The following is a 57,035-nucleotide window of genomic DNA, read 5'->3' as shown; positions in this document are numbered from 1 at the left end:
CGCGGCTGTTCCGGCGGCAGAGCTGGTTCCGTCGACGACGCCGTGACACCCTCTCACTGTGACACCCTCTCACTGTGACACCCTCTCACTATGACACTCACATTGGCTCGCACGATCCTGTCATGCAGCCGCAGCAGGCTTGCAAGGTTTGACCTTTGCCGATGACAATGGCTTGCTTGCCGCACAAGCGGCCACCTAGCAAGAAAAGCGAAGCCAATGGGAAATGCCTACGAGATCTATGCACTGCGCTATGCGACGATGTCGCCGCGCACCCCGAACATGAACTTTCTTGCGCCCGATCCGCATGAGACCGCGGCGCAGGACCTCGACTACTTCGTCTGGCTCGTTCGGGGAGCGGGCCGCGACATCCTGGTCGACACCGGCTTCAACGCCGAGGAGGCCAAGCTGCGCGCCCGCAAGCTGACGCTCAATCCGGTTGAGGCGCTCGATCGCTTTGGCGTTTCGGCGGCATCGATCCGGGACGTGATCGTCACCCACCTGCATTACGACCACGCCGGCAATCTCGATCGCTTCCCGAACGCGCGCTTCCATTTGCAGGAACGCGAGATGAGCTACGCGACCGGACGGTGCATGTGCAACGGCATGCTGCGGCACCCGTTCTCGATCGAGCATGTGACGCTGATGGTTCGCCACGTGTATGGCGAGCGCGTCACGTTCCACTCTGGAGATGGTGAGGTCGCGCCTGGAATCACCGTGCACCGTGTCGGCGGCCATTCCGACGGCCTGCAGGTGGTGCGGGTCGAGACCGCGCGCGGTCCTGTGGTGCTGGCATCCGACGCCGCGCATTACTACGCCAATCTGCAGAAGCGCAGTCCGTTTCCGATCGTCTACAACATCGGCGACATGGCGATCGGCTGGGAAACCGTCGAGCGGCTCGCCGGGCATCCCGATCGTTTTATCCCGGGGCATGATCCAATCGTCGCCGAGATCTATCCGCGCGCGAGCGACAAGGTCGACGCCTTTGCCCTGCATCTGGCGCCGTCGCGCTCGTTTGCGAAGTAGGGCAGTAGCGGTGCCGGCTTGCGAAACATATCGATCCGCAGCAGCCGGTTCAGCCGTCATTGCGAGCCACCGGGTCGCGCGAATGCGCGCCCGATGACAGGCTCCGCGAAGCAATCTATCGCTCCATGCGCGGAAGCATGGATTGCTTCGTCGCTTCGCTCCTCGCAATGACGGTGAGAAGTCGGCTAATACGCTTCTTTTGCGTCCGCCTCTTCGCTGGTCTGCACCAGCTCAAGGCTGTGCTCGATCTTGCCGAGCAGTTTTCCGAGCTGCCGCCGCTCCTGCGCGGACAGGCATGAAAAAATCTCCTGCTCCCTTCGGAGCAGGCGCGGGATCAGTTCCTCGTACAGCGCTTTGCCCTTGCGCGTGAGTTGCAGGCGGAATTCGCGGCGGTCGTCGGCATTCTCGACACGTTCGATGATCTGCCGTTCCATCAGCGCGGTGACGGCGCGGCTGATCGTGGACTTATGCGTCCGCGTGCAATCGGCGATGTATTGTGCGCTGCAGGCTTCGCGGCGGAAGCCGAGCGTTGCCAGCACGCGCCATGAGGGGATGTCGAGTCCGTAGCGCGCCTGATACTCGGCGGAAAGCGCCGAGCTCACCTCCGCCGCCAATCGGTTGAGGCGGAATGGCATGAAGTGGAAAAGGTCGAGCCTTTTCTTGGCCGCCGCGTCCTCTTGCGGTGCGACCGAGTCCGGTTCGGATCGCGTCTCCGCCGTGCCGTTGCTCGAAGCCGATTTCGTCAAAATGCCTCCGAGGGGAGTTGACGGCGGTGCCGTCAGGGAGTTTAAGATCGTTGCAAGTGAGACTAATTTAACAGGGCCACGAGGAAGCGGCAAGGGTTTGACAAGGGTTTGAGCGGATGGCGCAGGCCAAGACCAGCACCCAGTTCGGCTATCGCAGGCATCCAGACCAGGATCGGGTGGTCGCCGACACGGCTGAATATCCGATCGTAGTGGTCGGCGCCGGCCCCGTCGGGCTGTCGCTCGCAATCGATCTCGCTCAGCGCGGACAACCGGTGGTGCTGCTCGACGACGCCGACCGGATCGGCGAAGGCTCGCGCGCGATCTGCTTCTCGAAGCGCTCGCTGGAATTCTGGGACCGGCTTGGCGTCGGCGACCGCATGGTCGAGAAGGGCGTGGTGTGGAGTGTCGGCAAGATTTTCCACGGCGCCTCCCAGCTCTATCAGTTCAACCTGCTGCCGGAGGATGGTCACAAGCGGCCGGCCTTCATCAACCTGCAGCAATTCTATGCCGAAGCCTATCTGGTCGATCGCGTGCGCGAGTTGCCTGCGATCGACCTGCGCTGGCGCAACAGGGTGATCGCGCTGGAGAGCCGCAACGATGGCGTCGCGCTGACCATCGAGACGCCGGAAGGCTCATACACTATTCGCGCGGCTTTCGTGATCGCCTGTGACGGTGCGCGCTCGTCGCTGCGCAAATTGGTCGGCGCGGAATTTGCCGGCCAGGTGTTCGAGGATCAGTTCCTGATCGCAGACGTCAAGATGACCGCGGCGTTCCCGACCGAGCGCTGGTTCTGGTTCGACCCGCCGTTCCATGCCGGACGCTCGGCGCTCCTGCACAAACAGCCGGACGATGTCTGGCGGATCGATCTGCAGCTTCATCCGGATGCCGACCCGGTGCACGAAAAGAAGCCGGAAAATGTGCGGCCGCGGATCGCACGCATGCTCGGCCACGACAAGTTCGAGTTCGAGTGGATCTCGCTCTACAAATTCCAGTGCCGGCGAATGGACAAGTTCATCCACGGCCGCGTGATCTTTGCCGGCGACGCCGCGCACCAGGTCTCACCCTTTGGGGCGCGCGGCGCCAATTCCGGATTGGAGGACGCGGAGAATCTGTCGTGGAAACTCGACCGCGTGCTGCGCGGGACTTCGCCGGAATCGCTGCTCGAGAGCTATCACATCGAGCGCAGCGCCGCAGCGGATGAGAATATCCGGGAATCCACCCGCTCGACCGATTTCATGGCGCCAAGCTCGCGGCAGGAAGCGCGGCTGCGCCAGGCAGTGCTGGCGCTGGCGAAGGAGACCGAGTTCGGCAAGCGCATGGTCAATGGTGGGCGATTGTCGGTGCCGTCGGTTTACGACACGCCGCTCTCTACGCGGGACTGTGACGTATGGCGCGGCGGGCCGCCGCCGGGCGCTTCACTGCTGGATGCGCCGATCGCCGGACGTGACAGCAATCCGCAGTTCCTGACCGAGGCGTTTATCGGCGCGGGAACGCGGTTCACGCTGCTGGAGTTTGGTAATGGCGCCGTGGTGGATGTGCCGGATGGCATCAAGGCCATCCGCATCGGTGGCGACGACGGTTTCGCGGATGCCGCGGGGCTCGTCGGCAAGCGCTACGACGCCGAACCCGGCTCCGCCTATCTGCTACGGCCCGACGGCTATGTTGCCGCGCGCTTCCGTCGCCCGACGCGGCCGCTGTTAGAGGCAGCGCTGGCGCGGGCGTCGGGAATGAACTGAGGTGCTGTGATGGCGCTGTCGACCAGTTCGAACTTCGCAAAGCCGGACGATGCCTTCCGCGCCATCGTCGAGGCGCATCGCGGCCTGACGGATGCGCAGAGCGCCGATCTCGACGCCGCGCTGGTGCTCGTGCTCGCCAACCATATCGGCGACATCGACGTGCTGCACGAGGCGATCGCGCTCGCCAAGCGGCGGATGCTGGAGGCGAGCCAGCAGCAACAACAGCAGCAACAATAACGAGGACACCCGATGGCCAAAGGCTTTGCGTCCACCACGGATCTCGCGGAGAAGAAGATCACCTTCTCCGAGATCGGCACCGATCTCTATGCCTTCACCGCCGAGGGCGATCCGAACACCGCCGTGATCGTCGGCGACGACGGCTGCCTCGTGTTCGACGCGCAGGCGACGCCGGCGATGGCGAACAAGGTGATCGAGCGCGTACGCACCGTGACCGACAAGCCGATCAAATATGTCGTGCTGTCGCATTATCACGCGGTGCGCGTGCTGGGGGCTTCCGCCTACAAGGCGCAAGGCATCGTCGCCTCGCAGGAGACCTACCGCCTGATCGAGGAACGCGGCCAGCAGGATTGGGATTCGGAGTATGGCCGCTTTCCGCGCCTTTTCCAGGACGCGCAGAGCATTCCCGGCCTGACCTGGCCGACGCTGACCTTCGAAGGAGAGATGTCGATCTATCTCGGCAAGCGCGAGGTGCGGCTGATGCAGCTCGGCGCTGGACATACGTCGGGCGATATCGTGGCCTGGGTGCCCGATGCCGAGGTGATGTTCTCAGGCGATCTCATCGAATATCACTCGGCTTGCTATTGCGGCGATGCGCATTTGCGCGAATGGCCGATGACGCTGAACGAGATCCGCGCCTTCAACCCGAAGGCGATCGCGCCGGGCCGCGGCGATGCGTTGAAAGGCCTTGCCACCGGTCGCGAGGCGATCGCGATGACACGTGATTTCGTCACGACGCTCTACGGCGCTGCTGAAGCAGCGGTGGCAAAAGGGCGCACGCTGAAGGAGACGATGGCGGCGACGCGCGACGTGATGGATCCGAAATTCTCGACCTTCGCGATCTACGAGCATTGCCTGCCGTTCAACGTCTCGCGCGCCTATGACGAGGCGTCCGGGATCGACGATCCCGTGATCTGGACCGACAAGCGCGACCGCGAAATGTGGGCCGCCCTGCAAGGAGGAGGATGACCATGAACATCAACACCTCGCCTGATGCGATCGGCAAGAGCTCCGCGCAAATCACGCCGGGCTACATGTCCGGTTTCGGCAACAGCTTTGAGACCGAGGCCCTGCCCGGCGCGCTGCCGGTCGGGCGCAACTCGCCGCAGCGCTGCGCCTACGGGCTCTATGCCGAGCAACTCTCCGGCTCGCCCTTCACCGCGCCGCGCGGCGCCAATGAGCGCTCCTGGCTCTATCGGATCCGCCCATCGGTGAAGCATTCCGGCCGCTTCAGCAAGGTCGATGCCGGGCTGTGGCGCACCGCACCCTGCCACGAATACGAAATGCCGATCGCGCAGCTCCGCTGGGATCCGGCTCCGATCCCGACGCAGGAACAGACTTTTCTGCAGGGCGTGCAGACCATGACCACGGCTGGCGATGCGAACACGCAGGCCGGCATGGCCGCGCATGTCTATCTGATTACCAAATCGATGGTCGACCAGCATTTCTACAATGCCGACGGCGAGATGATGTTCGTGTTGCAAGAGGGCAATCTGCGCCTCGTCACCGAGTTCGGCCGCATCGATGCCGAGCCCGGCGAGATCGTGGTGATCCCGCGCGGCGTGAAATTCCGCGCCGAGATCCCGAACGGCCCCGCGCGCGGCTATCTCTGCGAGAATTACGGCGGCGCCTTCACGCTGCCGGAGCGCGGCCCGATCGGTGCCAATTGCCTGGCCAATTCGCGCGACTTCCTGACGCCGGTCGCCAGCTACGAGGACAAGGACACGCCGACCGAGCTCTATGTGAAATGGGGCGGCGCGCTCTGGAAGACCACGCTGCCGCATTCGCCGATCGACGTGGTCGCATGGCACGGCAATTACGCGCCATACAAATACGATCTGCGCACCTTCTCGCCGGTCGGCGCCATCGCGTTCGATCATCCCGATCCCTCGATCTTCACGGTCCTGACTTCGCCATCGGAGACGGCGGGCACCGCGAATATCGATTTCGTCATCTTCCCGGAGCGCTGGATGGTGGCGGACAACACGTTCCGGCCGCCGTGGTACCACATGAACATCATGTCGGAGTTCATGGGCCTGATCTACGGCGTCTACGACGCCAAGCCGCAGGGCTTCGTCCCCGGCGGCATCTCGCTGCACAACTGCATGCTGCCGCACGGTCCCGACCGCGAGGCGTTCGATCACGCCAGCAACAGCGAGTTGAAGCCGGTGAAGCTTGCAGGCACCATGGCCTTCATGTTCGAGACCCGCTTCCCGCAACGCGTCACCGAATTCGCGGCGAAGTCTGCGACGCTGCAGGACGACTATGCCGATTGCTGGAAGGGACTGGAGAAGCGGTTCGATCCGGGCAGGCCGTAGTATAAGCTCGCTCCGTCATTCCGGGGCGCGCGAAGCGCGAACCCGGAATCCATTTTTCCGCCGGCTCCCGTGGTGAAATGGATTCCGGGCCTGCGCCTTGCGGCGCATCCCGGAATGACGAAGGATAGCGCGTCGAAACATTCGGCAGGAAAGCATGTCCCACCCCAACGACCCAAAGCTCCGCTCCTTCATCGACGTCGATCCTGCGTCCGATTTCCCGATCGAGAATCTTCCCTACGGGGTGTTCTCGGCCAAGGACGGCCTTGCTCCGCGCATCGGTGTTGCGATCGGCGACTACGTGCTCGATCTCTGGCAGCTCGCGCAGGACTGCCGCATCGATGTCGTCGAACCCGCGGTGTTCGCCGCGTCCTCGCTCAATCCGTTCATGGCTCTTGGTCCAAAGGTCTGGTCGCGCACCCGCGCACGGATCAGCGAACTGCTGCGCCACGACCATCCCGAGCTGCGCGACAATGAACATCTGCGCCAACGTGCGCTGGTGCCGATGGCCGACGTGAAGCTGCATCTGCCGATCACGGTCGCCGGCTACACCGATTTCTATTCGTCGAAGGAGCACGCCACCAATGTCGGCGTCATGTTCCGCGGCAAGGACAATGCGCTGCAGCCGAACTGGCTGCACATGCCGATCGGCTATAACGGCCGCGCTTCGACCGTCGTCGTGAGCGGTACGAAAGTGCGCCGGCCGCGCGGCCAGTTGAAGCCGCCAAACGTGGAGGCGCCGAGCTTCGGTCCGTGCAAGCGGCTCGATTTCGAGCTCGAGGTGGGCGTCGTGGTCGGCCAGCCGTCAGCGATGGGCGAGATGCTGAGCGAGCAACAGGCCGAGGAGATGATCTTCGGCTTCGTGATCCTGAACGACTGGAGCGCACGCGACATCCAGCAATGGGAGTATGTCCCGCTCGGTCCATTCCAGGCCAAGGCCTTCGCGACCTCGATCAGCCCATGGGTCGTGACGCGCGAGGCGCTGGAGCCGTTCCGTCTGCAGGGGCCGACACAGGAGCCGGTGCCGCTGCCTTATCTGCGCCAGACCCAGCCGAACAATTATGACCTGACGCTCGACGTCGCCTTGCGCGCACGCGCGATGAACGAGGCGGCGCGGATCTGCCGCACCAATTTCAAATACATGTACTGGTCCTCGGTGCAGCAATTGGTGCACCACGCGTCCTCCGGCTGCGCCATGAATGTCGGCGATCTCTTAGGCTCGGGCACGATCTCCGGGCCAGAGAAAGACCAGCGCGGCAGCCTCTTGGAAATAAGCTGGAACGGCACCGAGCCGGTCGAACTCGCCGGCGGCATCAAGCGCTCCTTCCTCGAAGACGGCGATTCGCTCGTCATGCGCGGCTGGTGCCAAGGCGACGGCTATCGCGTCGGCTTCGGCGAGGTCGAGGGGACGATCGTCGCGGCGGAGTGATGGAGGAGCATGTAGGGTGGGCAAAGCGAAGCGTGCCCACCTTCAAGCACTCCGCTCGTGATGGTGGGCACGCTGCGCTTTGCCACCCTACGCAGCTCACGGCAACAGGACAGTCAGCGTTCCTCCGGCGGAACGCCGCGTAGCTTCGCCGAATGCGCCGCGACATCCTCGAGACTGTACTTCAAATGCACCCGCTTCTCCGACGGCGTTTGCTTGACCACGCACACGCCGACGCGCCATTCCTGCGACGGTCTTATCGGCCGCGGCGCGAAGCCGCCGCCGCAGTTCGGGCAGACGTTGAACAGTTTGTGCTCCACGCAACCGGCACAGAAGGTGCATTCATAGGAGCAGATCATCGCCTCCGTCGCGTTCGGCGGCAGATCCTTGTCGCAATACTCGCAGTTCGGTCGCAGTTGCAGCGCCATGGTCGTTTCTCAGGGTGAAGCGGGACGGATCATCGCAAAGTCGCAGTGCAATTCGAATGACGGAATTCCCTCGATTTGCGCCACACTCTGTTTGAGCATGATCTCCGCGCAAACGCTCCGCGTTTGTCGCGAGGGAAAACCGATTCCCACTTTTCCGGATCATGCTCGCTGCAGCGCCTTCAACGGCAATTTCGCGCTCTCCTTCAGCCTGTCCAGCACGATCGAAGAGCGAACATGGGCGACGCTCTGGTGCGGCATCAGCACATTGTTGACGATGTCGGACAGGCTCTTGAGGTCGCGCAGCACCGCCTTCAGCAGATAGTCGGCGTCTCCGGTCAGCGAATAGGCTTCCTGGATCGCATCGACACGGTTGACCAGCTCCCGGAATTTCTTCGCGTTGTCGGGCGAGTGCGTCGCCAGCGTGATCTGGATGAAGGCGATCAGCTCGAAGCCGAGCGCCTCGCGGGCGAGGTCGGCGTGATAGCCCGAGATCACCTTCTCCTCTTCCAGCCGCATCCGCCGCCGCGAGCATTGCGAGGCCGACAGACCAATGAGATCGGCGAGCTGTTGGTTGGTCAGCCGGCCGTCGTCCTGCAATGCGGCCAGCAGCTTGAGATCGAACGTGTCTAACTGAATCATGCGCCATTTGCCGTTATGATGCACGGATTGTGCAAGATGCTAGCCCATCGCGCGCCATTTTGCATGCACCTTGCGGCCCGGTCGGCGGAGATTCGTGAATTAAGTAGGGAGAATCGCAATGGGTCCGTTTCCGCACGATGCGCCGCCGGCCGAAATCAGCGCCGACAATCCGATGGGTACGGACGGTTTCGAGTTCGTCGAGTATGCCCATCCGAATCCGGAAGAGCTGCACCGCCTGTTCAAGCTGATGGGCTATGTGCCGGTGGCCCGCCACAAGACGAAGCAGATCACGCTCTATCGCCAGGGCGACATCAACTATCTCGTCAATGAGGAGCCGGGCACCCATGGCCATGACTTCGTCGCCGTGCATGGGCCGTGCGCGCCGTCGATGGCGTTCCGCGTGGTCGATGCCAAGCGCGCCTATGAGCGCGCGCTGTCGCTCGGCGCGGAGCCGGCCGATAGTGCCGCGCAGAAGACGCTCGATGTTCCCGCGATCAAGGGCATCGGCGGCAGCCTGCTCTATCTGGTCGATCGCTACGGCGCAAACGGCTCGGCCTATGATCTCGAGTTCGAATGGCTCGGCGAGAAAGACCCGCGGCCGGAGGGCTCGGGGCTTTATTACATCGATCACCTCACCCATAACGTCCATCGCGGCCGCATGGATGTCTGGACCGGCTTCTACGCCAAGCTGTTCAACTTCCGTCAGATCCGTTTCTTCGACATCGAGGGCCGCGCCTCGGGCCTGTTCTCGCGCGCCCTGACCAGCCCTGATGGCAAGATCCGGATTCCGATCAACGAGGATGCCGGTGATTCCGGGCAGATCGAGGAATATCTCAACCTCTATCGCGGCGAGGGCATCCAGCACATCGCCTGCGGCGCGCGCGATATCCATCGGACCATCGAGACGCTGCGCGCGGCCGGCCTGCCGTTCATGCCGTCACCGCCCGATACCTATTTCGAGAAGATCGACCAGCGCCTGCCCGGGCATGGTGAAGACGTTGCGCGGCTGCAGAAGAACGGCATTCTGATCGACGGCGAGGGCGTGGTCGATGGCGGCCGGACCAAGGTGCTGCTGCAGATCTTCTCGGCTAACGCGATCGGGCCGATCTTCTTCGAATTCATCCAGCGCAAGGGCGACGACGGATTCGGCGAGGGCAACTTCAAGGCCCTGTTCGAATCGATCGAGGAAGACCAGATCCGCCGCGGTGTGCTGAAGGTGGACCACGCGGCGTAAGGCTTGGTAGCCTATGTAGGGTGGGGAAAGCGAAGCGTGCCCACCTCTTCTTGTGCCGCTCTTGATGGTGGGCACGCTGCGCTTTGCCCGCCCTACAACGTCTACTAACGACGGCTATCGCTTCCACGCGCTCAGCACATCGCCAAGCTCTGCCGTCACCGGCTCCCTGATCGCCGACGGGGTCCGCGAGAAGCGCGGCGCGGGCGCCGGCTGTGTGACGCCATGGCGTTCGACGAACACCTTTCGCGCGGCCATATGCGGATGCTTCGGGGCTTCCGCCATGGTCAGGATCGGCGCGAAGCAGATGTCGGTGCCTTCCATGATCTTGCGCCACTCCTCGCGCGTCTTGCTCTTGAATATCTCGTTGAGCTTTTCTTTCAGCGCAGGCCAGGCCTTGCGGTCCATCTGGGCGTCGAACTCGGCGTCGGTGAGGCCGGCGTGCTTGCGCAATAGGGCGTAGAATTGCGGCTCGATCGAACCGATCGAGACGAAATGGCCGCAGGCGCATTCGTAGACGCCGTAGAAATGCGCGCCGCCGTCGAGCATATTCTGGTCGCGTCCCTCCACCCAGCGGCCGCCTGCGGCCAGGTCAAAGAACATCGACATCAGCGACGCCGCGCCATCGCACATCGCGGTATCGACCAGCTGGCCCTTGCCGGATTTTGATGCTTCCAGGAGGGCTGCGAGCACGCCGACCACGAGGTAGAGCGCGCCGCCGCCGAAATCGCCGACCAGGTTGAGCGGCGGCACCGGCTTCTCTTTGGTGCCGATCGCGGCCAGCGCGCCGGTGATCGAGATGTAGTTGATGTCGTGGCCGGCGGCGTTCGCGAGCGGGCCCTCCTGGCCCCAGCCGGTCATGCGGCCGTAGACCAGCTTCGGATTGCGCGCGAGCACGACGTCAGGCCCGAGGCCAAGCCGTTCCATCACGCCGGGACGAAAGCCCTCGATCAGCGCATCGGCATTGGCGAGGAGATCGAGCACCTGCGCGACCGCGGCCTTGTCCTTGAGGTCGAGCTCGACGACCTTGCGCCCGCGCGTCGAAACGCCCTTGAGATTCTTGCCAGCGCCGACGCGATCGAGGGTGATGACCTCGGCGCCCATATCTGCCAGCATCATGCAGGCGAATGGGCCGGGGCCGATGCCTGCGAATTCGACGATGCGGGTGCCGGCGAGCGGGCCGGAGGCGCGGACAGCGGACTGAGGGGCGGGTTTGTCGAGCACGTTTCCATCCGTGTTTTAATTAGGCGATTAGCTAAATTGTCGGGCGATATGCCCGGCCTTGCAAGCGCTTTTTCCGAAGACCTTATCGAAAGTGGAACGGCGCGCATCGCTGCGCGCCGTTTGCATAGATGGATGGTAGGATGCTCCGGATCAGCCTGCCGCCGTCACCGCGCGCTGCGCCATCACCTTGATGAGGTTGGCGCGGTAGTCGGCGGAGCCATGGATGTCGCTGAGCAATCCGGCAGACGGAATTTGCACACCGTCGAGCGCGGCTGCCGACCAGTTCGCCTTCAGCGCCGCTTCGATCGGGCCGACGCGCATGACGCCGCTTTGCGACGCGCCGGTCGCGGCGACGCGGACGTCACCGTCCTTGGTCTTGGCGACGAACACGCCGGTCAGCGCAAAGCGCGAGGCGGGGTGCGGGAATTTGGCGTAGCCCGCCTTGGCCGGAATCGGGAACGACACGGCTGTGATGATCTCGCCGTCTTCGAGGGCGGTACTGAACAGGCCCTGGAAGAAATCATCGGCTGCGATCGTGCGCTTGTTGGTCTTGATGGTGGCGCCGAGCGCCAGCACCGCGGCCGGGTAATCGGCGGCGGGATCGTTGTTGGCGAGCGAGCCGCCGATCGTGCCGCGATGGCGCACGGCGGGGTCGCCGATCAGTGAGGCGAGATAGGCGACCGCGGGGATCGCCTTTTGCGCCGCGCTGCTCTGCGCCACGTCACAATGCGGCGTCGCCGCCTTGATCGTCAGCGCGTCGGCCGTCGCGTCCACGCCGATCAATTCCTTGATCTTGCCGAGGTCGATGACGTCAGACGGCGAAGCGAGCCGCTGCTTCATCACGGGGATCAGCGTGTGGCCGCCGGCGAGATATTTCGGCTCCTCACCTTTGGCGAACAGGGCAGCGGCTTCGTCGACCGATGAAGCGCGATGATAAATGGTCTCGTACATGGCTCACGCTCCTCGTTAGCCGTGAATGGTGTGCCAGACGCGATCGGGCGTCGCCGGCATCTCTAACTTGTTGTTGCCGATCGCATCCGTGATTGCATTGATCACCGCGGCCGATGCACCGATCGCACCGGCCTCGCCGCAACCCTTGACGCCGAGCGGATTGCCCGGGCACAGCGTCGTGGTGTGCGAGATCTGGAACGACGGCAGATCGTCGGCGCGCGGCATGGTGTAATCCATGAACGATGCCGTGACCGGCTGGCCATTGCTGTCGTAGACCGCGCCTTCGAGCAGCGCCTGGCCGATGCCCTGGGCAAGTCCGCCATGGACCTGGCCCGCGACGATCATCGGGTTGATGAGCCGGCCGAAATCATCCGCCGCCACGAAGTTGACGAATGAGGTCTTGCCGGTCGTGGGATCGACCTCGAGCTCGCAGATATAGGCGCCGGCCGGGAAGGTGAAGTTGGTGGGATCGTAAAATGCCGTCTCCTTCAATCCCGGCTCCATCCCGTCGGGCAGATTGTGCGCGGTATAGGCGGCGAGCGCGACCATCGGCAGCGCGATCGACTTGTCGGTGCCGGTGACCTTGAACTCGCCGTTCTCGATCACGATGTCGTTCTCGGACGCCTCCAGCGCGTGTGCAGCGATCTTCTTGGCCTTGGCCTCGACCTTTTCCATCGCCTTCACGATGGCTGCGCCACCGACTGCGATCGAGCGCGAGCCGTAAGTGCCCATGCCGAACTGCACCTTGTCGGTATCGCCATGGACGATCGAGACCTGGCTGATCGGAACGCCGAGGCGCTCCGCGATGATCTGGCAGAACGTGGTCTCGTGACCCTGGCCGTGGCTGTGCGAGCCGGTGAGGATTTCGATCGTGCCGACCGGATTGACGCGCACCTCCGCCGATTCCCACAAGCCGACGCCGGCGCCCAGGCTGCCGACCGCCTTTGACGGCGCAATCCCGCAGGCCTCGATGTAGCAGGATACGCCGATGCCGCGCAGCTTGCCGTCGGCTTTGGCCTTCGCCTTGCGCGCCGGGAAGCCGGCATAGTCGATCGCCTTCATCGCGGCGTCGATCGAGGCATGGAAGTCGCCGGTGTCATAGGTCATGATCACCGGGGTCTGGTACGGAAACTGGGTGATGAAGTTCTTCTTCCGCAGTTCGGTCGGATCGACATTCAACTGCCGCGCCGCGGTTTCCATCATCCGCTCGATCAGGTAGCTCGCCTCGGGACGGCCAGCGCCCCGATAGGCATCGACCGGCGTGGTGTTGGTATAGACGCCGATCACCTCCGCATAGATCGCTGGGATGACGTATTGCCCCGACAACAGCGTCGCATAGAGATAGGTCGGCACCGCCGAGGAGAACAGCGACATATAGGCGCCGAAATTGGCGTGAGTCTTCACGCGGAGGCCGAGGATTTTGTTGTCCTTGTCGAGCGCCATTTCGGCCTTCGAGACATGGTCGCGGCCATGCGCATCGGTGAGGAAAGCCTCCGTGCGGTCGCCGGTCCACTTCACCGGGCGGCCGACCTTCTTGGAGGCCCACAGCGCCACCATCTCCTCAGGGTAGATGTAGATCTTGGAGCCGAAGCCGCCGCCGACGTCGGGCGCGATCACGCGCAGCTTGTGCTCGGGCGCGATATTGTAGAAGGCTGACAGCACGAGACGGGCGACATGCGGGTTCTGCGAGGTCGTATAGAGCGTGAAATGCTCTTCGGCCGCGTCATAGTCGGCGACCGCCGAGCGCGGCTCCATCGCGTTCGGTACCAGGCGGTTGTTGGTGAGGTCCAGCGTCACCACATTCGCCGCCTTGCTGAAGGCATCCTTCACCGCGGCCTCGTCGCCGAGATGCCAGTCATAGACCACATTGCCCGGGGCTTCCGGGTGAAGCTGCGGCGCGCCCGGCTTGATCGCGGCCTTGATATCAGCCGCCGCCGGCAGCTCTTCATAATCGACCACCACGGCTTCCGCGGCGTCGCGGGCCTGGTTCTTGGTCTCGGCGATCACCACCGCGACCGCCTGGCCGACGAAGCGCACGGTCTCCGGCGCCATCGCCGGCCATGCGCCCATCTTCATTGGCGAGCCGTCCTTCGACGTGATGGCCCAGCCGCAGATCAGGTTGCCGATCTTGTCGTCGACGAGCTCTTGGCCCGTGAGCACCGCGATCACGCCGGGCTTTTTCAGGGCCTCGCTCGAATCGATGCTCTTGACCTTGGCGTGGGCGTGCGGGCTGCGGATGAACTGGGCATAGGTCATGCCCACCAGTTTGATGTCGTCGACGTAGCGGCCTTTGCCGGTGATGAAACGGCGGTCTTCCTTGCGGACGACGCTTGCGCCAATGCCTTCGATGCCCATTGTGAATTCCTCCCGACCGGAGATGTGATGTCCCGCCGCTTCCATCGAAGCCCGGCGGCTTTTGACGAGATGTGGCGGCGGCTATTCCGCCGCCTGCGCGACCTTCATGCGCCCGGCGGCGTCCAGCACCGCCTTGACGATGTTGTGGTAGCCGGTGCAGCGGCAGATATTGCCTTCCAGCTCGTGGCGAACGGTCGCCTCGTCGAGCTCGCCGCCATAGCGGTGGACGATGTCGATCGCCGACATGATCATGCCCGGCGTGCAGTAGCCGCACTGCAGGCCGTGATTGTCCCGGAACGCCGCCTGCATCGGGTGCAATTCGTCGCCCTTGGAGATGCCTTCGATGGTGGTGACGTTCGAACCCGCCGCCTGGCCCGCCAGCACGGTGCAGGACTTCACTGCCCGCCCGTCGATATGGACGACGCAGGCGCCGCATTGGCTGGTATCGCAGCCGACGTGGGTTCCGGTCAGGTTCAGGTTTTCGCGCAGGAGATGGACGAGGAGGGTTCGGTCCTCGACGTCGACGGATACCGCTTTGCCGTTCACCGTCAGCTTGACTGTAGACACGCGTCGTTCCTCCGGATGCTTTTAATTATTCCAATTAGAAACAGCGGCGAGGAACTTGGCAACTACGATTTTGGCCACCTTTGTCACGGCCATGACATCGGTGACAGCGACGAGCTGCGCTTCCCGGAGGGGGACTCCACAACTTCTCCGAAATGTCTGCCGAATTTACTAGCTCTTATCCATTCTGCCTTAGCTTTGCGCGTCGGGTCCGGGCAACGATTTCCGGACGCCACTTGTTTTCAGAATGAAGACGGGGGTTGGGGTGGGACTACTGGGGCGTGTGGGGTCGCGAATGCCGACCCTTCGATTTCGTGCGAAAATCATCCTGGGCTTTGCCGCGGTGCTGGCGATTACGGCGGCCAGCATGGGCTTTGCCTATCTTGGCTTTGAGCGTGTCTCGGCCGGCGTCGCCGCCTACCGCGCGAGCGTCCGGGAGGCCGATCTGGCGCGCAATATCGACCGTGAGCTGATCTCCTACCGTTCGCTGGCGCGCTACTATGTGGCGACCGGCAAGGAAGAGGACGGCAAGGCAGCGCTCGCGGCCGAGGCCAGCCTCAAAGAGGCCATCCTCCAGGCGATGAAGGGCACCACCGACCCCGCGCGGGTCGAGCAGGTGACAAAGCTCGAGCGCGAGTTCCGCGCCTTCACCAAGATCTTTGCCGAGATCCTCAAGGTCAAGGAAGAGAGCGGGCTGCTCGCGCAGAACCAGCTCGCCCGCGGCGGCAACTCGCTGCGCTACAAACTCGACGATCTCGCCTCCAACGCGGCCGAAGCCGGACTGTCCGCCGTCGAGATGGGTGCCAAGCAGGTCGCCTCGCAGTTCCAGGCGGCGGCCGCGCTCGCCAGTACCTTCGTGGTCAATTCCGACAAGATCACCGCCACGAGCGGGCTGGCGCGACTGAAATTCGTCGAGAACTCGCTGAAGGCGATTTCCTCGACCGACGAGAAGGTCGTCGCTGCGCTGAAAGAGCTGACGAAGATGCTCGAAGAGTATCGGGAGGCGCTCTCGAAACTGATCGAGAACTCGAAATCGATCGACGAGCTGACCCTCGAGATGACGGAATCCGCAGCCGCCATCAACCAGGGCTCCGGCGTGATGAAATCGGACCTGCTCGCCGACCAGAAGCGCATGGAAACCGAGTCGGACGCCGCGATCGGCGCGACCGAGCGGTTCATTCTGGTGCTCGCCGCCGGTGGCTTCGTGCTCGGCGCTGTGCTCGCCTTCCTGCTCGGAACCGGCATTTCGCGCCCGATCCGGGCGATGTGCGCCGCGATGCGCGAGCTTGCGGCCGGCAATTTCGACGTCGTGCTGCCGGGGCTCGGCCGCAAGGACGAACTCGGCGAGATGGCCGGCGCGGTGGAGGAATTCAAGCTCCAGGCGATCGCCAAGGCCGAGCGCGATGCCGCAAGCCAGGAGGCGCAGAACAAGGCGAGCGCCGCGGCGCGGCGCGCCGAATTGATCCGCTTTGCCGACGAGTTCGAGACGGCGGTCGGCTCCATCGTCGCCAACGTCTCGGCCTCGGCGGTGCAGCTCGAGACCGCGGCGGGCACGCTGACGCGGACCGCTGAGACCACGCAGAACCTTTCAAGCCAGGTAGCGGGTGCCTCCGAGGAGGCGTCGAGCAACATGCAGTCGGTGGCTTCCGCGACCGAAGAGCTATCGGCTTCCGTCGACGAGATCGGACGCCGCGTGAAGGAGTCCAGCCGGATCGCCGATGCTGCGGTGCAGCAGGCCGAACAGACCGACGCCCGCATCGGCAAACTCTCGCTCGCCGCGCAACAGATCGGCGACGTGGTCAAGCTGATCACCGCGATCGCCGAGCAGACCAACCTGCTGGCGCTGAACGCGACGATCGAAGCGGCACGCGCCGGCGATGCCGGCCGCGGTTTTGCGGTGGTTGCCTCCGAGGTGAAATCGCTCGCCAGCCAGACCGCGCGGGCGACCGAGGAGATTTCCACTCACATCTCGGGCATGCAGTCGGCGACGCAGGAATCCGTTGCCGCCATCAAGGAGATCGGCGGCACCATCGGCCAGATCTCCGAGATCGCCGCCAACATCGCCGGCGCAGTCGAGCAGCAGAGCACGGCGACGCAGGAGATCGCCCGCAGCGTGCAGAATGTCGCCCAGGGCACGCAGGAGGCCGCCACCAGCGTCACCCTCGTCAACCGCGGCGCCACCGAGACCGGCTCGGCGTCCGAGGAGGTGCTGAACTCGGCACGCTCGCTGTCGTCCGAAAGCACGCGCCTGCGCGACGAACTCGACCGCTTCATGGCGAACATCCGGGCTGCGTGATGCCGCGCCGTCACTCCCTTCCGAACCGGTGCTTCAGCTCCAGCTTCGCGCGTTCGAGCCGGGCACGTTGCGCCTGCGGCAGCGTCTTGCCGGCGCGGTTGATGTAGAAGATCAGCATCGACAGCGCCGAGCGGTAGGCGCCGGCCTTGCGGCGCTTGCTTCGCTCGGCGGAGCGCTTCAGCGATGCCGCGATCTTCTTCGCGCTGGTCTGCTTGAACACGCCGCGGTCGAGATCGAGCGCATCGCTCCGCTCGGTCACCCGCTGCGACCAGCGCCGCGATGACGTCTTGCGCGTGCCGCTCTTTCGCCGCGTGGTGGTTGCTTTTCTTCTCGTGCCCTTTCGTGCCGTGGTCTTTCGTGCGCTGGTTTTGCGACGTGGTGCCATTGCAAGCTCCTGTTTTCAGCTAGCAACATCGGCAAATCCGTCCGGGTTCCTATGCCGCGATGCGGGAACCAGGCGCCTTCGCGGACGTTGTCGTGCGTGGCGGGCATCCGTTTGCCGCAAATTTTGGGGATGAGCACCTTGGGGTAAGCTGCGTTCCGGGGTGATTTCTTATTGGTTCCGTGATGGATTTGCAGCCGATCCAGCCCAGTCCTGCAACTGCTTCCGCAACGCGTGACGCTGACGCGCCGCCGTCGCCGGATCATGACCGCATCATCGAGACGTCGATCCCCGCGCGTCTCGATAGTCTCACCTGGAGCGGTTTTCACACCCGCGTGGTGACCGCGCTCGGCATCACCTGGATCCTCGACGGCCTCGAAGTCACGCTCGCCGGTGCGCTGTCGGGGGCGCTGAAGGACAGTCCGACGCTGCAATTCTCCAACTTCGATGTCGGCTTCGCCAACAGCGCCTATCTCGCCGGCGCCGTGCTGGGCGCGATCGGGTTCGGGTGGCTCACCGACCGCATTGGCCGCAAGAAACTGTTCTTCATCACGCTTGCGGTCTATCTCAGCGCCACCGCCGCGACCGCGCTGTCGTGGAATGTCGCAAGCTACGCGCTGTTTCGCTTCCTGACCGGTGCCGGTATCGGCGGCGAATATACCGCGATCAATTCGACCATCCAGGAGCTGGTGCCGGCGCGCTATCGCGGCTGGACCGATCTCGTCATCAACGGCAGCTTCTGGATCGGTGCTGCGATCGGCGCCGTCAGCGCCATCGTCCTGCTCGATCCCGCCGTGATCAATCCCGATCTCGGCTGGCGGCTTGCGTATCTCACCGGCGCCTGTCTTGGCCTCGTCGTGTTCGTGATGCGTATGTGGATTCCGGAAAGCCCGCGCTGGCTGATGATCCACGGCCGCCCCGAGGAAGCGCACAAAATCGTCGACGATATCGAGCGCTCGGTGATCGGTCATGTCGAGGCGCAATCGCAGGCGTTGCCGAAGATCAAGCTGCGGATGCGCGACCACACGCCGCTCCGCGAAGTGGCGCATACGCTGCTCGTCACCTATCGCCAGCGCGCGGTGGTCGGGCTCGTCTTGATGAGCGCGCAGGCGTTCTTCTACAACGCGATCTTCTTCACCTTCGCGCTGGTGCTGACCGACTTCTTCGGCATTCCCGCCAGCCATGTCGGCTGGTACATCCTGCCCTTTGCCGCTGGCAATTTCCTGGGGCCGCTCGTGCTCGGCCGCCTGTTCGATACGCTGGGACGCCGCGTCATGATCACACTGACCTATGGCGTGTCGGGCGTGCTGCTGGCGCTCTCGGGCTATCTGTTCTCGATCGGCGCGCTGAGCGCGCAAGGCCAGACGATCGCGTGGATGGTGATCTTCTTCTTTGCCTCGCCCGCTGCGAGCGCCGCCTATCTCACCGTGAGCGAGACGTTTCCGCTCGAGGTGCGGGCGCTCGCCATCGCGCTGTTCTACGCGATCGGCACGGGCATCGGCGGCGTGATCGGACCTGCATTGTTCGGCGTGCTGATCGATACCGGATCGCGCAATTCCGTTTTCGCCGGCTACCTCCTGGGGTCGGTGCTCATGATCGTCGCGGCCTTGGTCGCGTGGCGCTACGCCGTCGCCGCCGAGCGAAAATCGCTCGAATCTGTCGCACGGCCGCTGGCTGTTGTGGAGTAGAATGGGATGACTGAGGAACTGGCTGACATGCCGCTGGACGAAGACTTTTCGCCGGAAGACGAAGCATCGCCGGAAACCGTGCCGGTGCCGAGCGCGCTGGTCGGGCATCTGAGCGAGACCGCGGTCCTGCTCGACGTCGACGGCACCTTGCTCGACTTCGCGCCGACACCGCGCGAGGTCTGGGTGCCGCCGGGGCTGGCGAAAACGCTCAATCGCCTGCTCGAGCGCACCAATGGTGCGCTGGCGCTGGTCAGCGGCCGTTCGGTGAATGATCTTGACCTGATTTTCGCCCCCGATGTCTTCCCTGCGGTCGGCGGCCATGGCGCGGAGATGCGGCTCGATCCGCAGGGCGATGGCGATGCGGGCCACGCGCTGCAGCTTGACAAGGAGCTGAAGCGGCGTCTGGCCGCCATCGCCAGATTGAGCCCGGGCATTCTGCTCGAGGACAAGGGCTATTCGCTCGCGCTGCACTATCGCCTTGCGCCGCATGCGGAAAGGGCGATCTACGAGGCGGTATCGCTGATCCGCGCCGATCTGCCTGAGGCGCCGATCGAGGTGCTGCCGGGCAAGCAGGTCTGCGAGATCAAGCTCGCCGGCTTCACCAAGGCCACCGGCGTGCTCGAACTGATGAAGCATCCGCCGTTCAAGGGACGTAAGCCGTTCTTCATCGGCGATGACGTCACCGACGAGACGGTATTTGCGATCATGCCCGAACTCGAAGGGCTTGCTTTCTCTGTCGGCCGCCGCGCCAAGGGCGTGGCCGGGCATTTCGACGCGCCGAGCGACGTGCGCGAATTCCTTGCGCATCTGCTCGATGACGAGCGCGAAATCGCCGCGTCTTAGCCGAAACCTCAACCGCAAATTGGCGCGGAATAACCGCAGTTCCTGCTGTGGGCGGTCGCCTGCTCGCAAAAAATTTTCTTTTTGTGAGTTGACGCCCCGGTTCCATGCGGGCCTGCCTGAATTTGGTTTCAATTCGGAGAAAGCGTGGCCAGGAACCATATTGATGAATGGTTGTTAATACGCGAATGCCCAACGGGAGGGGACGATTTGAACCTCGTTGTCGTGTCGAACCGCGTAGCGCGTGGAAAACCCAATGAACCCATGACGGGCGGCCTCGCCGCCGCTCTTTTGCCTGTTGTCGAGAAGTCCGGCGCGATCTGGGTCGGCTCCAGCGGCCGTGTCCGCGATGGGAACCAGAAGGAACCTTTCGCGGAGGTGGAAGCGCTTGGCGCCGGTGCGCTGGCGATGCTCGATCTGCCGGCCGCGCATTACGGAGGCTACTACGAAGGCTTTGCCAACTCCGCGCTGTGGCCGGCGCTGCATTCGCGCGCCGACCTGATCCGCGCCTCGGAGGAGGATTATGCCAGTTACCGCGAGGTGAACGCGTTCATGGCGCGTGCGCTGCTGCGCTTCCGCAAGGACGATTCGGTGTTCTGGATTCAGGACTACCATTTCCTCGCGCTCGGCGCGGAGCTGCGCGATCTCGGCATCGACAAGCCGATCGGCTTTTTCCTGCACACGCCGTGGCCGACGCGCGCGGTGATCGAAGGCGTCCCGCATCATCGCGAGCTGATCGAGGCGATGCTTGCCTACGATCTCATCGGCTTCCAGACCGAGGAGGATTGCGAGAATTTCCTCGGCTACGTCGAAGCCGATCTCGGGCTCGTCGTGCGGGACGGCAGCGTGACGTCGCGTTACGGACGCAGCCGCGCCGCGGTCTTCCCGATCGGCATCGATCCGGACAAATTCGCGCAGCAGGCCACCAAGGCGATGACCCATCCCGACGTCTCGCGATTGCGCCGCAGCCTGAACGGCGAGCGGCTCGCGATCGGCGTCGACCGGCTCGACTATTCGAAGGGCCTGATCAACCGCGTCAAGGCTTTCGACCGGATGTGGACGATGCATCCCTCGCTGAAGCGCACGATCTCGCTGCTGCAGATCGCAACGCCATCGCGTGGCGGCATCGAGGCCTACGGCAATCTGCAGAGCGAGGTCGCAAAACTCGTCTCCGACGTCAACGGCATCCATGGCGAGGTCGACTGGACGCCGATCCGCTACCTCAACAAGGGATTCAGCCAGGCGGTGCTCGCCGGTCTCTACCGCACCGCGCAGGTCGGCGTGGTGACGCCGCTGCAGGACGGCATGAACCTTGTCGCCAAGGAGTATGTCGCCGCCCAGAACGCGGCCGATCCCGGCGTGCTGGTGCTGTCGAAATTCGCCGGCGCCGCCAACGAGCTCGAGGCTGCCCTTATCGTCAACCCGCACGACGTCGACGGCATGGCGCGCACCATTGCCACCGCGCTTTCGATGCCGCTCGCCGAGCGGCGGCTGCGCTGGGAAGCGATGATGGAGAAGATCTGCACGGGCACCATCCAGCAATGGTTCGCCAATTTCGTCGAGGCGCTGCAGGACACCGGCGCCGACGAAAAGCCCGAGCGCTCGCCGCCACTGGCCGAAGCCACGCACTGGCCCTATCGCAGCGCACGCATTCATTAGCCGCTCTTCTTGGCACATCTCCGTCGTCCCGGCGAAAGCCGGGACCCATAACCACAGGAAGTTGTGTGGCGCGAGCAAGCGGTCGCAGCGGAGCATAGGACAAATCACTTTGGAATCGCTGGCGAATTTTTCTCCGCCGTCATTCCGTGGTGCGACGGCGTCGCAAGAATCCATTCGTCCACTTGCGTATGAGGCGAAATGGATTCCGGGCTCATCGTTTCGCGATGCCCGGCAATGACCGGCGAGGCGCGACTATCCCTCAAGAGGCCCATTGCGCGGCTTCTCGGGATGAGGCGTTCATGCCCGGTCGCGTCAGCGCCAGCGTGGCGTTTCTTCGCCTTCGCAGGACGCGTTTTTCTTACAGTCCTGAACGTATCGACAGTTCTGATCACGGCCTTCGCCGCCGCGCTGCTGCCCTAAACAGGAAAAGCTGTTACGGCTGCCGCTGCTTTAAGCGATCTCGTGGTGTAACACTGAAGCAGCTCCCTTCTCACTCGATCAAATCTCTTGCCGTTGTCCGCGATGGAAAACAAAGCTTGATGCCCGAGAATAACGCTGTACAGTCAAAGCGTTCTGAGGGCACTTCGATGCTTTCATTTGCCAAAAGGACCGCTAAGAGCGCCTTAGAATCCCTGGGATGGAAGATTGGCAATTCCAACTTCATCAATACAGCCATTGAAGATGCCGAGGCCTATCATCGGCTCCGGCACTACGTAGAGCTTGTTTCCAACTTCGACAAAGAAGAGCTGTCATCAGCTCTTGCTCTCATCAGACACGCCAAATCGCAGATAGGACAAGATCTCTTCGCTGCTCATGCGAGCAAATACAAGAGAGATGGGTACTTCGTTGACTTTGGAGCAACAGACGGAATTAACCGCAACAACAGCCATTTACTGGAAACATGCCTCGGATGGTCTGGTATTCTCGCCGAGCCGGCGCGCGTCTGGCATCGTAGCCTGATCCGGAACAGGCCAAGTTCCGTTATTGAGACGGCGTGCGTATGGAGCCGAAGCGGTGAGACCATCTCATTCAAAGAGACGCCGGACGGTGAGCTTTCCACCGCCTCTGCTTTTGAAAACTCCGACTTTCACTCCGGTCGTAGACGATCAGGCAAATGCTACAACGTCCCGACGATTTCGTTGCATGACCTTCTGCTCAAACATGGTGCTCCAGCTCATATTGATTATCTTTCCATCGACACCGAAGGCAGCGAACACGATATTCTCAGTGCGCTTGACTTCTCCCTTTGGTCCTTTGGCTGCATAACCTGCGAGCACAACTATTCGGACCGGAGGGAGAAAATACAGGGCCTCTTGACGTCGCACGGATATAAGACGGTGCTAACCGAACATTCGTATTTTGATGACTGGTATGTTCAAGCTTAATTGCTTCGCGCCCTGCGAGGCGAAATGGATTCCGGGCTCATCCCGTCGCGATGCCGCGGAATGACGGGCGTGGGGCGCGCGACCTATCCCTCAAGACGCCCCTTGCGCGGCTTCTCGGGGTGAGGCGTTCATGCCCAGGTCGCGTCAGCGCCGGCGCGGATAGACGACCCGATCAATAGCAATACGCCACGCCCTCAAGCACCGGGCAGCGCGCCCGCCGCGAGTCGCTTGGATTCTCCATCGGCACGACGCCGCTGCCTTTGCCGACGAACACGCCTGGCCCGACCCTGACCGAGGACGGGTTGCCGACGATCACGCTCGGATGCGGCGAGGTCAGGCTCGAGCGCGTGCCGTCGCTCCAGATGATGGTATCGCCCGAAAGCACCCCGCGCCGCCCGTCGTCGCAGCTCACATCCGTCCCCGCCTTGGTGCAGCTCTGCGCCAGCGCCGGACCGGCGCCCGCGATAGCCGCCACGACCAGGCCGAGAATTGCAATTGTCCGCTTCACGCCGCCCTCCACCACTGATTTGCCTTGCGGTCGTCGGCACGGCAAGGATTCGGGTTCAACAGGCCGAACGCGCGCCCCGATCCCGACCGGCAACCCGCCAAAAACCCAAGCTGTTCCAAAAACTTAAGGAAATTTCAGCTTCCGCCCCCTCTCTCCCTTGCAAAATCAGCCCCATCCCTTCAAGAGAGGGCGCTTCCGGAGAGATGGCCGAGTGGCTTAAGGCGCACGCTTGGAAAGCGTGTGTGCGGGAAACCGTACCGTGGGTTCGAATCCCACTCTCTCCGCCATATGGCGATTGAAGTCGAATGGCGGAAACGCGCCGCAGGCGTGATTCCGGCGGAGCCGAGAGCGCGGCCCAAAGGGCAACGCCATTCCCCTATCTTGCCAACGGCGTCGCTGGCTGGCCCTTCGCCAGAGCTACGGCGGTTTGTTGAGTGGCCTCAAGCGCAGCCTGAACGTCAGGGCGCACGCCGACGCCTCCCCAGTTGCTGTGCGTGATCGGATTTTCAGCCCTGCCAGTCGGCACGACAACGAAGAGGTCGGAACCTAGTTCATTCAGACCGCCTGGATTCGCTCCTCCGCGTGTTGTTGCGCCAACCACAGTTGCGCGCTTGAGCATTTGCAGGTCGTAGGCAAACTCCTCACCCGCCGAATAAGTCTTTGGGCCAACCAGCACATAGACGGGCTTGCCAAGATAGTGCACCGGCGTCGATGAACTCCAAAACGACTCCGTTCTGAAAGTCGAAGTCCCACGATTGCGCCAGATGAGGTCGTTGATATGAACACGCTTGCCGGGATCGAGGAAGAAACTGACAAGGTAGGCTACAGACGCCGGATGTCCGCCGCCATTGTCCCGCATGTCGATGATGAGCGCGGCGGTGTCCGACAGGTTACGCATGGCGTCGTCGGCTGCCGGATTAAAGACCTCGGGCGGAACGAACCGCGCCAAGTGGATGTATCCGATATTGCCGTCTAATCGTTTCACCTCAAAGCCGGCATCCTGCGGCGTGGTCGGCGGAGGCTGGTTACGGAACGGCGAGCCAAAGATCACCCTCATATGGCTGTCGTTGGTGATCGCACGGAGTTGCTCGGTCAGTTGCAGCGCAAACTGAGCTGGATCGGTTACGCCGGCATAGGCGTTCGTTCTCAATGCCTTCTCTAGCGCATCCGCCGCCTGCATGCCCACATCCGGGAACACATAACCCTCGCGCAACTCGACAGCGATGCCGCCGATCACCTTTCTGACCGTTGTCTGATCCAAGAGCACGCTTTGCGCCGTATCGGAAGCCACCTCGGCACTTGCCGTTGATGGCGCGGCCACAAGTGTAGAAATTGTCGCGAAGCAGGCGATAAGAAATGACGATCGACGATACAGCATCTGGCTCCCGGTTACGGTCGGATTCATTACAACAGGTGCCAATTTTAGGACAGATCTGTGGCGAACGCTAATCGCCACAGAGTGCCGAAGCCGCGCTTGCCGACGATTGATCGCGAGCCAACCGCGTTCGCCGGACCGGCCGCGTGCGATTTCCGTCCCCCACGGATTAAGCTATCATCCGATTCGAGCGCGGCCCACGCCTCCCCCCTCCGATCGGGAAAGTATCACTCATACCGGGCCACCTGATCATCGAACCGACTGTTCGAGCGCCAAGCATAAGGAGGGATTGCGAAGATTGCTCGCAATAGGAGGTTGCCGATGAAGCTGTCTGCGCCGATTTACCATTTGAAGCACAAAGCCAAACGACTATCCCGCGGGGAAGGTATTCCACTCCATGTCGCGCTGAATCGCATAGCCCTTCAGGAAGGCTATAGCGATTGGAGCCTGCTTGCGGCGAAGCTGTCCGCGTCCAGGCCTGCTGGCAAGCTGCTTGCGCGATTGAAGCCTGGTGACCTGGTGCTGGTGGGCGCGCGCCCGGGCCAAGGCAAGACGCTGATGAGTCTTGAGCTCGCCGTCGAAGCCATGAAAGCCGGCAATCGCGCCGTGTTCTTCACGCTGGAATATACGGAAAAAGACGTTCTGGATCGCTTCCAGGCAATCGGGGCGGAGTACGCGCGGTTCGACGGACTGTTCGAGCTCGACTGCTCCGACGCGATAAGTGCCGATTACATCACAAGGATGTTGGCGACAGCGGCTCGCGGCACCCTGGTGGTGGTGGACTATCTGCAATTGCTGGATCAGAGACGTGAAAACCCCGGATTGGCAGAGCAGGTTCGCGTGCTGAAATCGTTCGCGCGAGACCGGGGGCTCATCATCGTCTTCGTCTCGCAGATCGATCGATCATACGATCCGGCGAGGAAGACGTGTCCTGACATTGGCGATGTCCGGCTGCCCAATCCGCTGGACTTGCGGCTGTTCAACAAGACCTGCTTCTTGAACAAAGGTGAGGTCCAGTTCCGGGCCGTGAGCTAGCGCGGGCCAATTCGGTCTTGCTCCTGTCGTGTGCCAAATCGATCGCGCGCGACAGGGCCGCAACGTCCCGTTCCATCCGTTTCTGATACCGCCAATGATGCATTTGGCGGCTGTTTGCGCCGTCGCGACGCGCGACAGAAACCAATCGTTAGGACTCTGTTGGGACCGATTTTCGCGGCTTCGATTCGTTCTTTGAGAACGAAGTAAAGTCAGATGCAGAACAAGGCGATGCCATCCAACTTTGTTTCTTCTTCGTCTCTGTGCACTTTTGAACAAACTCGCGGTCGCGATAGGAAACTGGTGTTGTCCCTCTTGGGCGAAGAATTGCGCGCTTGCGAAACTCTCCGCCGCCGCGCTGCCTCGCGCCGCCCTGTTGGAACAAAAGCGCGCAATATCGGGTTGGCTCACTACTTGTCCAAGGAGGAGAGCAATGGATTGGAATCGCGTTGAGGGCAACTGGAAGGCAATGAAAGGCAAGGTCAAGGAGCAGTGGGGAAAGCTCACCGATGATGACCTCGACGTCATCGCGGGAAAGCAGGACCAACTCGAAGGACGTTTGCAGCAACGCTACGGCTATGCGAAGGACCAGGCCAGAAAAGAGATCGATGACTGGTATGGTCGTCAGAACTGGTAACTTCAAGAAGCCCCGCTTTTGCGGGGCTTACTTTTGATCGGAAGATCCAAGTTTCGACCTCCTTCCGGACAGGAACAAAATGTCGCACCGGCACGTTCTTCGTCCACAATCGGAATGGAGGAATGAGATGAGGAGCTACCTTCTTGCCGCCACCATGATCGTATCGTTTGCCGCCCCCGCTCTGGCTGAAGACGTTGGCGTTGGGGTTGGGGTTCAGGCCGGACCGGTTGGCGGTGGCGTCACTATTGGTGAGCCTCGCGATCACCGCGACCGCGATCGGACCACCGTCATCAAAGAGCGTGAGCCTCGCGATACCGACAGAACGACGGTCATCAAGAAAGAAAACGAGGACGGATCTCGCGAGAAAACCGTCATCCATCATGACAACGACTGACTGGAAAGCTGGTGAAGACAGCCGGTAACAGCCGAAGAAGTTGGAAAGGCGGTCGGGCCGCCAGGCGGGCATTCTACTAGAGCATTTTCGGTTCTGATTGAATCAGAACCGAAGCTCTCGATTCTTGCTTTGACGCGTTTTCTTCACGCGAACCGGTGTCCACTTCGCTCGAAAACGCTCTAATCCGCAAGATACTGCGCGGCCCTCCAAGTCCTAAAAGAGCCTCCGTTGCTGGCCAGCGGGGGCTTTTCTCATACGGGGCGTTTTGTTGGAGATCGGAAATGGGAACGAACGATCGCTCTCGGCGCTTGGCTGGCATGTTCTGCCCGCAATGCTCTGTTCGAGAAAGCCGGACAATACGAGGCGCAGATTTCGATCAACGCGTGACTGTTCGCGCCGTCCGCAAGCCCGGCCGAAACCAATCGTTAGGACTCTGTCGGGACTGATTCTTCCGATATCGATTCGTTCTTTGAGAACGAAGTGGAGCCGTATGCAGAACAGTCAAAGGCAAGGTGCCTCGCAACGACGATGCCGACGCTCGCGATACAATTTCAGGGAAAGAACCGATCCTCTAGACCGTCGTTGAAGCCAGAGGAATTTGAACAATCTCGGTGTCCTCTTCATTTGTCACCAAGATGAAGTTTCCTTCGCGCACCATCTCCGGTTTTTCCGTTCCGATCCTGTGAGCGATGAAGCTCCCGTGATCCCTGGCCTCGTCGTCATTCGTACACGCATGGCCGGACAGGTCATGAGCTTCGATTTGGCCAGCTAGATGGAAGAAATACCTGGGCATGTCAGCCAACTGCAATTCGGCTTGCTTGTTCCTAAATCAAACAGCGCGCCCCGCCCTGGGCGTGCTAGTCGCCTTTTTTGTCACCGCTCGGGGGCGCCGGCCTGGGTGGTGGTGGGCTGCCCACGCTTCCGGGTGTACCGCCGGTCCGGGCTCCAGGTTTGAGTGGCGGGGCGCTCCCGCCCACGGCGCCTGTTGCGGCGGCCGGGTCGCCAGGCCTGGGCGGCGGTGGACTGCCGACGCCTTGCGCAAACACCTGAATTGGCGCGAGTGCGAGAGCTGCGGCGATCAGTATGGAGAGCTTGCTTTTTGACATTCGCTTCTCCCAATGATGTCTCACGATAACCTTCGGGCTAGGTGCAAAGTTCCTCATCGACACCGACCAGTGAAGCAAGTCCTGATAATCCTTGAAGCTGGTCTCGCATTGATGTTCTACGGACTGGTTCAAGGCCTTCTTCTTCCATCGTTCGATGGGAAGCGATCAATAGTCGCCGTCCTCGGGGCGCATATCTGCGACGAGGTGCGATTTCTGCGATTTGCGCACAAGTCTTTCAAGCGCGGCGCACTTTTTCCGAATCGGTGTTCCGCGATAGCTCTCTTGTCAGATCAGTTGCAGCCATTGCGAGTCAGGCGGGCATGTCCCTCAAACGATTACCAGAACCACGCTGTTGCGTGGGCGATGATTGCTGCCGTGATCCTCACCAAGGACTTTACGGAGAAACGAGATGACCAGCCTCAAGATATCAGTCGCTTCGGCCATGCTGCTTTCGGCTGTGGCGGCGGCGCCGGTGTTCGCGCAGCAAGCGATTCAGGAGCCCGGCCTGCGGGCATTCTATTACCCCAACTCGGATGTGCTGAATTCGGGCGCGAGCGCAAACAAGCTTGTGAATGACGCCAGCGCCTACGCGGCAATGGAAGGCGGTCGTGCTTCGCAATGTGCTCCGCGGGTTCGGTCTCAGAAATCCGGATCGCGGGCCGTTGCAGCAGCGGACAATCGGCAGCTTCGCTGCGACTGACGCTTCGTCCATCCTGAACCTCTAACGACAGTGCGGGTCTGCTTCGGCGGCCCGCGCTTTCACACGCTGAGAGCTGGAGAGCTTCGGTCGCTTCCCTGGTCCCGGATCTCGCTCGGGTCCTCGGAAAGCAACGCGCGAATTTCTCGCAGCTCCTCCAGGATGAAATTCAGCACCACGCGCGTGCGCGGCGCAAGATGCCGACGTGAGGAGTAGACCAGGCTGAACGGAATGTTCGGCGACGGGAAGTTGTTCAGGACGCGGACGAGCTGGCCGCTGCGCAGATCGTCGAACACATCGACCAGCGCGAGATAGGCAATCCCGTATCCATCTCTCGCCGCCAGATGCACCGCGCTGGCGTCGTTGGCGAGGAATCCTCCCGATACGCGAATTTGCTGGGTGCCTTTGTTGGTCACGAACGTCCACATATCCGGATGCTGGCTGGTGGCGTGGACGATGCAGGTGTGCTGTGCAAGTTCGGCGGGCAAGGAAGGTGCGCCATGCTTTTCGACATAGCTCGGTGCCGCCACGGCGACGCGCGAAATCGTGCCGGCATGACGAACGACCAGCGATGCATCGGCGATTTCGCCGACGCGCATCGCAAGATCGAGACGATCTTCGATCATGTCACCAATCCGATCACTCACCACCAGCTCGACCTTCAGCCCCGGGTGATCCGCCAGCAACTCGGGCAGACGGCGCGCGAGGAAGCGAGCTGCGGTGCCGGTCACGCCGACGCGGACCAGTCCGATGGGAGAGGCGCTCTGTCGTCCCACGGCCGTCAGCATGCCCTCGACGCCGTCCAATATCGGTCGCGCGAGGAGGACAAGCATCTGTCCGTCATCGGTGAGGCTGATCTTTCGCGTGGTGCGATGGAATAAGCGAACGCCGAAGTGCTCTTCGAGCTGCGAAATCTGGCGGGCGACCGCGGCCTGGCTCACATCACGCTCGCGCGCGACGGCGGAAAACGAAAGAACTTCCGCTACGCGTACGAGAATGCCGAGGCTGCCGAGAAGGTCCATCGCCGGTGCGCCTGTTCTCTAAGGCTCCGCCACCTGCAGACGCGCTTTCTCCAGCCTTTCCTTGAGAGAGAATAGTTTTCCACTGAGCTCATCGAGTTCGCCGGGCGCGAACTCCGCGAAAATAAATTCAATCAATGAATCTCGTCGCGGCGCCAATCCTTCCAGATGCTCCAACGCTCGATGCGTCAGCGACAGGTTGACGATTCGTCCGTCTCGTCGCGATGTCTTTCTCTGGATTAAGCCCTCTTTCTCAAGGATTTTTGACTGCGTTGTGACAAACGACGCTTCGACGTTCAAAATTTTCGAAACCTTGCCGACCGACAACCCGCTGTCATCGCCGGCATCGGCGAGGATCAGCATGATCTTCCATTGCGGGCCGGTGATTCCGAGCGTTTTCGCCCAGGACTGATAGAGTTCATCAAGAGATGCGTGGAGCGACGCTATTTCCCGACCAAACTGTCGAATAGAGTCTCGCTTCCTCATGGCGAATACATCTGCTCCGTTCATTGGTCATGTCACCGAGTGTATCTTGGCTGCAACAAGATCGATTTTGTTGTCATTTGATAATGGTGTTATCTAGATCATGACAAATAAGTTCGTTACTTATGCTCGGGCAAGGGGGCTGGTCGGCTCGACGCGATAAATTTTCCGTCAGCTTGAGACACTTGTAGTTGGGCATTACGCGAGAGCGATGGGTCTCAGGCCGCTCGTTCCGCTTCGACTGACACCAGTCCGTCAGATCAGGAGGTTGCAATAAAATGACTGTCGTTAGGACATTCGTACTTGGTGGGGCCGCAAGCCTCATCACTCTGGCGGGCGCGCAGGCGGCCGATCTTCCGGTGAAGGCGAAGGCCGTCGAATATGTGAAGGTCTGCTCGCTGTACGGCGCCGGCTTCTGGTACATCCCGGGCACCGACACCTGCATGAAGATCGGCGGCTATCTGCGCGTGGACGCCACCTTCAACGGCGGTATCCATGGCACGCCGGCGTGGAACGGCGATATCGGTCAGGGGAACCGTTATCGCGATTACTTCGCCGCTCGTTCCCGTATGGCGCTGACGATCGATACCCGCACCGCCACCGAATATGGCGTGGTCCGCACCTTCGGTCAGGCCGACTTCCAGTTCTCGACGCTCGGCGGCAGCACCTACAACCCGAACTCGATCAATACCGGCCTGCCGGTTGCCGGCTCGCAGTTGCTCGACACTCCCGGCGGCGGCTATGTCGCGGTCGAATACGTCTTCATTCAGTTTGCCGGTTTCACGTTTGGTAAGTCCGCTTCCGCCTACGCTACTCCGTGGCAGGGCTTCCCGGGCAACATCAACTCCAACCTGCTCGGCGGCCAGAACACCGACACCGGTGTGAACAACATCCAGTACACCGCGCAGTTCGGCAACGGCGTGTCGGCCAGCATCGGCTTGGACGATCCGACGGTCTGGGATCGCACCGCGGTCTACAACCTGTCGCTGCCTCTGAACGCGACGTTCAACTCGGGCAACGCCTATGCGGGCGTTCACTCGCCTGACGTGGTCGGCAACATCCGCGTCGACCAGGCTTGGGGTCTGTTCCAGATTTCGGCCGCGGCGCATGAAGTGAGCGGCTCCTACAACACGCTCAACGCGGCTGGCGCGCCAGCCGGCGGCGTGGGTCTGCCGGGTGCGGCACCGACCGGAGCGTCCGAGCTTTCCGGTCACCCTGACACCAAGTGGGGTGGCGCGGCGATGATCGGCGTGAACATCAAGAACATCCCGACCGGCCCCGGCGACGACATCAAGTTCGACGTCAGCTACGCCAAGGGCGCGACCAAGTACGTGATCTCCTCCTCGTCAGCCTCGCCGAGCTTCGCGATGTTCGGCGGCGGCGGCGCGGGCGCCTACCAGAGCATCGGCTTCGGTGCCACCACCGACGGCATCTACCTGCCGGTCGCGGCCGGCGGCGACGGATCGCTGCATCTGACGGAAGCCTTCGGCATCCGCGGCGCTTTCAACCACAACTGGGATCCCTACTGGTCGACCAGCGTCTTCGGCAGCTATTCGGCAGTCCGGTATGATGGTGCGGCGAAGGCGTTCATGTGCCTCAACTACACCACGCCGGCCAAGGCGGTCAGCGCGGACTTCGTCTGCAACCCGAACTTCAACGTGTCGCAGCTCGGTGCGGTCACTCGCTGGACCCCGGTCAAGAACCTGACCTTCTCGGCCGAATTCCAGTGGTTCCACCTCGACCAGAGCTTCCAGGGCACCGCCGTCCTGGGCCCGTCGGCGCCCAAGCCGGCCGCCCGCTACGAGTTCAAGGACCAGGATACCTTCCTGCTCCAGCTCCGCGCGCAGCGTAACTTCTGAGGACAAAGAGCCGCAGCACGCCTGCGGTTCTACCAACGTCAACAGAGACCTGCCGCAAACAGTTCTTCGTGTTGACCTCCAGGGACCTCCGGCGATGCCCCGCCGGAGGTCTTTCCTTTTGGCATGACATATTGTTCACGTGACATGGTCTCCGCGCGACATATTGTTGTTGCGTCCGGTTCCGCATTTGCTCATATTTTATGCAGAACCAGCCGGTGAATTTCGATTTTCGCTCTGGCGTTTCCTATGGCGGCCGATGCAGCATTCCGCGCCCTGTCGGCGCTCTAGGGTCGCTTCCATAAGGAGCAGTCGGGGACGCCGTCGGTTATGCCCATCCTGTCCCGCGAGCATAATGAATCAGCAGAAATGTCTTACCTTGACGGTTCCCTGGGCTATGCCCTCCACCGGGCGCAACTGGCGGTCTTTGAGGGAATTCTTCAGTGTTTCGCTGAGTCCGACGTAACGGCTGCGGAATTCCTGGTGCTTGTGGTGGTGGCGGAGAACCCCGGCATCAACCAGGCTGATCTCGCCAAGAGCCTTGAAGTGGAGCGCCCGAGGATCGTTCCGACCCTCAACAGCCTGGAACAGCGCGGATTAGCCAAGCGCACCCAGGTCGCGCAAGATGCCCGCGTCAGGCAGATCCACCTTACCAAGAGCGGCCATCAGCTCGTGAAGGTGCTGCAACGGCGCGCCCGGGACCATCAGAAAAGGGTCATGGCGCGGCTCGACGAAACCGAGGCAAAGGTGATTCTCTCCTGCCTCTGGAAACTTGCAGGGCGAGATTGTCCGGACGAAGAGCGCATCCGTCGGAACGGAGCACAAGTCCGCAGCGTCTGAGCCTTCGCTGCGAACGTGCTGATGAGCCGCTGGTCCCGCTGCTCGGCGTCATTCCGGCTGACGATCACGCCTGGACGTTGATCAGCTTCGCCGCGGTCAGGCCGAGGATGTCGGCCTTCTCCTCATCGCTCAATGACGTGCATGCGAAGATGTGGTCGACCGGCTGCAACTGCCACGGATAAGGATAGTCGCTGCCCAGCACGAGCTGGGACGCGCCGACCTGCGCGGCCAGATGCCGGATGGCCTCCGGCGAGAACACCAGCGAATCGAAATAGATCTGCTTGAGATATTCGGTCGGCCGCTTCTTCAGCTTGATGTCGGGATTGCAATTGGCCGGGCTGACCAGGCAGGCGTGATCCGCACGATCCGCATAGGAAGGCAGATAACCGCCGCCATGCGCGGCGATGATCTTCAAGCCGGGGAAACGGTCGAACGTGCCTTCGAAGATCAGGTGCGCCAGCGCAATGCTGGTCTCGGTCGGGTAGGCAACGAGGTTGGAGAGCCAGCCGTTACCGGCGAGATGCTTGTTCAATTCCGCGATGCCCTGCGGATGGATGAACAAGGGGACGCCAAGCTCTTCAGCCTTGGCCCAGACCGGGTGAAATTTGGGATCGGAAAACGGCATGCCCTCGACCATGCCGCCGATGGCTGCGCCTTTCAGCCCCTGCTTCTTGACCGCTGTCTCCAGCTCCTTCACCGCAAGATCGGGTGCCTGCAGCGTCAGCGACGCGAAGCCGGCAAAACGATCCGGCTTGGATGCACAAAGCTCGGCGAGCTTTTCGTTCTGTATCTGCACGATTTTGCCGGCGAGCTCACGATCGCGGCTGTACCAGAACGGATTGATCGACAGCACTTCCATGTCGACCGCCTGCGCGTCCATCGCCGCCAGCCGCTGATCGAGACTGATGAATGCTTCCTCGGCGCCGCGCACCGGAGGGACCTGGATCTTGCCGGCATCGTTGCCCAGCAGTGCGCCGGCCTCCCGGATTTGGCAATGCGCGTGAACGTCGATGGTCTTCACACGCTTGCCGTTGACACTGACCGGCAGCGTCTGGCGCGCCGGCTGCTGCGCGTGCGCGCTCCGCAACAGACCGCAACTGCAGAACATGATGCTGGCGGCAGCGCCGCCCTTCAAGAAGTTTCGACGGGTGGTCACGAAAGTTCCTCCCAGTTTTATTTTTTGACACCGGCAAGGTAAGGTAGAAAAGGCGGCCTCAGCAAGGCAGCCGGTGCGCGCCGCACAAAATGCAACCGCAGCAACTTTTCAGAGGTGCTTTTCGAAGAACGTGTCTGGATACGGATCGTCGTTGAAACGCTCGATCTCGCTCCAGCCGCTGTTGCGGTAAAGCTGCTGCGCCTCGGGCAGGGCGCTGTTCGTATCGAGACGCAGGACCTTGATGGACAATTCGCGGGCGATGTCCTCGGCGGCCTCCATGAGACGACGTGCGAGCCCAAGGCCGCGCGCTGATGGCGCGACCCACAGCCGCTTGATTTCCGCGATCTCGCCGCCTCCGCCCTTCAGTCCGACGCAGCCGATCGGCAAGCCGTCCGACATCGCGACGAGGAATGCGCCGCGCGGGCGGATCAAATTCACGGCCTCCGGATCGCGAGACAGCGAGACGTCGAAGCCCTTCTCGAAGCGGCGCGCGAGTTCGGCATAATATTCGCCGAGGCAATATCTGGCGTCGTCGCGCCTCGGGTCCATTTCCTCGAGCACGATGCGGCCGCGTCCCAGCGCGGAAGCGACAAGGTCCATCGCGCGCAGAAGTTCTTCCTGCCGCGGGTGGCGGGCCAGGAAGTCTTTGGCTTGGGCGTTGGAGAGCGCTTCATAAGCGCGGAATTCGGAACGGCCGGCCTTGGTCAGCCGGGCGACGCGGCGCCGCGCATCCTCGGGATGCGGCACGGTCTCGATCAGGCCTTCGTCTTCCAGGCCGCGCAGCAGGCGGCTCATCAGGCCAGAGTCGAGCCCGAGATACTCGCGGATCGCCGCGACATCCGACTGCCCATGCCCAATTGCGTTGAGCACGCGGGCGCTGCCGAGCGGGCGTCCGCGCCCGAGAAAGGACGTGTCCAGGGCGCCCACTTCGGAGGTGACGGCACGGTTGAAGCGGCGGACACGCGCGATGGGGTCGAGCGGCATGATATCTGACTTTAGTCAGATAACTCGTCCTGTCAAACGGACGGGCGATTTGCGATGACGTTCTGCGCGGTGCCCTATCCAGGTCCGAAATCGCCGTCCTCACGTCCGGCGCGGTCACACCGGCTTTATGCCGGCCTTTGCAATGACGTCACGCCATTTCGGGACTTCGTCTTCGATGCGCTTTCTCATGCCCTCGGGTCCGTTGGCGATGACCTCGAAGCCATCATTGCGCAACTGCTCAGCGATCTTCGGCGTCTTCAGGATCCCGATCGACTTGGCCGAAAGCAATTCGATTATGTCCGCCGGCGTTTTCGCAGGCGCAAGAAAACCCTGAAACGTGTCCGAGATGAAATCCTTGTAGCCAAGCTCGACCATGGTCGGAACGTCAGGCAGATCGAACCAGCGATGCGCGCCGGTCACGGCCAGCGCCTTTAGCGCGCCTGATTTGATATGTGGATGCGCCGGTGGCAGCGCCGCAAAAGCGACCTGCGTGGTTCCGGCAAGGATCGCCTGGATCGCAGGCCCCGCGCCCGAGAACGGCACATGAGTCATATTGGCCCCGCAGACGATCTTGAAGAGTTCGCCTGACAGATGCGGTGTCGTTCCGACGCCGGGACTCGCATAGTTCAGTTCGTTCGGATCGGCCTTGGCACGCGAGACGAGATCGGCGATCGAATTCGCGCCGAGATCGGGGGACACCAGAATCACGTTCGGCGAGGTACCGAGTTCGGCGATGGGCGCAAAATCCTTGTACGGATCATATGGGATCTTGGCATAAAGTCCGGGATTGACGACATAGGCGCTCGAGGTGACGAGCAGCGTGTAGCCGTCGGCATCTGCATGCGCCGCAATCCCGATCCCGATATTGCCGCCCGCGCCGGGACGGTTCTCGACCACCGCCGTGCTGCCGATTGCCTGGCCGAGGTGGGTTGCGAGGACACGCGCGATGATGTCGGTCGGCCCCGCCGGCGCGAATGGCACGATGATCTTGATCGGGCGATCGGGATAGCTCCCTGCGCTGGCCGGTTCTGGTCGGAGGCTTGCCCCTGCTACTACCACTCCGACCAACGTTCCGCCGGCGCGCAGGATCTCCCGGCGCGACCGGTGTTTGTGTTTCCTCTCCTGCATTTTTCTTTTCCTGTTCTGTCCCTAAAGCGGGATGACTTTTCTTCAACGCCCTACATGTCGAACACCGCGACCGCGCGGATCGGCGAGGCCGTGCCTTCGCGCCACTTCATCGGCAGGCCGATGAAGGTGAATTGTCCCTTGCCAAGCAGGGCTTCGAGATTGCAGAGGCTTTCGATGTGGGTGATGTCCAGATCGAGACACGCCTTGTGCACCAGCAGATTGACGTCGCTGTCAGGTCCTGGCCGCATCGAATCGATGCCGAAATGCACGATGCCTTGGCTGGCGAGCCACTCCGTGGCGGCGACGTTCACGCCGGGATTGTCGGTCGAATAGGCCCTGCGCGGAAAGGTACGTTCGTGATGACCCGTACATAGCAGCACCGTGCCGCCTTTCGGCACGCCGACGCCAGACTGCTTTACGGCGGTTTGAAGATCAGCGGGCGAGATTTCGGCGCGCGGCGCGATGTGCCGCAGGTCGAGGCAGATGCCCGGCACGATGCATTTTTCCAGCGGGTATTGGTCGATCGATATGCCCCGTGGCCCGAAATGCCGCGGTGCATCAATATGGGTTCCGCCATGATCGGCCATCGAGATGAACATCGACGACAGTCCGTACACATTTCCGGACTCTGCCAAGGCTTCTTCATGGTTCTTCCACATGCCGTGTATGATCGGCGGATGGCCAGGATAGCTCGGCGTACGATGATAGAGCTCGCGGCTGAGGTCGACGATCTTCATGAGGTGCACCTTCCTAGGTGGGAACTGCGGACGAACGGCATGTGTGCATGGCCGGCTGAATGAGCTTGTCCTTTGGCGTCGGACGTCCTCGATGCGCATTCGGCGGCGTGCCTGGTCCCGCCATCCTACGTTTGGTGAAGGCTCCCCTCAACGCGTCATTACAATGCGAACGAATCGGCGAGCCTGCGACGCGTTAACCTCATCCATTTACAATCCGTAAACACCTGCAAGCGCAGCTTTTGCGGTGGAGGTGCAGCATGCTCATCTACCCGGTACCTGTCGAAGTGACGAAGGCGAGGGTTCAGCTTCTCGCCCATCAGATGGAAAAGGCCCCTCCTCGTATCATCAACGAAGCCGTCCTTGACGTTTTCGCGGCCAAGAACAAGGTCGAACGCGACGCTGTTGCCGTCGATATCAAGGCGTAGAGCGCACGGACGTCCCTCTCGTATTGTCAGCGCCAGCCCTTGCAGTGAGAAAAGCCATCCCTCACGTTGCGCCGACTCGGCCTGCGCGATCAATGGCGGCGCGGACCTATCGAAGCGTTCGGGCGTTGACGGCAGACCATCCCGGTGATGGTGGCGCCATTGTCTCACCGCGAGGTCAAGCGAATGAAGCGGCAGTTCATCAAGGCTCTCGGCGGGACGACGTTCCTGCTCGCGTCATTTGCTTCCGGGCAACCGATGGCGCAGCGCGCGGACGTATCGGGACAGCAATTGTTCAACAATTCCTGCCGAACCTGCCACACCACGAAAGAGGGTGACAATCGCGTCGGTCCGCATCTGCACAACATCGTCGGCCGGAAGGCTGGCTCATTGCCGAATTATCGCTACTCCGAGGCGATGCAATCTGCTGATTTCGTGTGGGACGAAGACAAGCTCGGACGCTTCATCGAAAATCCGGATGCCCTGGTGCCGGGCAACGGCATGACGCCCTATACTGGAGTCCGTTCTGCCGAGGACAAGGCGAAGATAATTGCCTTCCTGAAGTCATCGAGCCAATGAGCCGCGCCACTTTCCCGGCACGACAAGCATGCTCCGGAAAAGTGGAAACCGGTTTCGCCTAGAGGTGATGACTTTTCTTCGAAGCGTCATCCCGCTCTAGCTCTTTGTTTGAGCATGATCTCCGCGCAAACGCTTCGCGTTTGTCGCGAGGGAAAACCGGTCTCCACTGTTCCGGATCATGCTCTAGCGAGAAGTCCGGAGCGTTAGCGCGGAGATCATGCGCGGGCAAAGCGATGAAATCATGATCCGATTGATCGGATCATGATCCGGAACACGCTACGGCGGTAACGCTTTTTCGCGCACAATCCTTTGAGCCTTGGATTATCGTCGCCTCACTGCGTGGCGTACCGCGCGGAGCATTCACCACCATATGAAGGAAGCGCGAGTGAACGGTAATACGCATGCCACTCTCGATCCACAAGTCGCGGAGCTTCTGGCGAAATTGCACGCCGCTGGGACGCTAACATTGGGGACGACCCTTTCCGCTGGCGAAAAGATCGCCGCTGTACGCGCGAGAATGACCAGCATCGCTCAACTCGGGTTCCCGCCCGAGCCAATCGGGATGAGGGAAGCTTTCATTCCCGGTGCTCCCGGTAAGCTGATGACACGTGTCTATATACCCCAGCGAGAACTCGCGCTTCCTGCGCCAGCGCTGCTGTACTGTCACGGCGGCGGCTTTGTCGCTGGAAGTCTGGACAACTACGATACCGCTCTTGCTGCGCTGGCAAACCGCGCCGCTTGCCTGGTCGTGTCGGTGGCCTACCGGTTAGCTCCGGAGCATCCCTACCCGGCGGCGAATGAGGATGTCTGGGCTGCGCTACAGTGGTTGAGCCGTACAACTGAAATCAATGTCGATCCGCGACGCATCGCAGTGGGAGGCGACAGTGCGGGTGGATTGCTCGCGGCATGGGTCGCACAGAAGGCAAGAACCGAAGGGTTGCCCTTGAGCATGCAGGTTCTGCTCTATCCCAACCTGGATACGACGGTATCGAGCAAATCCTGGCAAGAACTTGGGACCGGCACGTACGGATTGCGGCGAGACGATATGCTCGATTGGTATGATGCCTATCTCCCGCCAGGCATCGATCGCACCGATCCGCAAGTTTCACCTGCCTACGCGACTGATCTCGCGGGATTGGCGCCGGCATTGATCATCACTGCCGAATTCGATCCGTTGCGTGACGAGGGAAACGCGTACGCCGCCAGGCTCCGCGACGCCGGGGTTCCGATCGACCACTATTGCTGGCCAGGGATGATTCACGGGCTGCTGTTGGTCGCAGGCGTGCTCGATGCGGGGACGGTGCTAGTTCAGCGCGTGTCCGACGGCCTTCGGTCCGCTTTTCATCGCTAGAGCATGATCCGGAAAAGTGGAAGCCGGTTTCCCTCGCGACAAACGCGAAGCGTTTGCGCGGAGATCATGCTCGATCGGTTTCAGTGCGTCGGCACGACGAAGATCTGGCCGGGATAGATCCGGTTGGGATTGCGGATCTGCTCCTTGTTCGCCCGGTAGATGACGGCATAGCGCTGCCCTGCGCCGAACGCGCGCTGGCTGATGCGCCAGAGGCTGTCACCGCGGGAGACGGTGGCGGTCGTGATCTTCGGCACCACCACGGCGGAGGGCGAGCCCTTGTCGGACGGAGCGGTCGTCTGGGCAGCGGCCAGCTTGGTCGCGGCGGCTTCCGAGGGCTTGGCCTGCGCCGGCAAGGAGGCGGTCGTCAGCGTGCCCGGAACGTTGAACGGCACCTCGGCACGCGCGCGGACGGCGCCGGAAGCAGCCTCCACCTCGTCCAGCCTGATCCGGTAATTGCCCGCTGTTACGCCCGCATTGATCGCGACCGAAAGACGTCCGTTATCGTCCGACGTCACGGCGGTGACAAAGCTGTCGTTGAGATAGAGCCTCACCGCGGCGCCGGGGTGTGTGCGACCGCTGACACGGAGCTTTCCGCCCGGCTCGGTCTCGACCGCTTCCACGACGATCGCGCGCTCCGCTCCCGGCGTCGGGGCGGGATCCTGCGAGAGGACCTTCACAGGTTTATCCGGCGCTATCAGCGCCACGATCGGCTGCTCCTTCCCGGCGGGCTCGAGCGCCACCGCGACGCTCTGCTTGGACGCGGTCTCCTTGCCGTCGGGCTGCTTGACGCGCAGGGTTAGATCGTAATTCCCCGGCGGCAGCGGGCGCGGGATCATTGCGAATTGTCCCGATTGATCGGCGACGATGCGATCGTGCAGTTCGCCGTTGCGGAGCAACTCCACCGTCGCACCCGGCGTCGCGCGGCCCGCGATCACGGCTTCGCCTGTTGGTTCGATGCGGACGACGTCGAACTCCGGCGAGCCCTCGCTGCTACCCGGTGCGGGAGGCAGGCCGGTAAGCGCCGTTGCGAGGTTCGCAGCCTCCGATTGCAGGGCCGACAGAGCCGATGGTGCCTGATCGCGCTTGCCCGATGCCGAATCCTGCGCTGCAGGCGCAGAAGTCGTGGCAGAGCTGGTGTCGACCGGTGGCGTTTGCCGCGCGGGAGGAATGAGGAAGAACAGCGCGACGACGCCGGCAATGGCAAATGCCAGCATCGGCACGACCATTCGGCTTATCGACGTGGCGCTCATGATGTTCATCCGTTTGGCCGAATCGCTTGATGGCGCGAGGCGCAGCATGGCGGGAACAGTGCTCCCATCTGTTCGGTCCATCAAGTAGCCTTCAACTAGCGCTAAGTAGCGTTGCGGATTGGTCAGCCGGGCTGACCTAATCGGCGCTTCCTCAGTGCCAATCCGCCAGATTGATCGCGAGTGCAATGGCCCCAACCAGGACTAGGCTCACCGCCCAGACCGTCTCCAGATTGAACCAGCTCTTCGCCACGTACCTCACGCCGAGATAACGATACACCAGCCACGCCAGGCATCCGCCGGCGGTGATCATGGCTGCGGTGTGGACCAGGGCGACCAGCAGCGCCATCGCGAGGTTCTGGTTGACGACGCCTGCCGCCGCCTCATGGCCATCATGGATGCCGGAGGGCAGGCAAAGCCCGAGATAGAGCGGCACGATCATCAGCCCGGCGCCATGGGCGATCGCGACCGCGAACGACCACAGGCCAAGTTGTGTCGGCGGTATCCGTGCTAGCGCGCGGGGATGGCGAGGCCTGAGCAGTCGCGCGACGCCGAAGGCGATGACGAGCAGGCTGGCGCCGGCCTGGATCGGGCGCTGCCACTCCACCAGCGCGATCAGGAGCGCGAACGGCAGCAGCACCAGCAGCATCGCCAAGAGGTGACCGACCGACAGCGGCAACAGCGCACTGACGAGTGCGCGCGGGGATTTCTCCATCAGGCCCGCGGCGACCGCGAGCGGCCAGCCCATGCCGGGATTGATCCCGTGATAGAGGCCGCTCGCGACGATGCCAAGCCAGAGCCAGAGGATGGGCGAACCTGCTTCGTTCAATTCCAGACCGACGGATAGCAGAAGGAGTCCGTCGAGCAGTCGCCGCCTTCAAGGCGGATCTGATGCGCCCGGTAGCCATCGGGGAAGCTCACGAAGTAGTCGCGGGCGAGCTCCAGTCCGCCCTGCGGCCCGACATTGGCCATCACCTTGGCGCCTGGCACGCCATCAGGATAGAACTGGTCATCCCAGCTTGAGTAGAGCGAGTTGGTCCAGTACACCCGCTTGCCGTCGCGGCTGATCTCGACCATCTGCGGACCGCCGGCGAAGGCTTTTCCGTTGGGATGAGGCGTGCGGCGCGCGATGCCGCCGACATGCACGGAGCCGGCAAGCTTCGGCTTCCTGGGATCGCTGACGTCGTATTGGCGCATCTCGCCGGTGCCCCAGCAGGCGACGTAGAGAAAGCGATCGTCCATCGACAGATCGATATCGGTCACCAGCGGCGGCACCGCGCCAAAGCCCTGCAACGGCGGCGGCAGTTTTTCCTTCGCCGCGGGCTCGGCCGGGATCGTCGCCGTCTTCTCGATGTGGAACTTGCCGCCCTCGCGCCACCAGGTCCAGATCGAGCCTTCGAGATTGGTGGTGTCGACGACGACGCCGGCGAAGCCATACTCCCTGACCGGATCATGCGCAGGACGTACCTCGAGCGCCATCTGGTGGTTGGCGCCGAGATCGATGGTCTGCACGTTGCGGCGGGCGCGAAGGTCCCAGAAATGCAGCCTGTGGCCGTACTTGTTCGACAGCAGATCTTCCGGGACGATGCCGTTCTCGAATTGTGGCGGCAGCCCCCACTCGCTGCTCACCATGTAGTCGCGCGGCAGATTCCACCAGAAGTCATAATGCAGCGTTTGCGGGCCGCGATCGATCTCCCAGCGCCCGAGCACGTCGAAGCTCTCGCAATCCATGATGAAGATGCCGGGAGGCCCCTTGGTGCCATCCTTGCCGCTGCCGCCGAGCGTCGAGACATAAATGCCGTCCGGCCCGCAATGGATCGTGTGCGGCCGCGAATAGCCGGTCTTGTCGAACACTTCCTCGGGCTCGATGATCTTGTGCAGCTTCGCCTTCGTCGGATCGGGCTTGGTATCGACGATATAGATGCGCGAAGATCGCAGTCCGGGGATGATGAGATAGCGGCGTTCGACGAAGGCGTGTCCCGTGAGCGGCGACAGCGCGGAGGAGCAGGCGTTCCAGCCGAAATGATGGAATTCATCGCCCTTGTTCGGCATCGTCACGGTATGGACGATCTGGCTGTAGGTCTTTGAGCCCGGCTTGACGTCGATCACCGCGAGCGCGTCGGGCTTCGAGAAATCGGGACTAAGCAACAGCGTGTAAGCAAAATCCTCCGGCGGCGCTTCCATGGCAAGCTTTGGCGACGCATGGAACGTGGGGTCCGGTCTCATCGTCATGACTTCCTCCGGGTTATGTCGGCTTGCGCCAACGGCTCGGACGCTCGGAGCCAGGGAATGGCTTGCTTAACGGCTTGCTTTGGGACTTGCGATCAGGACTCCGCCGGCGAGGGTTGGCAAAGCCAGCTTACGGCATCGCGCGCCTGGGCGGAATATGCTTGCTTGCACTCTCGCGAGATTCCGCCGTGAGCGGAGACGCGCGGTATCGTAGCCCGGGTGAAGCCAACGGGTCGCGCGAATGCGCGCCCGATGACAGGCTCCGCGTAACCCGGGGCCCCTTGCACACGCTGATGCAAACACCCGGGTTACGCTGGCGCGCCACCCGGGCTACGAGGCTCGAACTCGATAATCCCTAAGCCATTTCCGTCGTCAATTCGAAGGTTGCTAGAGCATGATCCGGAAAAGTGGAAACCGGTTTTCCGAAAAGATCATGCTCAAACAAAGAGATGAGATCATGATCCGATTCCGTCCAATCGGATCATGATCTAAGAGCCAAGCCTGCGTTCATTCGGGCTCGATCTCACCCGGATTTCAATCTATGATTGATAAAAGCAGAGTTCGGCGACAGGCCTGAACCGGGAGGGTCCAATGCGTTTCAAAATGCTGACGCTTGTCGCGTTAGTCGCGAGCTTGCAGTCCTTTGGCGCATTCAACCGGCCCGCTGCGGCAACTGACGATGAAGGTCCCCGGGAAGTCCTCTGGCCGACAAAATCCTGGCAGACGTCGAGCCCCGAAGAACAGGGGATGGACTCAGCAAGTCTTGTCCGGCTGATAGAGCACGTCGGCACTTATCAGCAGGACAGCCTGACGATCATTCGCCACGGAAAGATCGTAGCTGATGTCTACTACGCTCCGTACATCGCCGGGGTCAGCCACGATTTGAGATCAGTGACCAAGAGCGTCGTCGGCACGCTGACCGCTATCGAGCTGCAAAAGGGCGACCTTGATAGCGTTGATCACCCGGTCATCGATCTGTTTTCAGACAAGCAAATCCAGGACGTCGATGACCGGAAAAAGGCGATGACGGTGCAAAGCCTTCTCGACATGACATCGGGCATCGAATGGCTGGAGAAGGCCTATCGCCCCGGCGAGACAATCATGAAGATGTACGAAAGCCCCGATCGGACAGCCTTCGTGCTGAACCAGCCGATGGCTGGCGCGCCCGGCGCCAGTTTCAACTACAATGGTGGCAACCCGTATCTGCTGTCCGCGCTCATCAACAGGAAGTCCGGGCAGAGCGCCCTTGATTTTGCAAAGAAGGAGCTGTTCGAACCGCTTGGCATCCACAGCGCCCGATGGGGAAATGTGGATGCGCAGGGTGTGTCGGACGGCGAAGCGGGCCTGTATCTCGCGCCTCACGATATGGCCAGGATCGGATACCTGTATCTTCACAACGGGCAGTGGGAAGGAAAACAGCTTATCCCGGCTTCATGGGTCGAGAGGGCGAAGTCCGGGCCCGTGGCCGCGACGTTTGGATTCCGCTACGGAAACCTGTGGTGGTCGTATCCCGAAAAGGGCGCCTACATGGCGCGCGGCCGGCATTCGCAATTGATCCTCATCATACCGAGGCTCGATGTTATCGTCGTTATGACCGGAGCCCTGCGGGACACCGAATTCTATTCGGCCTCCGGGCTTATCGACGACATTTCAAACGCGGTCAAATCCGATAAGCCGCTGCCCGAGGATCCCATCGCCAAGGCGTTGTTGACTGAAGCGATACGTCGAGCCGCGACGGAAAAACCATGCGCCATCGGCGGCACGCCAGAGCTGGCCAAGGCGGTTTCGGGAAAGGTCTATCATTTCTTCGACAACAGGCTGCGGTTGAAAAGCTTCACGCTGAATTTCTACGAGTCGGATTCCTCATGGGTCATCACGACCTATACCGACAAGGGAAACGGCCGGTTTACAGGATTGGTCGGCCTAGATGGATTCTATCGCAAGAGCCCTCCGGCGCAGTATGGGATCAATGCCGCAAGAGGACGCTGGACCAGCGAAGATACGTTTGTGATGGAGCGCCGGATCCTGGGCCATGGCGAAATCCAGATCTGGGCGCTGACCTTCGACGGCGACAAAGTGAAGGTGAATTTCGAAAACACCGACGGCTTCAAGGCGGAGCTGCAAGGCGAGAGCACCGAGTAAATGCAGCCCGCTGCGAGGGCGGGCCCGATCCTGCAACAGATGGAGCGCCCCAAGCCGCGCGATGTGTCCGTCGAATATCGGAAGTGGGTATTCGCGTCGGTTTGGTCGACGAGACGGTCATGACTATCTCGCCGACCAAGGAGCCGATTCGGTCCGTTCAGCGTCACGACAGGGACTGCGCGACGCCGGTCCGGCGGCCAAGCCTGGATATTTCGACCGGAGTGATTTCTCCATCGAGCCAGTCTTGCTCGCGCGCCAGGGCCCTCCAGGAATCTTCCAAGCGCTTGAAGTAAGTTTTCGTCTGTTTGTCAGTTGTGCGCTTTGCAAGCTTTGAACAGATCACCGCGTTATCCAAGAGATGCTGCGACTGCTTCATGGAAAGTCCTCCCGTTTCGAAAGAAACGTAGGCGATCGGCAAGGCCATTCAACGAAACTTCCGTGACCATTTGGTCACGCTCATGAACACCTGTTCATCGTGAGCTTGCAGTCGCGGGCAAGCAAATGAAGTCAATCACGGCTCCGATGTCTCACGCAGCGATTTCCGAACGCGCTTACATCTCGACTTTGCGAGGAGCGGGAACATCGCGATATTGGCCGCGTTGAGGGGCCATCGGAATGCGTCAATGGAAGGCCGCCTATGAACAAAGCAACGCTGAACAGAACAACGCTGAATGATTTCGCAACCGCATGCGTCCTGGCGCTCGCGCTCGGCATCGTCCCGGGCACGGCACAGGAGGCCGGGCGAACGAAGGTCGGCACGCTCACCTGCAGCATATCACCCGGGGTTGGAATGATCGTCGGGGGACAGCGGCAACTGAGCTGCATCCTTACGTCGGCGAAGGGCAGGGCACGCGAGCCTTATGATGGCACCGTCAGCACGCTCGGAATCGACATTGGCGCCACGTCCGGCGGCCAACTGACATGGGCGGTTTTTGCGCCGACAACACTGCGCCGCGGCGCGTTGGCGGGAACCTATGTGGGTGCGACCGCCGGCGGCACAGTTGGCGCCGGCGTGGGCGCCAACGTCCTGGTCGGAGGCTCGGACCGCACGGTCACCTTGCAGCCGGTGTCCGTGCAGGCGCAGACCGGCCTGAACATTGCCGCGGGCGTCTCCAATATGGAGCTGCGGCCGGCCGCTGCGCCGCCCGCCCGGCGCAGGGCTCAGTGACTGGTATAGGCCCGGCTCATGGCTTAGTGCCGGCGTCCGTGTTCCGGAATGCCTTCTCTCCGGCATCGGACACTTCGACCCACTTCTTGTCGGGCGCGGCGTCGGCGACGTAGTTGTCGTGCCAGTTCCACCACTTGTAGGTGGGGGTCTGGGGATAGCCTTCGGGCGAGTCCTCCCAGACCTCCTGCCGGCCCAGCGGCGTGATGTCGAGGTAGTTCCAGGTGCCTCCCATCTGCTCGTCGCCGCGGTTGTTGATGAAGTAGGTGCGGAACACGCGGTCATCGTCGCGGTAGAACACGTTGGTGCCGTGCCACTCGTTCACGCCGAAGTCGGCGTCGAAGCTGTCCGTGATGGTGAACCATGGCATCTGCCATCCCATCCGCGCCTTCAGCCGCGTGATGTCCGCCTGCGGCGCGCGTGAGACAAAGACGAGGGTGGTGTCACGGGCGTTCAGGTGGGCGAGGTGGGCGACCTGGTCGGCCACCATGGAGCAGCCCCGGCAGGCGTGGTCGGGCCAGCCGAACACGCCTGGCTCGAAGAAGGCGCGATAGACGATGAGCTGACGCCGGCCGTCGAACAGGTCGAGCAGGCTGGCCTTGCCCGCGGGCCCCTGGAACGCATACGCCTTTTCCACGGCCATCCACGGCATGCGCCGGCGCTCGGCGGCGAGCGCGTCACGGGCGCGGGTCTGTGCTTTCTCCTTCGCGAGCAACTGCTGGCGGGCCGCTTCCCACTCCTGCGGCGATACGACCGGTGGTGCGTGCATGGCGGGCTGGCCGCCTTTCCGTCCGTACTCTGTCGATGTGTTCATGGCTCTTGAAACCTCCTGGATTTGGCCGAATTCGCGCGCCTCGTGGCGCGAGGCGCGTTTCCATTCGCCGCTCATGGCTCGTCGTTGGTCATGAGCCAGCTTGGCACCGGAGATCGAACGGTGGGAGTAACAAGTGTGGCGCTATTTGGTTCGAGCTGACAGCGGACGCACCATGGCTTGAGCGTTATTCAGCTCAGTTAATTGCGCTTCGGCCTGACGGTGTCCGCAGTACCCTGTATGAAGGCCTGGATTTTCACAACGTCCGCTTCCGTCAGCTTGCCGGTGAAATCAGGCATGCCTTTGTCGCGGAACGGGCCGTGGAAGACGATGTCCTTCAGATTGGCGATCTCTTCGGCGCGAACGTAGCCGAGATTTCTTATGTTGCCGCCGCGGTCGACACCAGGCACACCATGGCAGCCTGCACAGGCCGCGACATAGATGTCACCGCCTTCCTTGACATCCTTCGGATCGTACTTCACTCCCTGCAGGAGACCCTCGGTCTGATACTTCACGAACTCCGGCAGCTTCGCCTTGCCGCCCAGCGCAAATGTATAGACCGTTCCCGGGTTCTGGTACTCGGTCACTCGGTGAGCAATGCCGAAAACGCCGCCCCAGCCGACCGCAATCGAAACATACTGTGTGTTATCGATCATGTAAGTTGCGGCAGCCGCGACCACGCCGGTGCCGGTCGGAGTTTCCCACAGCTTGGTTCCCGTTGCTGCGTCATAGGCGACGAAGCGGCCATCCGCTGTCCCCTGGAAAACCAGGTTGCCCGCGGTGGTCAGCGTACCGCCGTTCCACGGCGACACGTGCTCGACTCGCCAGACTTCCCTTTGATGCACCGGATCCCAAGCGAGCAGTCGTCCAAATGCAGACGACTTCGGAGGCGTGCTGTTGAAAACGACGCCGACATTCCCACCCAATATGGAGCCAAGCTTTCCCGGCGTAGCTGCATTCTGCGTAAACGACTTTTCCGGCGTCAGACTAAGCGGTAGGTGCTGCGCTGGAATGTAGACGAGGCCGGTCTGGGGATTGAACGACATTGGGTGCCAATTGTGAGCTCCGTCTGGCCCGGGAATGGAGTCGTATGGATCGTCACCGCGCGCAGCCGGTAGCTCGATGGGCCGCCCGTTGGCGTCGTATCCCGTTGCCCAATTCACATCGACGAAGTTCTTCGCCGAGATAAACTTGCCGTTGGTACGATCGACGACGAAGAAGAAACCATTCTTCGGCGCGTGCAAGATCACCTTACGCAGTACGCCGTCGATCACAATGTCAGCGAGGATCATCGGCTGGGTTGACGTGTAGTCCCAATTGTCGCCGGGCGTCTCCTGGTAATGCCAGATATATTGGCCTGTGTCGGCGTTGAGCGCGACAAGCGAGGCGAGGTAGAGATTGTCGCCGCCCGACGGACTACGGATTTTGCGATTCCAGGGACCGCCGTTTCCAGTGCCGACATAGACCATGTTCAGGTCGGGATCGAACGTGATCGTGTCCCACGGAGTGCCGCCGCCACCATTGAGCCAGTATTTGCCTGCCGGGTCCCACGTCTTGGCCGCGGCTTCCATCGAAGCGTCCTCAAACGGCTTCGATGGATCCCCGGGCACAGTGAACCAGCGCCAGAGTTGATTACCCGTCTCGGTGTCGTACGCCGTGACATAGCCGCGCGCACCGTACTCGGCGCCGCTTTGGCCGATCACGACTTTGCCGTTGAACGCGCGTGGAGCGCCCGTGATGGTGTAGGAGTGCTCGTGGTCGATCAGCGTGTCCTTTTCCCAGACCTTCGCGCCGGTCGCGGCATCGAGCGCGATCAGGCGCCCGTCATAGGCCCCCACGAATACCTTGCCCTTGTAAATGGCGACGCCACGGTTGACCACGTCGCAGCAGCCCCTATAGCCCTTTGACCGGTCGACACCTGGATCGAACGACCAGAGTTTTTTCCCGGTCCGCGCGTCAATGGCATGGACCACGCTCCAAGACGCTGACTGATACATGATGCCGTCGACGACGACGGGCGTTGCTTCGATGCCCCGCGACGATTCGAGATTGTAGCTCCAGACCAAGCCAAGGTTCTTCACGTTGTCGGTGTTGATCTGATCGAGCTTGCTGAACCGCGTTTCCGCGTAGTCCAGGCCGATGGTTGGCCAATCCTTGGATATTGTCGCGTTTGCCTTGATAAAGTTGCTGTCGACCGCCGAGGTACTCGCCTTGATGCGGTCGAGCGTCGCGTTGGTGACGCTCTGCGCCGACGCGTTGAAAGGGAGGGAAAGACCAAGGAGAGCTGCAAGAACAACTTTTATGTTACTGGAGGAGCTCTGGATCTTGAACCGATATCCCGGCGTCGTCTCCAGCGATTCACTCTCTACGTTTGATAGCGCCACGTGTGGTCCCTGGCTTACGAGTGCTTGCGCGCTCACCGAGAAGCGATGCCCGCGCCCACGGCTTGCGTTGGTCGATAGGGCGCATTCAAACTGTCTCCCGCTACTGCACGATTTCAGTCTCCCAAAAAAAGGTTGCAGTTGTAGGCGAGCGGCCAACACATGGCGGAAGGTGACTTGGACCGCGCGGTCCGAAGCGGGCCAGTGGCAACCTATTGCCGGGGTGTTGGCTCAATGCCAAAGTTGCCGAATGCAAATACGAGACGCCTTGCCAGAGGACGCGATTGCCGGCTGTATCGTGTTGAAGTGGTCGATCGCGGAGCTTTGCGAAGCTGACCATCGAAACGATCCCTCTATCCTGGCGCGATGGTTGGGCAACAAGACCCATGAGAACTTCCGCGCTTGGGTCAAGCAACCCGACAATTCAGTGCTGGTGGCCATCGAACATGGCGACATTCTCGCGGTCGGTTCAGTAACCGATGTGGGAAGGATCGGCCTTAACTATGTATCGCCTGATGCACGGTTTCGGGGAGTTAGCCGCGCCCTGTTGCGCGCACTGGAGGCGCGAGCCGCTGAACGAGGCAACGATCGGTGCAAGTTGTCAGCACCGAGACCGCCCGCCGATTTTATCTGTCGAACGGCTATGTTGAAGACGGGCCCGCGGTCGCGGTGTTTGCCTGCGGCGCGCGTGAGACAAAGACGAGAGTGGTATCACGGGCGTTCAGATGGGCGAGGTGGGCAACCTGGTCGGCCACCATGGAGCAGCCCCGGCAGGCGTGGTCGGGCCAGCCGAGCACGCCCTGCTCGAAGAAGGCGCGATAGACGATGCGCTGACGCCGGCCGCCGAACAGGTCGAGCAGAGTGGCCTTGCCCGCGGGCCCCTCGAACGCATACGCCTTTTCCACGGCCATCCACGGCATGCGCCGGCGCTCGGCGGCGAGCGCGTCACGGGCGCGCGTCTGCGCCTTCTCCTTTACAAGCAACTGCTTGCGCGCCGCTTCCCACTCGTGCGGCAACACGACCGGTGGTATGTGCATGGCCGACTGGCCGCCTTTCCGTCCGCTTTCTGTCGATGTGTTCATGGCTCCTGAAACCTCCTGGATTTGGGCGAATTCGGGCGCCTCGTGGCGCGAGGCGCGTTTCCATTCGCCGCAGGCTTGGCAGCGGAAATCGAACGGTGAGAGTTACAAGTGTGGCGCTACTCGGTTCGAGTCGCTGATTGCAGCCGCCATGCGCGAGGCAGGCATTTCTGGCGTCAATTCGAATGTGGCTTAGGGCCCAGAAGCAGAAGTATCACTGACGCATTATTGGTGCGCTGCCATAAGGTGTTGGGTCGGCCTCACCAGCTCGCTTTGCTTGATGTGCCGCATGGCTTGATGCAGACTTTGCTGTCTCAAGACTTGCCTATATGAGGCAAATTCGCGACTGAAGGGCAGGCATTGCCTGCGAGGCTGACATATGAGCGCAGGGCTCGACATGTCCGCACCGCAAATGTTGCGTCATGGGCGCGACGTGTTGTTCGCGCTGTGCCTCATGGCAGGACTTGTCTTCGGTCGGGTCACGCCGGCCCTCGCGCTCGAACAGGTGTCGCTGCAACTGAAGTGGAAACATCAGTTCCAGTTCGCCGGGTATTACGCCGCGGTCGAGCAGGGATTCTATCGCGACAATGGCCTCGATGTCTCGGTTCGCGAGGGCGGTCCTGGCATCGATGCGGGCCTCGAAGTGGCCAAAGGCGCTGCCGACTTTGGCGTGTGCACGACCAGCGTGCTCGTCAATAGCGCCGAACGCGCCAACAATGTCGTCCTCGCCGTGATCTTTCAGCACTCCGCGGCGATCATCCTGGTGCTGCACCGCGCCGGCATCCATGCAGTGTCCGAGTTGAAGGGCCACGCTTTGATGGATGCCCCCGGCAGCGATGATATCGCGGCGATGCTGAAGCACGAGGGGGTCAGCTATGCGGACCTTCCCCGCATCACCCACTCCGGGAATCCGCGTGATCTGCTCAGCGGCAGGGCCGATGCGATGGTTGCCTACAGCACCAATGAGCCGTACCTGTTCGAAGAGTACGGCACGCCTTATATGGCCTTCTCGCCGCGCGCCTACGGGTTCGACTTTTACGGTGACAACCTCTGCACCTCAAAGCGCCAGATTGCAGCGCATCCGGAGCGCGTGGCAGCGTTTCGCGAGGCAAGCCTGAGGGGGTGGGCCTACGCGCTCGCCCACAAGGAGGAGATCGCTGACCTGATACGCCGCAAGTACTTCGCGCAAAAAACTCAGAAGGCGCTCCTGTTCGAGGCAGCACGGACCGAGCTCTTGATCGAGCCGCATCTCACGCCGATCGGTCAGCAGAGCACCGCGCGTTGGAACGCCATCGCTCGCGCTTATGTCGATCTCGGCATGTTGAGTGAAGCGAAACTCGCGGACGGGCTGATCTATGCGTCTGACGATGAATCATGGCGATCGCAGATGCGAGATCCGAGACTGTGGGCCTTCCTTGCGGTGATCATTGCCATCCTGCTGGGCCGGATCCTTTATCGCCGGATTGCGCGCGCAATCGGTGCGCTGCGACTGAGCGCGGCAATGTCGGGATTGTTCGTCCTCCTCAGCATCCCCGCGCTGATATTCATCCTGGCCTACAACTACTGGCAAAACTCGGCCACGATCAATGCGACGCTGAACGACGTCGTGGCCAAGACCAGGCGGGCTAGCATGGATGACGCGCGAAGCCTGATCAATCCGGTCGCGGCCACGCTCGAGTTGCTCGCCTCCTTCGCCGCGGAGGATCCCGAGGCCTTCAAGAAGGAGGAGAGCCGCGAGTTGCTCTTCAAAGCGCTCACGTCGGCGCCGCAGATCGACGCGGTCTATGTCAGCTTGGAGGATGGCTATCATCGCGTTGTGACCCGGATCGACGATGACCGCCGGCGCTCCGATCCCAAGATACCAGCGACAGCGAACTGGCATTCCGCCTATATCGACAGCTTCTCCGGCTCACCGCGACGGGTCCGGCACCGCACGTTCTACGATACGTGGCCTCACGTCGTAGGGAATTATGACCTTCCGACAATCGAGGACATCAGGACCCTCGCGGGCTACCAAGCGGCGAAGGATAGCCGCGCACTGATCATCGAGGGGCCTCGGCCGAATCCAGACACCGGCTTTCCGGTCATCATTCTGAGAGTGCCTGTTGTCAAGGACGATGCGTTCGTCGGCTGTGCTTCCGCAAATATCACGCTCAACGTGCTGTCGCAGTTTCTCACCAGCCACCGCGCCAGCCCCCACAGCACCACTGTGATCGCCAATCCGACCGAGGGCACGATCATCGCCTATCCCGACCCGAAGAAAGGCGTGAGACTGGAGAACGACCGCCTGGAAATGGCCAGGCTGGATACGATTGACGACGATAACGTACGTGAAGCCCATCGGCTACAGAGCGATACCAATCGCGACGACTTCCTCTTCCGCTCGCCGCAGGGCGGCGAAGAAATCAGCGCCTCATTTGCCCGCGTTCCTGGAAGTTTCGGCAAACCATGGGAGGTCATCACCCTGACGCCGACCGATGATTTCATCGGAACCCTCAAGCGAACGAACAAGCAGATGGTCGCCCTGATCGTTGCTCTCACCGGCATCGAGTTGCTGCTGATCTATTTCTTCTCCCGCAGATTGTCACGGCCGATCGAATGCGTGTCGCGGGACTTGCGGTCAGTCGAGGACCTGACGTTCTCATACGGGGTCGCGACGCCATCAAAGATCAAGGAGATCAAGGAACTCCAAGCCGCCGTCAAGTTGTTCGAGACGTCGCTGCGCTCCTTCTCTTCGTTCGTGCCGATGGGCATAGTCAGGAATCTGATCAAGACGGGAACCCCGCTGACGCTCGGTGTCGAACAGCGTTTCATGACGGTGCTTTTCACCGACTTGAAGGACTTTTCCACCCTGTCGGAGCAAATGGCGCCGAATGATCTACTCGCGCAACTTTCGCACTATTTTGAAGTCGTCTCGCAGGCGATAGCGGAGGAGTCCGGCACGGTCGATAAGTTCATCGGTGACGGCATCATGGCGTTCTGGGGCGCTCCGGTCCATCGCGACGACGATGTGTTGCGTGGCTGCTGCGGCGCGATGCGGGCGACGAGGCGAATGGAACAGCTCAATGCGGACTGGAGTAAGCAGGGGCGACCGTCATTGCATCTTCGGGTCGGGCTGCATTGCGCTGAGGTGCTCGTCGGCAATGTCGGTTCAAGCGAGCGGCTCAGCTACACGGTCATGGGAGATGGGGTGAACGTTGCCGCACGACTGGAGGGCATCAACAAGAATTTCGGGACCACGATCTGCATCAGCGACAGCGTGGTCGAGGCCGTCGGGCCGGAAATCGTGGCAAGGCCGATCAGAAAGGTTCAGGTCAAGGGTCGCAAGCGGGAGTTCATGATCTATGAGCTTCTGGGCATCAGGGCCAGCGACGATCCGGAGCTCAAGGCGCGGGACAATGCAACCAGACTGTGCGATTTGGCATGGGAAGCCTCGTTACATTTCGAGCGAAGTGAATTCGATCAAGCCGCCCGCCGCTACGAAGATATCTTGACTGCCTTCCCCGATGATCCAGTTGCAAAGTCGCTGCTTGCGATGTGCTCGGCAAAGGCATCGGCTTAGCCCAGGCGCGCGTCCTAGTCCGGCACCGGCACGTCGAACGTGTTCAGCGTGACGGAGACCATGCAGTAGATGCCGACGAGATAGGACAGCTCGGCTGCACCGTGCTCGCCGAACTCCTGCAGGGCAGCGCGATAGGTCAATTCCGGCAGCACGCCACCGTTCACCAGCGCCGAGGCCATGTCATAGGCGACCGCCTCCTGCCGCGTCAGGTCGAGCGGGCGCTGGCCGGCGACGATGGTGGCGAGCTTCTCGTCGGAGAGGCCGCGCGCCTCGGCGACCAGCACGTGGGCATAGAGCTCATAGCCCGAGCGGAAATGCGATCCGGTGACGAGGATCGCGACCTCGCGCACCGGTGCCGGCAGCAGCGGGTTCGAGGCGACGGCCTTCACCAGATCCCACACCGGTTTGCCGAATCTCGGCTCGCGCAGCCAGGGATTCCAGGGGCCGAGCAGCGCGCCGTCGGCGCGCATGTTCACGAAGCCCTTGAAATGGCGTTCGATGCCCTTGCGCATGTCGTCATAGAGCGGCTTCTGCTCGTCGGTCAGCTCGGTCGGATCGAGGATGGGAAGGCGCACGGTAAAGCCCCTCTCTCTGATGAAAATCCAAAAGAAGATTTGAGCGTGGCCTGCGTGGCGGCACGAAGCAAGTGAAGTTGCCGTGACATGCGATCGGGCGAGATGCGGCCGATTCGGCTTCCAAATTTGTCGGCGATTTGCCTTAAGTCTGACCGCCGCGACGCGGCGTCAGTGTGAACCGCAAGCCGTCGCTGGCCAGGAAATAGAGCGGCCGCATGTTGTGCGGATCGAAAGCTGCCGCAGTGAGCGGACCGCCGAAGCAGGCTCCGGTGTCGAGATTGACGCGATTGCTGCGAAGATCCGGCCTGCTGGTGTCGGTCGGCGTGTGGCCATGGACCACGAACGCGCCGTGCCAATCCTCCGAGGACAGGAACGGTCCCCGGATCCAGAGCATGTCGCGCTCGGATTGCGCGTCGAGCGGGACGTCCGGGCGCACGCCGGCATGAACGAAGAACCGATCATGGTCGTGAAAAGAGAGGGGCAGCGCCTTGATCCAGGCGAGATGGTCCGGCGGGATATCGCAGGGATCGTCGACGCCGTAAGCCGCCAGCGTGGCCTCACCCCCGTTCGACCACCATTGAATCAGCTCGGTGTCCGAGCGGTCGCGCTTGGCCGCCATCGCAAGCATGTCGTCGTGATTTCCGCGCAGGCAGCGAAATCTGGACGGCGCGGCGGCCTGCTCGCGCATCAGATAGGCGATCACCTCCCGCGACGCCGGACCTCGGTCGACATAGTCGCCCAGCAGCACAAAGTCGTGGTCGGCATCTTCAGCGCATTTGCTGCAGAAGCGGATCAGCGATCTCAGCTCGTCGAAACACCCGTGGACGTCTCCAATCGCGAAGGTGAGACGCTTAGGCATGCTGAATCTCCATCAAACGTCTAATACTTGGCACCACGGACCGGCACTCGCCATGCAAATATTTCTTGGGAATGTTCCATAACGTGTAAGTTTCTTAGGGCCTCGAGCGAATGGCTTAAGTTCTGCAGCTAAGCCCGACGTCGTAGACGGTCAAAACTCCAGCGGTGCATTGTCCACCACCTCCTTCATCACGAAGAATGTTCGCGTCTGCCGGACGCCCGGCAGCGCGATCAATTGTTCGCCGTGGATGCGGTTGAAGTCTTCCATGTCGCCGACGCGGATTTTCAGGAAGTAGTCGAAGTCGCCGGCGACGAGGTGACAGTCGAGAACGAATTTGAGTTTCGCGATCGCCTGCTCGAAGGAAGCAAAGCTTTCAGGCGTGGAGCGATCGAGCACGACGCCGACCATGACAAGCGCGCCCTTGTCCACCTTGCGCGGGGCGACGATCGCGCGGACTTCCCTCACGAAACCTTCCTCGAACAGGCGCTGGGTGCGACGGTGACAGGTGGCGGGGCTGACGCCGGCCTTCTCGGCCAGTTCGGCATTGCTCAACCGGCCGTTCTTCTGCAGCAATCGCAGGATCTTGAGGTCGATGCGATCGAGCCCGGCAGTCATGGAAGATTCTTTCATTATTTCGCATATTCGTGAGAGAACTGGCGGTACTAGCGCAGGTTTGGCGTAATAGAGCATAAAGTGCCCAATCGAAATAGAGAGCACTTTTCGGCCAGCCGGTGCTAGGAATCCGCATCGAGACCATGTCATCAACGGGGACCACGATGCTGGAAAAATTCGCGTGCTATCCGCTCACCTTCGGGCCGACGCATATCGAGAAGCTGGAGCGGCTTTCGAAACATCTCGGCGGCAAGGTCGAGATCTTTGCCAAGCGCGAGGACTGCAATTCGGGGCTCGCCTTCGGCGGCAACAAATTGCGCAAACTCGAATACATCATCCCCGATGCGATCGCGTCCAACGCCGACACGCTGGTGTCGATCGGCGGCGTGCAGTCGAACCACACCCGCATGGTTGCGGCCGTCGCCGCCAAGATCGGCATGAAGTGCCGCCTGGTGCAGGAAAGCTGGGTGCCGCACGAGGATGCGGTCTATGACCGCGTCGGCAACATCCTGCTCAGCCGCGTGATGGGCGCCGATGTGCGCCTGGTCGACGACGGCTTTGACATCGGCATCCGCAAGAGTTGGGAGCAGGCGATCGAGGAGGTGAAGGCCAAGGGCGGCAAGCCCTATGCGATCCCGGCCGGCGCCTCCGTGCACAAATATGGCGGGCTCGGCTATGTCGGCTTCGCCGAGGAGGTGCGGGCGCAGGAGAAGGAGCTCGGCTTCAGCTTCGACTATATCGTGGTCTGCACCGTGACCGGCTCGACCCATGCCGGCATGCTGGTCGGCTTCGCCGCCGACGGCCGCGCGCGAAACGTGATCGGCATCGATGCCTCCTTCACGCCGGCGCAGACGAAGGCGCAGGTGCTTTCGATTGCGCGGAACACTGCCGATCTCGTCGAGCTCGGCCGCGATATCGTCGAAGACGATGTGGTGCTGCTCGAA

51 protein-coding genes, 1 tRNA gene and 2 pseudogenes (1 of these 54 only partly in view) are annotated in these 57,035 nt (G+C 61.8%); 26 read left to right on the top strand and 28 right to left on the bottom strand.

Annotated elements, in window-relative coordinates; genetic code table 11:
- Positions 1-216 precede the first annotated feature (216 nt).
- Entirely contained in the window at positions 217-1,023 is an 807-nt protein-coding gene (locus OZ411_RS12575) for an N-acyl homoserine lactonase family protein (protein WP_282528187.1), read from the top strand.
- Between the two features lie 185 nt (positions 1,024-1,208).
- Here OZ411_RS12575 and OZ411_RS12570 read toward each other — a convergent pair whose 3' ends face one another.
- Entirely contained in the window at positions 1,209-1,658 is a 450-nt protein-coding gene (locus tag OZ411_RS12570; protein ID WP_282528210.1) for a MarR family transcriptional regulator, read from the bottom strand.
- A 227-nt stretch (positions 1,659-1,885) separates the two neighbouring features.
- On the opposite strand from OZ411_RS12570, the gene OZ411_RS12565 reads away from it, so the two are divergent.
- The 5 genes from OZ411_RS12565 to fahA all read left to right on the top strand — a co-directional run bounded on the left by OZ411_RS12565 (position 1,886) and on the right by fahA (position 7,486).
- On the top strand, positions 1,886-3,505 hold the full coding sequence (locus OZ411_RS12565) for an FAD-dependent oxidoreductase (RefSeq protein ID WP_282528186.1): 1,620 nt from the start codon (positions 1,886-1,888) through the stop codon (positions 3,503-3,505).
- 9 nt (positions 3,506-3,514) lie between these two features.
- A complete protein-coding gene (locus OZ411_RS12560; protein ID WP_282528185.1) occupies positions 3,515-3,742 on the top strand; it encodes a DUF2783 domain-containing protein in 228 nt (75 codons plus the stop codon).
- A gap of 12 nt (positions 3,743-3,754) precedes the next feature.
- Positions 3,755-4,711: an MBL fold metallo-hydrolase gene (locus OZ411_RS12555; RefSeq protein ID WP_130581975.1), complete on the top strand. Its 957-nt coding sequence runs from the start codon at positions 3,755-3,757 to the stop codon at positions 4,709-4,711.
- A gap of 2 nt (positions 4,712-4,713) precedes the next feature.
- Positions 4,714-6,060, top strand: a complete 1,347-nt coding sequence (gene hmgA, locus OZ411_RS12550) for a homogentisate 1,2-dioxygenase (RefSeq protein WP_282528184.1) — start codon at positions 4,714-4,716, stop codon at positions 6,058-6,060.
- A gap of 154 nt (positions 6,061-6,214) precedes the next feature.
- A complete protein-coding gene (gene fahA, locus OZ411_RS12545; protein ID WP_282528183.1) occupies positions 6,215-7,486 on the top strand; it encodes a fumarylacetoacetase in 1,272 nt (423 codons plus the stop codon).
- Positions 7,487-7,599: 113 nt separating this feature from the next.
- On the opposite strand, the gene OZ411_RS12540 is transcribed toward fahA, so the two are convergent.
- Entirely contained in the window at positions 7,600-7,911 is a 312-nt protein-coding gene (locus OZ411_RS12540; RefSeq protein ID WP_282528182.1) for a DUF1272 domain-containing protein, read from the bottom strand.
- 159 nt (positions 7,912-8,070) lie between these two features.
- Positions 8,071-8,550, bottom strand: a complete 480-nt coding sequence (locus OZ411_RS12535; protein WP_282528181.1) for an Lrp/AsnC family transcriptional regulator — start codon at positions 8,548-8,550, stop codon at positions 8,071-8,073.
- Between the two features lie 118 nt (positions 8,551-8,668).
- Here OZ411_RS12535 and hppD point away from each other — a divergent pair, with 118 nt between their 5' ends.
- Positions 8,669-9,784, top strand: a complete 1,116-nt coding sequence (hppD, locus tag OZ411_RS12530) for a 4-hydroxyphenylpyruvate dioxygenase (RefSeq protein ID WP_282528180.1) — start codon at positions 8,669-8,671, stop codon at positions 9,782-9,784.
- Between the two features lie 114 nt (positions 9,785-9,898).
- Here the strand turns inward: hppD and OZ411_RS12525 are convergent, their stop codons facing one another.
- The 4 genes from OZ411_RS12525 to OZ411_RS12510 all read right to left on the bottom strand — a co-directional run bounded on the left by OZ411_RS12525 (position 9,899) and on the right by OZ411_RS12510 (position 14,878).
- On the bottom strand, positions 9,899-11,005 hold the full coding sequence (locus OZ411_RS12525) for a CaiB/BaiF CoA-transferase family protein (RefSeq protein WP_282528179.1): 1,107 nt from the start codon (positions 11,003-11,005) through the stop codon (positions 9,899-9,901).
- A gap of 150 nt (positions 11,006-11,155) precedes the next feature.
- Positions 11,156-11,956 carry a xanthine dehydrogenase family protein subunit M gene (locus tag OZ411_RS12520; protein WP_282528178.1) on the bottom strand — a complete coding sequence of 267 codons (801 nt, stop codon included), beginning with the start codon at positions 11,954-11,956 and terminating at the stop codon, positions 11,156-11,158.
- Between the two features lie 15 nt (positions 11,957-11,971).
- Positions 11,972-14,311 carry a xanthine dehydrogenase family protein molybdopterin-binding subunit gene (locus OZ411_RS12515; RefSeq protein ID WP_282528177.1) on the bottom strand — a complete coding sequence of 780 codons (2,340 nt, stop codon included), beginning with the start codon at positions 14,309-14,311 and terminating at the stop codon, positions 11,972-11,974.
- A gap of 81 nt (positions 14,312-14,392) precedes the next feature.
- Positions 14,393-14,878 carry a (2Fe-2S)-binding protein gene (locus OZ411_RS12510; protein ID WP_282528176.1) on the bottom strand — a complete coding sequence of 162 codons (486 nt, stop codon included), beginning with the start codon at positions 14,876-14,878 and terminating at the stop codon, positions 14,393-14,395.
- Between the two features lie 292 nt (positions 14,879-15,170).
- On the opposite strand from OZ411_RS12510, the gene OZ411_RS12505 reads away from it, so the two are divergent.
- Positions 15,171-17,171, top strand: coding sequence for a HAMP domain-containing methyl-accepting chemotaxis protein (locus tag OZ411_RS12505; RefSeq protein WP_282528175.1), 2,001 nt, complete (start codon positions 15,171-15,173; stop codon positions 17,169-17,171).
- 10 nt (positions 17,172-17,181) lie between these two features.
- Here the strand turns inward: OZ411_RS12505 and OZ411_RS12500 are convergent, their stop codons facing one another.
- Positions 17,182-17,556: a DUF3175 domain-containing protein gene (locus OZ411_RS12500; protein WP_282528174.1), complete on the bottom strand. Its 375-nt coding sequence runs from the start codon at positions 17,554-17,556 to the stop codon at positions 17,182-17,184.
- 182 nt (positions 17,557-17,738) lie between these two features.
- Here OZ411_RS12500 and OZ411_RS12495 point away from each other — a divergent pair, with 182 nt between their 5' ends.
- The 4 genes from OZ411_RS12495 (at position 17,739) to OZ411_RS12480 (ending at position 23,125) form a co-directional block, all read left to right on the top strand.
- Positions 17,739-19,241: an MFS transporter gene (locus OZ411_RS12495; protein ID WP_282528173.1), complete on the top strand. Its 1,503-nt coding sequence runs from the start codon at positions 17,739-17,741 to the stop codon at positions 19,239-19,241.
- A 6-nt stretch (positions 19,242-19,247) separates the two neighbouring features.
- Positions 19,248-20,084 (top strand): trehalose-phosphatase, encoded by an 837-nt coding sequence (otsB, locus tag OZ411_RS12490; protein ID WP_282528172.1) that lies wholly within the window; start codon positions 19,248-19,250, stop codon positions 20,082-20,084.
- A 207-nt stretch (positions 20,085-20,291) separates the two neighbouring features.
- On the top strand, positions 20,292-21,740 hold the full coding sequence (locus OZ411_RS12485; protein ID WP_282528209.1) for a trehalose-6-phosphate synthase: 1,449 nt from the start codon (positions 20,292-20,294) through the stop codon (positions 21,738-21,740).
- Between the two features lie 299 nt (positions 21,741-22,039).
- Positions 22,040-23,125, top strand: a complete 1,086-nt coding sequence (locus tag OZ411_RS12480) for an FkbM family methyltransferase (protein ID WP_282528171.1) — start codon at positions 22,040-22,042, stop codon at positions 23,123-23,125.
- 172 nt (positions 23,126-23,297) lie between these two features.
- Here OZ411_RS12480 and OZ411_RS12475 read toward each other — a convergent pair whose 3' ends face one another.
- Positions 23,298-23,633: a hypothetical protein gene (locus tag OZ411_RS12475; protein ID WP_282528170.1), complete on the bottom strand. Its 336-nt coding sequence runs from the start codon at positions 23,631-23,633 to the stop codon at positions 23,298-23,300.
- A gap of 197 nt (positions 23,634-23,830) precedes the next feature.
- On the opposite strand from OZ411_RS12475, the gene OZ411_RS12470 reads away from it, so the two are divergent.
- Positions 23,831-23,920, top strand: a tRNA-Ser gene (locus OZ411_RS12470).
- A gap of 89 nt (positions 23,921-24,009) precedes the next feature.
- Here the strand turns inward: OZ411_RS12470 and OZ411_RS12465 are convergent.
- Positions 24,010-25,011: a S41 family peptidase gene (locus tag OZ411_RS12465; protein WP_130577434.1), complete on the bottom strand. Its 1,002-nt coding sequence runs from the start codon at positions 25,009-25,011 to the stop codon at positions 24,010-24,012.
- A gap of 318 nt (positions 25,012-25,329) precedes the next feature.
- Here OZ411_RS12465 and OZ411_RS12460 point away from each other — a divergent pair, with 318 nt between their 5' ends.
- From OZ411_RS12460 to OZ411_RS12450, 3 genes are all read left to right on the top strand, one after another.
- Entirely contained in the window at positions 25,330-26,043 is a 714-nt protein-coding gene (locus OZ411_RS12460; protein WP_282528169.1) for a DNA helicase, read from the top strand.
- 430 nt (positions 26,044-26,473) lie between these two features.
- On the top strand, positions 26,474-26,677 hold the full coding sequence (locus tag OZ411_RS12455) for a CsbD family protein (RefSeq protein WP_130577408.1): 204 nt from the start codon (positions 26,474-26,476) through the stop codon (positions 26,675-26,677).
- Between the two features lie 127 nt (positions 26,678-26,804).
- Complete coding sequence (locus OZ411_RS12450; protein ID WP_282528168.1) at positions 26,805-27,071, top strand: hypothetical protein; 267 nt, start codon at positions 26,805-26,807, stop codon at positions 27,069-27,071.
- 571 nt (positions 27,072-27,642) lie between these two features.
- Here OZ411_RS12450 and OZ411_RS12445 read toward each other — a convergent pair.
- Positions 27,643-27,864, bottom strand: coding sequence for a hypothetical protein (locus tag OZ411_RS12445; RefSeq protein WP_130577435.1), 222 nt, complete (start codon positions 27,862-27,864; stop codon positions 27,643-27,645).
- Positions 27,865-28,246: 382 nt separating this feature from the next.
- Here OZ411_RS12445 and OZ411_RS12440 point away from each other — a divergent pair, with 382 nt between their 5' ends.
- Entirely contained in the window at positions 28,247-28,753 is a 507-nt protein-coding gene (locus OZ411_RS12440; RefSeq protein ID WP_282528167.1) for a hypothetical protein, read from the top strand.
- Between the two features lie 183 nt (positions 28,754-28,936).
- Here OZ411_RS12440 and OZ411_RS12435 read toward each other — a convergent pair whose 3' ends face one another.
- The 3 genes and pseudogenes from OZ411_RS12435 to OZ411_RS12425 form a co-directional block, all read right to left on the bottom strand.
- Positions 28,937-29,680, bottom strand: coding sequence for a substrate binding domain-containing protein (locus OZ411_RS12435; protein WP_245475711.1), 744 nt, complete (start codon positions 29,678-29,680; stop codon positions 28,937-28,939).
- 39 nt (positions 29,681-29,719) lie between these two features.
- Positions 29,720-29,896, bottom strand: a pseudogene (locus OZ411_RS12430) (LysR family transcriptional regulator); the annotation flags it as partial.
- 18 nt (positions 29,897-29,914) lie between these two features.
- Positions 29,915-30,403, bottom strand: a complete 489-nt coding sequence (locus OZ411_RS12425; RefSeq protein WP_130577412.1) for a MarR family transcriptional regulator — start codon at positions 30,401-30,403, stop codon at positions 29,915-29,917.
- Positions 30,404-30,654: 251 nt separating this feature from the next.
- Between OZ411_RS12425 and OZ411_RS12420 the strand changes: the two genes are divergently transcribed.
- Both OZ411_RS12420 and OZ411_RS12415 read left to right on the top strand, forming a co-directional pair.
- Complete coding sequence (locus OZ411_RS12420; RefSeq protein WP_282528166.1) at positions 30,655-32,235, top strand: porin; 1,581 nt, start codon at positions 30,655-30,657, stop codon at positions 32,233-32,235.
- Positions 32,236-32,562: 327 nt separating this feature from the next.
- Positions 32,563-33,072 (top strand): MarR family transcriptional regulator, encoded by a 510-nt coding sequence (locus OZ411_RS12415; RefSeq protein ID WP_130577414.1) that lies wholly within the window; start codon positions 32,563-32,565, stop codon positions 33,070-33,072.
- Positions 33,073-33,136: 64 nt separating this feature from the next.
- Here the strand turns inward: OZ411_RS12415 and OZ411_RS12410 are convergent, their stop codons facing one another.
- From OZ411_RS12410 to OZ411_RS12395, 4 genes are all read right to left on the bottom strand, one after another.
- On the bottom strand, positions 33,137-34,228 hold the full coding sequence (locus OZ411_RS12410) for an amidohydrolase family protein (protein ID WP_282528165.1): 1,092 nt from the start codon (positions 34,226-34,228) through the stop codon (positions 33,137-33,139).
- A gap of 108 nt (positions 34,229-34,336) precedes the next feature.
- Entirely contained in the window at positions 34,337-35,212 is an 876-nt protein-coding gene (locus tag OZ411_RS12405; protein WP_282528164.1) for a helix-turn-helix domain-containing GNAT family N-acetyltransferase, read from the bottom strand.
- Between the two features lie 114 nt (positions 35,213-35,326).
- Entirely contained in the window at positions 35,327-36,340 is a 1,014-nt protein-coding gene (locus OZ411_RS12400) for a tripartite tricarboxylate transporter substrate binding protein (protein ID WP_282528163.1), read from the bottom strand.
- Positions 36,341-36,390: 50 nt separating this feature from the next.
- Positions 36,391-37,077 carry a cyclase family protein gene (locus OZ411_RS12395; RefSeq protein WP_282528162.1) on the bottom strand — a complete coding sequence of 229 codons (687 nt, stop codon included), beginning with the start codon at positions 37,075-37,077 and terminating at the stop codon, positions 36,391-36,393.
- A gap of 257 nt (positions 37,078-37,334) precedes the next feature.
- On the opposite strand from OZ411_RS12395, the gene OZ411_RS12390 reads away from it, so the two are divergent.
- The 3 genes from OZ411_RS12390 (at position 37,335) to OZ411_RS12380 (ending at position 39,429) form a co-directional block, all read left to right on the top strand.
- Complete coding sequence (locus OZ411_RS12390) at positions 37,335-37,502, top strand: hypothetical protein (RefSeq protein WP_165420992.1); 168 nt, start codon at positions 37,335-37,337, stop codon at positions 37,500-37,502.
- A gap of 183 nt (positions 37,503-37,685) precedes the next feature.
- Complete coding sequence (locus tag OZ411_RS12385) at positions 37,686-38,078, top strand: c-type cytochrome (RefSeq protein WP_349017005.1); 393 nt, start codon at positions 37,686-37,688, stop codon at positions 38,076-38,078.
- Positions 38,079-38,463: 385 nt separating this feature from the next.
- On the top strand, positions 38,464-39,429 hold the full coding sequence (locus OZ411_RS12380; protein WP_282528161.1) for an alpha/beta hydrolase: 966 nt from the start codon (positions 38,464-38,466) through the stop codon (positions 39,427-39,429).
- Positions 39,430-39,509: 80 nt separating this feature from the next.
- Here OZ411_RS12380 and OZ411_RS12375 read toward each other — a convergent pair whose 3' ends face one another.
- The 3 genes from OZ411_RS12375 to OZ411_RS12365 all read right to left on the bottom strand — a co-directional run bounded on the left by OZ411_RS12375 (position 39,510) and on the right by OZ411_RS12365 (position 42,908).
- Complete coding sequence (locus OZ411_RS12375; protein WP_282528160.1) at positions 39,510-40,679, bottom strand: LysM peptidoglycan-binding domain-containing protein; 1,170 nt, start codon at positions 40,677-40,679, stop codon at positions 39,510-39,512.
- A gap of 151 nt (positions 40,680-40,830) precedes the next feature.
- On the bottom strand, positions 40,831-41,424 hold the full coding sequence (locus OZ411_RS12370) for a hypothetical protein (protein ID WP_282528207.1): 594 nt from the start codon (positions 41,422-41,424) through the stop codon (positions 40,831-40,833).
- 77 nt (positions 41,425-41,501) lie between these two features.
- Positions 41,502-42,908: a selenium-binding protein SBP56-related protein gene (locus OZ411_RS12365; RefSeq protein ID WP_282528159.1), complete on the bottom strand. Its 1,407-nt coding sequence runs from the start codon at positions 42,906-42,908 to the stop codon at positions 41,502-41,504.
- 588 nt (positions 42,909-43,496) lie between these two features.
- On the opposite strand from OZ411_RS12365, the gene OZ411_RS12360 reads away from it, so the two are divergent.
- Positions 43,497-45,047, top strand: coding sequence for a serine hydrolase (locus OZ411_RS12360; RefSeq protein WP_282528158.1), 1,551 nt, complete (start codon positions 43,497-43,499; stop codon positions 45,045-45,047).
- 163 nt (positions 45,048-45,210) lie between these two features.
- Here OZ411_RS12360 and OZ411_RS12355 read toward each other — a convergent pair whose 3' ends face one another.
- Positions 45,211-45,471, bottom strand: coding sequence for a hypothetical protein (locus OZ411_RS12355; RefSeq protein WP_349017004.1), 261 nt, complete (start codon positions 45,469-45,471; stop codon positions 45,211-45,213).
- Positions 45,472-45,684: 213 nt separating this feature from the next.
- On the opposite strand from OZ411_RS12355, the gene OZ411_RS12350 reads away from it, so the two are divergent.
- Positions 45,685-46,215, top strand: a complete 531-nt coding sequence (locus OZ411_RS12350) for a DUF992 domain-containing protein (RefSeq protein ID WP_130577424.1) — start codon at positions 45,685-45,687, stop codon at positions 46,213-46,215.
- Between the two features lie 16 nt (positions 46,216-46,231).
- Here the strand turns inward: OZ411_RS12350 and OZ411_RS12345 are convergent, their stop codons facing one another.
- The 3 genes and pseudogenes from OZ411_RS12345 to OZ411_RS12335 form a co-directional block, all read right to left on the bottom strand.
- Positions 46,232-47,026 (bottom strand): thioredoxin family protein, encoded by a 795-nt coding sequence (locus OZ411_RS12345; RefSeq protein ID WP_165420995.1) that lies wholly within the window; start codon positions 47,024-47,026, stop codon positions 46,232-46,234.
- Between the two features lie 197 nt (positions 47,027-47,223).
- Positions 47,224-49,326 carry a PQQ-dependent dehydrogenase, methanol/ethanol family gene (locus OZ411_RS12340; RefSeq protein ID WP_282528206.1) on the bottom strand — a complete coding sequence of 701 codons (2,103 nt, stop codon included), beginning with the start codon at positions 49,324-49,326 and terminating at the stop codon, positions 47,224-47,226.
- A gap of 749 nt (positions 49,327-50,075) precedes the next feature.
- A pseudogene (locus OZ411_RS12335) lies at positions 50,076-50,486 on the bottom strand (DUF899 family protein); the annotation flags it as partial.
- A 394-nt stretch (positions 50,487-50,880) separates the two neighbouring features.
- On the opposite strand from OZ411_RS12335, the gene OZ411_RS12330 reads away from it, so the two are divergent.
- Positions 50,881-54,045 (top strand): ABC transporter substrate-binding protein, encoded by a 3,165-nt coding sequence (locus OZ411_RS12330; RefSeq protein WP_282528157.1) that lies wholly within the window; start codon positions 50,881-50,883, stop codon positions 54,043-54,045.
- 14 nt (positions 54,046-54,059) lie between these two features.
- Here OZ411_RS12330 and OZ411_RS12325 read toward each other — a convergent pair whose 3' ends face one another.
- From OZ411_RS12325 to OZ411_RS12315, 3 genes are all read right to left on the bottom strand, one after another.
- Positions 54,060-54,620, bottom strand: a complete 561-nt coding sequence (locus OZ411_RS12325) for a carboxymuconolactone decarboxylase family protein (protein ID WP_282528156.1) — start codon at positions 54,618-54,620, stop codon at positions 54,060-54,062.
- A 142-nt stretch (positions 54,621-54,762) separates the two neighbouring features.
- Positions 54,763-55,479: a metallophosphoesterase family protein gene (locus tag OZ411_RS12320; RefSeq protein ID WP_282528155.1), complete on the bottom strand. Its 717-nt coding sequence runs from the start codon at positions 55,477-55,479 to the stop codon at positions 54,763-54,765.
- A 150-nt stretch (positions 55,480-55,629) separates the two neighbouring features.
- Positions 55,630-56,094, bottom strand: coding sequence for an Lrp/AsnC ligand binding domain-containing protein (locus OZ411_RS12315; protein WP_282528154.1), 465 nt, complete (start codon positions 56,092-56,094; stop codon positions 55,630-55,632).
- Positions 56,095-56,255: 161 nt separating this feature from the next.
- On the opposite strand from OZ411_RS12315, the gene OZ411_RS12310 reads away from it, so the two are divergent.
- Positions 56,256-57,035, top strand: partial view of a 1-aminocyclopropane-1-carboxylate deaminase gene (locus tag OZ411_RS12310; RefSeq protein ID WP_282528153.1) — the 5' portion only. The gene runs 234 nt beyond the window's last position; only the first 780 of its 1,014 coding nucleotides appear in the window; the start codon lies at positions 56,256-56,258; the stop codon falls past the right edge of the window.

The sequence above is a fragment of the Bradyrhizobium sp. Arg237L genome, from assembly GCF_029990105.1.
In the GTDB taxonomy this organism is placed as follows: Bacteria; Pseudomonadota; Alphaproteobacteria; order Rhizobiales; family Xanthobacteraceae; genus Bradyrhizobium.
Note: the sequence above shows the minus strand (reverse complement) of the source record. Positions and strands in the feature narration are given on the sequence as shown.

Bases quoted from the DNA above. Each gene is read 5' to 3' on its own strand.
- OZ411_RS12425 (WP_130577412.1), bottom strand. From the start codon at position 30,403: ATGAACGGAGCAGATGTATTCGCCATGAGGAAGCGAGACTCTATTCGA.
- OZ411_RS12365 (WP_282528159.1), bottom strand. From the start codon at position 42,908: ATGACGATGAGACCGGACCCCACGTTCCATGCGTCGCCAAAGCTTGCC.
- OZ411_RS12560 (WP_282528185.1), top strand. From the start codon at position 3,515: ATGGCGCTGTCGACCAGTTCGAACTTCGCAAAGCCGGACGATGCCTTC.
- OZ411_RS12515 (WP_282528177.1), bottom strand. From the start codon at position 14,311: ATGGGCATCGAAGGCATTGGCGCAAGCGTCGTCCGCAAGGAAGACCGC.
- OZ411_RS12375 (WP_282528160.1), bottom strand. From the start codon at position 40,679: ATGAGCGCCACGTCGATAAGCCGAATGGTCGTGCCGATGCTGGCATTT.
- OZ411_RS12405 (WP_282528164.1), bottom strand. From the start codon at position 35,212: ATGCCGCTCGACCCCATCGCGCGTGTCCGCCGCTTCAACCGTGCCGTC.
- OZ411_RS12445 (WP_130577435.1), bottom strand. From the start codon at position 27,864: ATGCCCAGGTATTTCTTCCATCTAGCTGGCCAAATCGAAGCTCATGAC.
- OZ411_RS12355 (WP_349017004.1), bottom strand. From the start codon at position 45,471: ATGGCCTTGCCGATCGCCTACGTTTCTTTCGAAACGGGAGGACTTTCC.
- OZ411_RS12415 (WP_130577414.1), top strand. From the start codon at position 32,563: ATGCCCATCCTGTCCCGCGAGCATAATGAATCAGCAGAAATGTCTTAC.
- OZ411_RS12390 (WP_165420992.1), top strand. From the start codon at position 37,335: ATGCTCATCTACCCGGTACCTGTCGAAGTGACGAAGGCGAGGGTTCAG.
- hppD (WP_282528180.1), top strand. From the start codon at position 8,669: ATGGGTCCGTTTCCGCACGATGCGCCGCCGGCCGAAATCAGCGCCGAC.
- OZ411_RS12370 (WP_282528207.1), bottom strand. From the start codon at position 41,424: ATGGGCTGGCCGCTCGCGGTCGCCGCGGGCCTGATGGAGAAATCCCCG.
- OZ411_RS12535 (WP_282528181.1), bottom strand. From the start codon at position 8,550: ATGATTCAGTTAGACACGTTCGATCTCAAGCTGCTGGCCGCATTGCAG.
- OZ411_RS12330 (WP_282528157.1), top strand. From the start codon at position 50,881: ATGTCCGCACCGCAAATGTTGCGTCATGGGCGCGACGTGTTGTTCGCG.
- OZ411_RS12575 (WP_282528187.1), top strand. From the start codon at position 217: ATGGGAAATGCCTACGAGATCTATGCACTGCGCTATGCGACGATGTCG.
- OZ411_RS12555 (WP_130581975.1), top strand. From the start codon at position 3,755: ATGGCCAAAGGCTTTGCGTCCACCACGGATCTCGCGGAGAAGAAGATC.
- OZ411_RS12395 (WP_282528162.1), bottom strand. From the start codon at position 37,077: ATGAAGATCGTCGACCTCAGCCGCGAGCTCTATCATCGTACGCCGAGC.
- OZ411_RS12495 (WP_282528173.1), top strand. From the start codon at position 17,739: ATGGATTTGCAGCCGATCCAGCCCAGTCCTGCAACTGCTTCCGCAACG.
- OZ411_RS12480 (WP_282528171.1), top strand. From the start codon at position 22,040: ATGCCCGGTCGCGTCAGCGCCAGCGTGGCGTTTCTTCGCCTTCGCAGG.
- OZ411_RS12315 (WP_282528154.1), bottom strand. From the start codon at position 56,094: ATGACTGCCGGGCTCGATCGCATCGACCTCAAGATCCTGCGATTGCTG.
- otsB (WP_282528172.1), top strand. From the start codon at position 19,248: ATGACTGAGGAACTGGCTGACATGCCGCTGGACGAAGACTTTTCGCCG.
- OZ411_RS12540 (WP_282528182.1), bottom strand. From the start codon at position 7,911: ATGGCGCTGCAACTGCGACCGAACTGCGAGTATTGCGACAAGGATCTG.
- OZ411_RS12420 (WP_282528166.1), top strand. From the start codon at position 30,655: ATGACTGTCGTTAGGACATTCGTACTTGGTGGGGCCGCAAGCCTCATC.
- OZ411_RS12350 (WP_130577424.1), top strand. From the start codon at position 45,685: ATGAACAAAGCAACGCTGAACAGAACAACGCTGAATGATTTCGCAACC.
- OZ411_RS12505 (WP_282528175.1), top strand. From the start codon at position 15,171: ATGCCGACCCTTCGATTTCGTGCGAAAATCATCCTGGGCTTTGCCGCG.
- OZ411_RS12465 (WP_130577434.1), bottom strand. From the start codon at position 25,011: ATGCTGTATCGTCGATCGTCATTTCTTATCGCCTGCTTCGCGACAATT.
- fahA (WP_282528183.1), top strand. From the start codon at position 6,215: ATGTCCCACCCCAACGACCCAAAGCTCCGCTCCTTCATCGACGTCGAT.
- OZ411_RS12520 (WP_282528178.1), bottom strand. From the start codon at position 11,956: ATGTACGAGACCATTTATCATCGCGCTTCATCGGTCGACGAAGCCGCT.
- OZ411_RS12570 (WP_282528210.1), bottom strand. From the start codon at position 1,658: ATGCCATTCCGCCTCAACCGATTGGCGGCGGAGGTGAGCTCGGCGCTT.
- OZ411_RS12500 (WP_282528174.1), bottom strand. From the start codon at position 17,556: ATGGCACCACGTCGCAAAACCAGCGCACGAAAGACCACGGCACGAAAG.
- OZ411_RS12450 (WP_282528168.1), top strand. From the start codon at position 26,805: ATGAGGAGCTACCTTCTTGCCGCCACCATGATCGTATCGTTTGCCGCC.
- OZ411_RS12400 (WP_282528163.1), bottom strand. From the start codon at position 36,340: ATGCAGGAGAGGAAACACAAACACCGGTCGCGCCGGGAGATCCTGCGC.
- OZ411_RS12565 (WP_282528186.1), top strand. From the start codon at position 1,886: ATGGCGCAGGCCAAGACCAGCACCCAGTTCGGCTATCGCAGGCATCCA.
- hmgA (WP_282528184.1), top strand. From the start codon at position 4,714: ATGAACATCAACACCTCGCCTGATGCGATCGGCAAGAGCTCCGCGCAA.
- OZ411_RS12345 (WP_165420995.1), bottom strand. From the start codon at position 47,026: ATGAACACATCGACAGAGTACGGACGGAAAGGCGGCCAGCCCGCCATG.
- OZ411_RS12320 (WP_282528155.1), bottom strand. From the start codon at position 55,479: ATGCCTAAGCGTCTCACCTTCGCGATTGGAGACGTCCACGGGTGTTTC.
- OZ411_RS12455 (WP_130577408.1), top strand. From the start codon at position 26,474: ATGGATTGGAATCGCGTTGAGGGCAACTGGAAGGCAATGAAAGGCAAG.
- OZ411_RS12385 (WP_349017005.1), top strand. From the start codon at position 37,686: ATGAAGCGGCAGTTCATCAAGGCTCTCGGCGGGACGACGTTCCTGCTC.
- OZ411_RS12360 (WP_282528158.1), top strand. From the start codon at position 43,497: ATGCGTTTCAAAATGCTGACGCTTGTCGCGTTAGTCGCGAGCTTGCAG.
- OZ411_RS12460 (WP_282528169.1), top strand. From the start codon at position 25,330: ATGAAGCTGTCTGCGCCGATTTACCATTTGAAGCACAAAGCCAAACGA.